Genomic DNA, 55,155 nt, shown 5'->3' with positions numbered 1-55,155 from the left:
AGGTCTCCACGGACTTCGGCGGCAAGTCGGATGTGGCGAAATCCATTGTGGTGCAAGCCGATGGGAAGATCGTCGTCGCGGGCACCAGCCACGGCACCACCACCGGGGACAATATCGCGGTGGCCCGCTACGGCTCGGATGGCAAGCTGGACGCCGGTTTCGGCACCGGCGGGCTGGTGAGCACCGACCTCGGTACGGCCGCCGACCACGCCAATGCCGTGGCCGTGCAGTCCGACGGGAAGATCGTGGTCGCGGGCAGCACCAAGGATCCGGTGCAGGGTGACAACTTCCTCGTGGTCCGGTACCTGCCGGATGGCAAGGCGGACACCGCATTCGGATCGAACGGCTCGGTGACGGCGGACTTCGGCGGCAAATCCGATGTGGCGGCCGATGTCGCGCTCGCGACGGACGGGAAGATCGTCGTCGTCGGCACCAGCAGTGGGACCGCGACCGGCGACAATATCGCGCTGGCCCGCTTCACCCCGGATGGCAAGCCGGACAGCGGTTTCGGGCAGAGCGGGCTGGTGAGCACCGACCTCGGCACGGCGGCCGATCACGGCAATGCCCTGGCCCTGCAGGCCAACGGTGAGATCGTGGTGGCGGGCACCACCAAGGACGCCACCCAGGGCGACAACTTCGTGGTGCTGCGGTACGGGGCCTGACACCCCGGCTCGAAGGATTGGGGGCGCGTCCGAATGGACGCGCCCCCACCGTCATTCGACGGTGATCAGGTCATTCGACGGTGATGAAGCGGCCGAGTTGCGGCACCGCCTCGCCCGGATGCTTGGCCTGGAAGCCCTCGCCGATGGCCTCCAGCCGCCACTCGCCGCCCGCCCGCAGCACCTTCGCCATGGCGATCGCGGTGAACGGCATGCCGCCCGCCAGCGCGTAGCGGGCCAGCTCGGCCTGCGTGGTGTCGTCCACCAACCGGCAGTAGGCATTGCTGACCTGCTCGAAGGTGTGGCCCTGATACGAGGTGACGATGAACAGCAGCGTATTGACGTGGCGCGGAACGCGAGTCAGGTCCACGGCGATCTGCTCGTCGTCGCCCACCCCGCCGCCGCCGACCAGATTGTCCCCGGAATGGCGGATCGAACCGTCCTTGGACGTCAACTGCCCGTAGTAGGCCACATCCACCAGATGCCGGTCGGAGAACAGCGCCACCCAGGCATCCAGGTCGATATTCACCGCGCGCCGCCCGAACAGCCCGCCCTGCTTGGCCGGATCCCAGCCCAGCCCCATGCGGATCCGGGTCAGTGCGACGCCGCCCTCCTTGCGCAGGGTGACGCGCTGGCCCTTGGACAGATTCACCGGCCGCCCACGCGACAGCTCGCCGTTCGCAGCGGGCGGGGGCACGGCCGCGGGCCCGGGTTGCGGGGTTGCGTATCCGGACGGCGCAGGGGTGTAGGCCGGATTCGGCTGGGGCGGGTAGGCCGGATTCGCCGGTGGCGGAGGGGGATACGAGGGCGTAGACGGTGGTGTCGTGGGGTACGGCGAACTCGGTGTCACATAGGTCGGTTCGACCGGCGGCGGGTACGCCGACACCGGAGGCGGGGGAGGCGGCGGCGGGGCGGTCGCCGAGGGGGCGCGTTCCACGGGCGCGGGTTCCTCGACACTCACCCCGTGGTCGGTCACCAGCGCCGCGAACCCGCCCGCATACCCCTGCCCGACCGCACGGACCTTCCAGGCCCCGTAGCGCCGGTAGAGCTCCAGGGCGATCACGATCGACTCGGTCTGCAGATCCTCGATCCGGTACTCGTAGAGCCGATTCCCGCCCTGATCGGTGACCACCGCGACCGGCGGCGCAATCCGCCCGAAGGTCGCCCCGGCCCCGTCCAGCGTGATCACCGCCCGGATCTGCGCGATATCCGCGGGTATCTGCGCCAGCGACACCACCAGCTCGGCGGGCTGCCCGGCGACCCCGTTGCGCAGCCGCACCCCCGGACCCGCGGGCTGGTTGTAGAACACGAAATCGGCGTCCGAGCGCACCTTCCCCTGCTCGGTCACCAGCAGCGCGGACAATTCGGCGGGCACCGCGACCTGCACGGTGACCACCACCTCCGCGGCATTCAAAGCCCCGTTCTGGCCCTTGATCAGTGCAGTGGACAAGGCCGACCCTCCCGTATCGAAACGCCTGCTGCCACTCTAGGAGCCTGCGTGGCGCTCAGCACCCGAGCTGGTCGGCCAGATCCAGGAAATCCACTGCATTGATATCGAACTCGGGGGAGAACTCGGCATCACCGAGCGCCGGATCGCCGTATTCGAGCGGCCGGGCCACGAACGCCGTCGCGAATCCCAGTTCCCGGGCCGCGCGGATGTCGTACTTGTGGCTGGCGACCATCATGATCTCCGAGGGCTCGAAACCCAGATAGCGTGCCGCGAGACGGTAGGTGCGCGGATCCGGCTTGAACACCCCCACCATCTCCGCCGCGAAGATCGCGTGCCAGGGCAGCTCCGCCCGCCGCGAAATCTCCACCACCGCACTCACATCCGCGTTCGACAGGGTGGCCAGTGTGAACCGCTCACGCAACCGCGTCAGTCCGGGCACGGTATCCGGCCAGGGTTGCAGTCGCGACCAGGCCCGTGCGAGCTCGTCGCGTTCGGCCTTACCCAGGTCGATGCCGTCGGACTCCAGCAGCGGGTCCAGGGTCGCGCGGTAGATCGAGGACACGCTCACCCAGGTATCGGATTCCGGGTGTTGCGACGTCTCGGTGAAATAGGCGGCCCGCCACCTGTTCACGAAGTCGGACCAATCGTGGCCCGGCGCGAGCGGGCCCGCGATCGACGCGGCCGCGGTTCGAATCGTCGAATGGAAGTCGGTCGCCGTTCCCTGCACATCGAACAACAAAGCCCTCAACACAAGATCGATCCAATCACGACCGGCCTAGGATGGCCGCCATGGAGACCGGGAGGGCCAGCCGCACCGCGCTGGCGACGGCGTACGCGCGTGCCTATCACCAGCTTTCGGGGGAGCCGCGGGTCTTCACCGACCCCTTGGCGGCACGCATTCTGGGGGTGCCGCCGGAACGGATCGGCGACCTGGACACCGCCACCCTCGACCAGCCCGGCGGCAATGATCCGCTGCGGCGTGGGCGACGGTACTTTCTGGCAGCGCGCGCCCGGCTCGCCGAGGACGTGGTCGCCGAGGCCGCCGCGTCCGGCACCCGGCAGGTCGTGATTCTCGGGGCCGGGCTGGACACGTTCGGCTATCGGAATCCCTATGTCGGGCTGCAAGTTTTCGAGGTCGACCACCCCGACACCCAGCAGTGGAAGCGCGAACTGCTCGCGGACTCCGGCATCGAGATCCCCGCATCGCTCACCTTCGTGCCGGTCGATTTCGAAACCGGCACGCTGTCAGCGGGTTTGGCCGACGCCGGCTTCCGCCGCGACGAACCGGCCGTCTTCGTCTGGCTGGGCGTCGTGATGTACCTGACCGGCGAGGCGATCGCGGACACGCTGCGATTCATCGCCGATCAGACGCAGCCGGTGCGGGTGGTGGCCGACTATCTCGGCCGGGGCGCGAATGCCGAGGAACGCGAGGCCCTGCGGCAGCGCATCGAACGGATCGCGAAGACGAACGAACCCATTCTCAGCTTCATGGAGGCCGAGGATTTCGCGGAGTCGGTGCGGTCCTTCGGTTTCGACACCGTCGAGCAGTGGACCTTCGCCGAACTGATGGACCGCTACCTCGGCGCGGACCACGGGGTGGGCACGGCGGCCGGTCCCGCCCGGCTGCTGTGCGCGAGCCGCGGTCTCGAGCCGGGTCTGAAGATTGACTGAAACTCCGTGAGACACCGCCCGGAACCGGCCTCCGGGCGGCCGATACTCGGAGCATGGGCCTGTCACCGGACTGGATGCGAACCGCGCGAGTGCTGCGGCGAACCGGCTTCGGGGCGACCGGGTCCGAGATCGACGCCGTCACGGATGTGGCGGCCTACCTGCGTACTGCGCTGATCGGCGACCCGGAGTCCGATCCGGGCGCGCAGGCCACCCCGATACCGCGCTTCGAGCCGCCCGCACCGCCCGGCAAGAGCGCGACCGCCGAGGTCCGCAAGCAGTACCAGGCCCACATCACCGGCCAGCTCGACACCCTCACCCTGTGGTGGCTGCGACGGATGGCGGCGGTGCGGGTGCCGGTCCGGGAGAAGCTGACCCTGGCCTGGCACAACCACTTCGCGACCTCCGCCACCAAGGTGCGCAATGCCGCCGAGATGGCCGCCCAGAACGCGACCCTGCGGGCGCACGGCGCGGGCGACTTCACCACCCTCGCCTACGCCATGCTCGTCGATCCGGCCATGCTGCGCTGGCTCGACGGCGTCACCAGCACCGCGAAAGCGCCCAACGAGAACCTCTCGCGCGAATTCATGGAACTGTTCGCGCTCGGGCACGGCAACGGGTACACCGAAGCCGATGTGCGCGAGGGCGCCCGCGCCCTGACCGGCTGGACCATCACCGGCGGGGCCGCCGCCTTCCAGGCCGCGCGCCACGACGGCGGCTCGAAAACCGTGCTGGGAGTGACGGGTCCGCTCGACGCCACGGCCTTCTGCAATGCCGTGCTGGCCCGGCCCGAATCCGCGGCCTTCGTGGCGGGCAGCCTGTGGCAGCTGCTCGCCTCCGACGATCCGCCCTCGGATGCTGCCCGCGCCCGGCTCACCACCGCCTACGGCCCGGGGCGTGACCTGTCCGCCCTGATCACCGCCGTGTTCACCGACCCCGAATTCACCTCTGCCCGAGACACCGTCGTGGTCGGCCCGGTCGAATGGCTGATCGGCGCGGTACGCGCGCTGCGGGTCCCCCTCACCGACGACGCTCAGGTGCGCACGCTCGTCAACACCCTGCGCACGCTCGGCCAACTGCCGTTCTATCCGCCCAGCGTCGGCGGCTGGCCGCGTGGCCAGGGCTGGATGTCCAGTGCCGCGGCGCAGGTAAGACTCACGGCGGCAACGAATCTGGTGAAACAGGCGGACCTGTCGCCGATCACCGGGGCGAGTCGTGCCGATCGCTTGGACGTCACCGCGCATCTGCTCGGCGTCGGGTCCTGGTCCGACCGCAGCGCGAAGGTGCTGACCACGGTCGTCGATCAGCCACCCCGGTTGGCCGCCCTGGCCGTCAATACGCCCGAATACCTCACCAGCTGAAGGCGATGCACCATGGCACAAGTCAGTCGCAGGCAATTCCTGGTCGGCACCGGCGTGCTGGGTGTGCTCGGCGTGGCCGGTGCGTCCGCCATCACCTGGGACGAACTCCGGCAGCGCGCCAGCACCACCCCGCTGGCGGCGGGCTCCGGAATCCTGGTGGTGCTCACGATGTACGGCGGCAACGACGGCGTCAACACCGTGATCCCCTACGCGGACAACGCCTATCACGATGCCCGGCCCGAATTGTCTTACCGCCCCGAGGAAGTTCTGCACCTCGATGACCAGCTCGGTCTGAACCCGGCGCTGAAGGGGTTGCAGGGACTGTGGCAGGACCGAAAACTCGCCATCGTGCGCGGCGTCGGCTACCCCAAACCCGACCACAGCCACTTCCGCTCCATGGATATCTGGCAGACCGCCTCGCCGGGGGAACCGGTACCGACCGGCTGGATCGGGCGCTGGCTGGACGCCACCGGCGACGACCCGGTCCGTGCCGTGAACATCGGCGCGGTACTGCCGCAACTGGCGCTCGGTGCGAAACACACTGCGGCAGCCCTGGATCCGGCCTCGGCGCCGCTCTCGGCCGACCTGGCCGCAGCCCTGTCCGGGCTCGCCACCGCCGATCCCGCCGACAGCTCGGCCCGCTTGCAGGTCTGCACCGGCTACCAGGCCGAACAGACTGTCCGGCAAAGCCTTCCGGCCCCGCAGCGACCCGGTAAGCAGATCGACGCGCTGACCGCCCAGTTCGACCTGGTCTCGCAGTGCATCAAGGCCGGTGTCCCGACCCGGGTCTACTCGGTGAGCCTCGGCGGCTTCGACACCCACGCCGACGAACGCCACACCCAGGAGCAGTTGCTGGGCCGCCTCGACACCGCGGTCACCGCGTTCCTGAAGGACCTGTCCACGCATCCGCGCGGCCGCGACGTCGTGCTGCTCGCCTACAGCGAGTTCGGCCGCCGCGTGGTCGCCAATGCCTCCCAGGGCACCGACCACGGCACCGCCGGACCCGTCCTCCTCGCCGGTGTGCCGGTGGCCGCCGGTTTCCACGGTGCCGAACCCAGTCTCACCGACCTCGACAACGGCGACCTGAAGGCCACCGTCGACTTCCGCGACATCTATCACGAACTGCTGCACCGGGTCCTGGACGCCGATCCCACCCCGGTGGTCGGCGCGGGCCGCACCGACCTGGGCCTGCTCTCGGCCTGAGACCCGGCCCGGAATCAAACTCCGCCACCGGCGTTGGCAATGGGCATGACTCCGGCATGGCAGGCGATTCGCTTCTCGATCCTGGACCGTTCCCGGGTCCGCGCCGGTCAGCCACACCCCGAGGCCCTGCGCGAGACGGTCGACTTCGCCCGGCTGGCCGAGGACTGGGGCTACCACCGCTTCTGGGTATCCGAGCACCACAGCGTGCCCGGGGTCGCGGGGTCCGCGCCGACCGTGCTGGCGGCCGCGGTCGCGGCGGCCACCTCCCGCATCCGGGTCGGCACCGGCGGCGTCATGCTGCCCAACCATCAGCCGCTGGTGGTCGCCGAACAGTTCGGCACGCTGGAGTCGCTGTATCCGGGCCGCATCGATATGGGACTGGGCCGGTCGGTCGGCTTCACCGACGGGGTGCGGCGTGCCCTCGGCCACGACAAGCGCGACGCCGAGGACTTCGACGCGCAATTGACCGAGCTGCTGGCCTATTTCGAGGGCGCTCGCCAGGGCGTGCACGCCTGGCCTGCCGAGGGCCTGCGGGTGCCCGCGTTCCTGCTGGCCACCGGATCGGGTGCGGAGCGGGCCGCGCGTTTCGGCCTGCCGCTGGTCATCGCGGCCGTGACCGGTGAGGACGCCATGGTCGAGGCGATCGAGGGCTACCGAGCCGCGTTCCGGCCGGGCCCCGGCGGCGACGCCCCTTATGTAGTGCTGTCGGGTTCGGTGGTGATCGCCGACACCACCGAACAGGCCCATCGCCTGCTGCTGCCCGAGGCGTGGTCGGCCGCCTGGTCGCGCACCCGCGGGGAATTCCCGCCGCTGCTGCCGCCCGAGGTGATCGAGCGCGAACCGATGACCGAGCGGCAGCGCCGGATCTTCGAGGATTCCCTGCGCGGCCACCTGGCCGGGACCGAGGCCGAGGTGCTCGCCGACCTGGACCGCCTGCTGCGCCGCACCGAGGCCGACGAATTCCTGGTCCACACCAGCACCTATGACCGGTCCGCCCGGCTGGAATCGCATCGTCGGCTGGCCGCCGCGGTGGGTCTGCGCACGGCCGCCGTAAGCCTATGAAGGTGAACAGAAGGTGAACAGAATTTGACTGGTCGGTCGAATTTAGGTAATAATGGCCGTTCTGTGCCTCGTGACGAACGAGGTAGGTAAATCGGTATCACGGCGAGCATGAGGAGGTGAGGGACGAATGAATCACGGCGACAGTCCGTGTCCGAGACCGATTCACGCACTCCCATCTACCCCGGCCCACCGCATCGGAGCCAACTTTCTGTAGCGGGATGAGCCGGCCTATCTCCTGAAGGAGGGCTGTCATGGCTTTCATCAACTTCTCCCGTAATCCACTCACCGTGTTGTCGGTACTGGGTGATGCGCCGCGGCGCTCCCGGTCCGCGCTGAGCGCTCAGGAACGCGCCAATCTGCGCGCCTCGCTCGCTCGGCCCGCGATCTTCACCGCCGCCCTCGGCGCCCACGCCGCACGCTGAGTCCACGGGATAACCAACTCCGCCAACTGCCCCGAATCGCTCGGGGCAGTTGGCTTTTCGCTATTCGGCGGTCCGATGCAGCCGGGCGTTCAGCTCGGCCGGGGGCGGCACACGCCAGTGCGCGAACGCTTCGGCGGGCGTGAGCGTGCGCGGGTCGCGCGCGGGAACCTTGCGCAGGAACGGCGCGGCGATCGGGGCCGTCGACGGCGACAGCCAGGCCAGCAGCGTCAATTGCAGACGGCCGCTCTTGGACAGCCCCCAGAAGACCGGCTTGGCCAGCATCCGCACCAGCAGATCGGCCATCCGGCCCTGCCGGATCGCGGCCAGATCGCGCTGCCAGTGCGGCAGCGTCGCGATGGTGGCCGTGCGCAGGAATTTGTTCGCCACCCAGGCGAAGGGGCCGAGGCGGCCCAGCAGTGGCGGGTACATGACCCGCGCGTTGAGCAGGTGATCCATCATCTGCTGGGTGATCTCGCTGGCGGCCAGGCGCGGCCGGATGTCCTCGAAGTAGGCGCGAATTCCCTCCCGGGTGCGCGGTACCTGCTCCGGATCGCAGGTCTGCAACTGCGCGGCGATCGCGCACTCGTTCCAGAACTGATGCTCCTCGGCGTCGGAGAGCGGTCCGGGCCCGAACTGCTCGTAGACGTAGAGGATCGAATGCCACGCGGTGAGGTGAATCCACAGCTGGGAGTCGGGATCATTGGCGTCGTAGGGCAATCCGGATACCGGTTCGATGCCCACGCCGGTCTTGGCGTGGATCTTCATCAGCACCGAAGACGCCTTGGTCGCGGTCTCGGTGTCCCCGAACAGCACCGTCGAGAAGTACGCGAGGGTGTGGTCGTAGCGAGTTCTGGCCTGGCTGTACACCTTTCCGGTGTGCTGCACCGAGGCCACCAGGAACGGGTCCAGTTCCTCGATGACCACCGCCCGCTGAAATCCCACCGACAGCCCGGTCGGATAGCCCCATACCTTCCAGGTCACCGACCCCGGACCGAAGAATCCGTTGTCCCCGGCAGGTTCCACCGGGGCCGTCAGCCATGCCAGTGGTTTCGTTCGCGCACTGCCCGTCTCGCCACCCGTCGACACCCAGTCCGTCATAGCCGAAAAGTATCAGTTCCAGGCATTCGAAATGTGTCCGGGCTCACTCTTGAAACCGACGTAACGTCAGGTTCTAGCGTGGGTTGAGCACACCGAGGAGGCTCGATGGACGTTCGAGGGGAGGCTGCGATGACCGAGCGGACCTGGCGGGTCGGCGAATTGGCCCGCGAGACCGGGGTGACCGTGCGCACGCTGCACCACTACGACCGGCTCGGGCTGGTGAGCGCGTCCTCGCGGACCGGGGGCGGGCATCGCTGCTACACCGCCGCGGACGTCCGGCGGCTGCATCGAGTGATCGCGTTGCGCGGCTTCGGGTTCGCGCTCGACGAGATCGCCGGGCTGCTGGCCGAGACGCCCGATCACGACCCCCGGGAACTGATCCGGCAGCAGGTCGAGGTGCTCGACGAGCGGATCGCGCGGGCGCTGCGGCTGCGGGCCCGGCTGCTCGGTGTGCGTGACGGTCTCGACCGGGTGGCCGAGCCGTCGGCAACGGAGTTCCTGCGATTGATCGAGGAGATGGTGACCATGAATCAGCCGATGACACCGGAAGAGTTCGCGCGTATGGCGCAGCGCCGCGAAGCGGCGATGGCGCAGCTGACCGAGGAGCAGCGGGCGGAGATGTTCCGTCGCCGTGAGGCGGCGTTCGCCGCGCTGAGCCCGGCCGATGTGGAGCGTATGCAGGAGGAACGACGGCGGTATCTGCCGACCAGTTCCTAGGTTGTTACTAATGTGCCATTGACAACTGGCACATTGAGCGGCGATGCTTCGCTCATGAGTACAAGGTCAATGGCGACCTTCCCGTCCGAGGCGGTGCCCACGCGGGCGGCGACGCGCACGCGCATCGCGGCCGCCGCCTCGGTGGTGGGGTTGCGGCAGGTCAACGGGTTGTTGCCGAACAATCGAATCGGAATCGAGGCCGGGCGCGGGCTCATCGCGGGCATCATGGCCGCCTTCGGGCCGACCCTGCCCGGAACCTCGGTCATGCCGGTCGACTCCGGCGGGGTACGCGGCGAATGGGTGCGCGCGGCCGGGGTTCGGCACGGGGATCGGGCCATCTACTACATCCACGGCAGTGGGTACGTGGTGTGCTCGGCGCGCACCCATCGCGGACTGGCGTCGCGGCTGTCGAAGGCGACCGGGCTGCCGGTATTCGTGATCGACTACCGGCTCGCGCCGGAGCATCCGTTTCCCGCGGCGGCGCAGGACGCGGCCGCCGGGTATCGGTGGCTGCTCGAACACGGTTACCGCGCAAGCGATCTGGTGATCGGCGGCGATTCGGCGGGCTGTCATCTTACCTTGGATCTGTTGTTGCAGAACGCGATCGCCGGGGTCGCGCAGCCCGCCGGGGCGTTCATGTTCTCACCGCTCATGGATCCGACGCTGACCCTCGCCGAGCGGCGGGACCGGGTGCTGCCCGATCCCATGGCCCCGGCGTGGGTGGGGCGGCGGCTCATCGAGCTGTATACGGCTGCGGAACCGGCGGATTCGCCGCGACTGCGGCTGCGGATTCCCTCCGGTATCGAGCTGCCGCCGCTGTTCGTGCAGGCCAGCGCGGGGGAGATGCTCGCCGACGACGCCCGGCACCTGCGGGAAATGGCCGCGGCGGCCGGTGTTTCGTGCGAGCTGGAGCTGTGGCCCGGCCGGATCCATGTGTTCCAGGCGCTGCCGCTGCTGGTCCCCGAGGCGGCCGCGGCACTGCGCCGGACCGCGCGTTTCGTGACTTCGACACTGGCGCGGTCGGATTCGCCCGCGCGGAAGCAGGTGAGCTGAGTATGTGGCCGATCGATGAGATGGTGTTCGCGCTGGGCGGCAAGCGCCGATCGCACCACGCCAAGGCCGTGGTCACCGGCGCGGGCAGCGGTATCGGGCGGGCTTTCGCGCTCGAACTCGCCGCGCGCGGTGGGGAAGTGGTGTGCGCGGACATCGACAAGGACCGCGCGGACGAGACGGTGCGGCTGATCGAGCGGCACGGCGGCACCGCCCATGCGTTCTTCTGCGACGTGTCGCGGCGCGAGGATATCGAGAGCCTGGCCGGATACGCGGAGTCGGTTTTCGGCGGCGTGCCGACCCTGGTGATCAATAACGCCGGAGTCGGCATCGGGGGAAAGCCCGTGGGCGACATCGGCTTCGGTGACTGGGAGTGGGCGCTCGGCATCAATCTCTGGGGCGTGGTCTACGGCTGCGAGATCTTCGCGCCCCGGCTGCGGGCGGCCGGGCGCGGCGGCATCATCAATGTGGCCTCGGCGGCCGGATTCGCCGCCGCGCCCGGCATGGCCGCCTACAACGTGTCCAAGGCGGCGGTGGTGTCGCTGTCGGAGACCATGGCGGCCGAGCTGGCGGGCACCGGGGTGGCAGTCACCGCGCTGTGCCCGACCTTCGTCAAGACCAATGTGGTTGCCGACGGGCGGATCACGTCCGGATCCTCACGCCTGGCCGACGAGCTCATGCGCTGGACCGGGTTCTCGCCCGAACGGGTCGCCCGCACCACCCTCGACGCACACGACCGGGGCGGACTCTATGTCGTGCCGCAGTTGGATGCTCGCGTGGTCTGGCATCTCAAGCGCCACTTCCCCGCCCTCTACACCCAGGCCCTCGGTGTCCTGAATCGCGTCTTGCCGCAAGCGGATTCGGCAAAGACCCCCTCGACCATTCTGAAGACAGGAGTGTGACATGTCCTTCGACTTCGACAATATGCTGGCCAAGATCAAGTCCAAGCAGTGGGCACTGGCCGATATCGACTGGGACGCACCGGGAGCCGAGCTCATCGACCCAGCGCTGCACGCCAAGCTCAAGCCGTTCATGGCCGATCTCATGTGGATCGAGAACGTGGGCGCGCGCGGCTTCGCGGCCATGGCCAAGAAGGCCCCGACCCCCACGCTGGCCGAGATCTACCGCTACTTCCATGCCGAGGAGCAGCGGCACGCCAATGCCGAACTGGCGCTCATGCGGCGTTGGGGCATGCTCGACGGTGACGAGATCCCGCAGCCCAATATCAATGTGAAGCTGGTGATCGACTTCCTGGACAAGTATTCCGACGGGATGTCGCTGTCGTTCCTGGGCACCGTCATCCCGATGCTCGAGGTGGCGCTGGACGGCGCGCTGATCAAGTTCATCACCGACGAGATCACCGACCCGGTGGCGCAGGAGGTGTTCAAGAAGATCAACAATGACGAATCCCGGCATCTGGCCACCGATTATGCGGTCATGGAACTGCTCGGGCACGGCAGTGCGCGCAAGTTGGCCATCGATCTGGTGGGCGGCTGGGTCAAGCCCTCGCTCATGATCGGGGTGCTCAGCTATGTGCCGCTGCTGAACAAGATGCGCGACAACATTGTCGAGATGGGCGTGAACGAGGAGAAGCTCTACGCCGCCATGGCCCGCTTCAAGCAGGTCGGCGAGCGGGCGCCGATCGCCAACCGGGTGCCCATGTACCGGATCGTGAAAATGCATGCGGGCTGGGTGATCAACCGCGATCACCCGTATCACCTGCTCGCGGACGCGCTGGTCAAGCTGACCGGGGCGATTCCGGAGCGGCTGCTGCCCGCGCAGCCCACCTGGTCCAAGGAACTCACCTACGAGCCCGTCGCATGAACGCCGTGAGCAAGCCACTGGATGTGGCGATCATCGGCGCCGGATTCGCGGGTATCGGCGCGGCCATTCGACTGCGGCAGAAGGGGATCGACGGCTTCGCGATCTTCGAGCGCGGCGAGCGCGTCGGCGGCACGTGGCGGGACAACACCTATCCCGGTGCGGCCTGCGATATTCCGTCGCGGCTGTACTCCTACAGTTTCGCGCCGAACCCGGACTGGTCGCGAACCTATTCCGGCAGTGGCGAAATCCTCGGGTACATCGACTCCATGGTCGAGGATTTCGGCATCGCGCCCTATATCCGGTTCGGCCACAACGTGACCGGGATCGTGTACGACGAGGACGCCGGGCTGTGGAGCCTGTCGTTCGGCGGCAGTCGGCGAAAGGTGCAGGCGCGCACCGTGATTCTCGCCTCCGGGCCGCTGTCCAATGCCGGTTACCCGAACATTCCGGGTATCGACAGCTACGAGGGCCACAAGATCCACAGTGCCCGCTGGGATCACGACTACGACTTCACCGGTAAGAAGGTGGCCGTGGTCGGCACCGGAGCCAGTGCGGTGCAGATCATTCCGGAACTGGTGAAGCAGGCCGCGGCGGTGAAGGTCTTCCAGCGCACGCCCGGCTGGGTGCTGCCGCGGGTCGACCGGGCCACGAACGGGCTCACCAAGCAGCTCTACCGGCAGGTGCCGGTCACGCAGACGCTGGCGCGCGAGGCCTGGTTCTGGGGACATGAGTCGGTGGCACTGGGCGTGGTGTGGAATACGCCGCTGACCCGGGTCGTCGAGTCGGTGGCGCTGCTGCACCTGCGCAATCAGGTGCGTGATCCGTGGCTGCGCCGCCAGCTGACCCCCGACTTCCGGGCGGGCTGCAAGCGGCTGTTGATGAGCAGCGACTACTACCCGGCCTTGCAGAGCCCGAACTGCAAGCTCATCACCTGGCCGATCGCGGAGCTGTCGCCGCAGGGCATTCGCACCGCCGAAGGCATCGAGCATCGTTTCGACTGCATCGTGTTCGCCACCGGCTTCGAGGTGTCCAAGGCGGGCACGCCGATTCCGGTGACGGGTCGCGACGGGCGGTCGCTGGCCGAGGAGTGGCGCGGCGGCGCGTACGCGTTCAAGAGCGTGACCGTGGCCGGGTATCCGAATCTGTTCCTCACCTTCGGACCGAACTCGGGGCCGGGGCACAATTCGGCGCTCGTTTATATGGAGGCGCAGATCGAGTACCTCACCGATGCGATCAAGATCGTGTTGGATCGGGGGCTGCGCGCGCTGGAGCCGCGGCAGGATCGGCAGGACCGCTACAACCGGCGCATCCAGCGGCGGTTGAACGCGACCACCTGGAACTCCGGTTGCCGCAGCTGGTATCTGACCGAGGACGGCTTCAACGCCACCATGTACCCCGGCTTCGGTACCCAGTACGCGCGGCAGCTGGCCACGGTGGACCTGGCGGATTTCCAGCTGCGCTAGTGTCGTGACCATGGCGGACTACCGCATCGACGATCTCGCCCAGGCCGCCGGCACCACCACCCGCAATGTGCGGGCGTACCAGGAGAAGGGCCTGCTCCCGACGCCTACTCGGCGCAGCGGGCGGGCCCTGATCTACGACGACGCGCACCTGGCCCGGTTGCGCATCATCGACGCGCTGCTGCAGCGCGGGTTCACCATCGCGCACATCGCCGACTTCATCACCAGCTGGGAGACGGGCAAGGATCTCACCGAGATCCTCGGCCTGCAGAGCGCGGTCACCGATACCTGGGGCAAATCCCATGAGCCGGTGGAGCTTCCGCGCGAACTCGTCGACACCTTCTTCGGCGACACCCCCGAGCATCAGGTCGACGGCGCGCAGCTGGCCCGGCTCGAGGAGCTCGGCCTGCTCCATGTGCACGGGGACACCGCCGAACTCACCCGCCCCGACCTGCTCGAGACCTTCGCGGGCCTGAGCGCCTACGGCATCCGCCTGCCCGGCCTCATCGACCTCTACGCCGCGGTGGTCGCCCGCCTCGAGGACATCGCCCGCCTCATGGTGGTCGCCGCCAAGGACCACATCGTCGAGGAGCACGGCCCCGGCTGGCTCCCCGACTCCGACGCCGAGATCGCCGAAACCACCGAAATGCTCAACCACATGCGCGAACTCGGCACCCGAGCCGTCCGCGACGGCCTCGACGAGGCCCTCGACAAGGTCCTCCAAGCCGAACTCGGCACCTACCTCGCCACCGCCGCCGAACGCCGCACCAAGGACGCTTGATCCCAGCGGTGGACCAGCGGCGATGAATCGTCCTATGATCAATCTCGAATTCCGTTGTACGGATAGATAATTCCGATCTGCGGAATCGTATCGGTGGTAAATCGCTGCGCGAGGGGTCATTCGATGAACGTCACTGTATTCGGTGCAGGCGGGATGGGGCTGTACTTCGCGGCCATGCTGGGGCGCGCCGGGCATCAGGTCACGGTGGTCGGCCGTGCGAGCACGGCCGCGGCGGCCACCGAGCCGCTGGTGCTCGGTCTTGGGGCGGAGGAGATTTCGGTTCCCGGCATCCGCGCGATCACCGAGATTCCGGCCGACGCCGAACCGGCGGATCTGATCGTGGTCACCGTGAAGGCGTGGCAGGTGGCCGAGGCGGCGAAGGCTTTGCAACCCCTGATCGGCCCGCGCACCGCGGTGCTTCCGGTGCAGAACGGCGTCGAGGCCGCCGCCGATCTCGCCGAGGTTCTCGGTGCCGACCACATTCTCGGCTGTACCTGCGTCGTGATTGCCCAGCGCATCGCCCCCTGGCAGGTCCGCTGTCTCGGCGCCCATGCGACCGTCGAAATCGGCGCGCTGACACCGGATTCCAACCGACCGGTCGGGGACTTGACCGCGTGGGATGTGGTCGGGGACGTGGCGTCGGTGCTCACGGCCGCCGGTATCGGGGTGACGCGGTCGGCGGATATTCAGGTGACGCTGTGGCGGAAGCTGATGCTCATCGCGTCCTATGGGGGCGTGGGTGCGCTCGCGCGGCAGCCGGTGGGCGTGACCCGCGCCGAGCCCGCGACAGCCGAGTTGGTGCGCGCGGCCATGCAGGAGGTGGCAGCGGTGGCGCGGGCGCGCGGCATCGCACTGGGTGACGCCGATGTCGAGCAGATGCTGGCGGTGTACCGCGGATTCAGCGCGGACACAACATCATCCATGCAGCGCGACCTGGCCGCGGGCCGACCGTCGGAACTGGAGTACCAGAACGGCGCGGTCGTCCGCTTCGGCCGGGCCGCCGGAGTGGCAACTCCGATCCACGACACCATCTACGCCTCACAGCTGCCGGGCGAACTGCTCGCCCGGCAAGCGTGACTCGGTGAGACCACTCAGCGGAGGGCGGCTCGGGCTCCGGCCGCTTCGAGCTTGATGCGGGCCGATTCGGCGGAATCCTTGTCGACCTTTTCGAGGACCGCCTTCGGGGCGGATTCGACGAGGTCCTTGGCTTCCTTCAGGCCGAGGCCGGGGATGATCTCCCGCATGGCCTTGATGACCTGAATCTTCTTCTCGCCGAAGGATTCCAGCACCAAGTCGAATTCGCTCTGCTCGTCGACCGCTTCGGCTGGGGCGGCATCGGTCACGGTTTGGGCGGCGACCGGTGCCGCGGCGGTGACGCCGAACTCTTCCTCGAACGCCTTGAGGAACTCCGAAAGCTCCAGCAGCGTCATATCTTTGAACACGTCGAGCAACTCGACAATGGTCATCTTGGCCATGATGCACCCCTTGTAACGCTGACCAGGCGATACAAGCAAGTCTAGACGCGTGGGGCAGCCAAGGTCATCAGATATACCCATTCGCTATCTGTCAGTCGGCGTGGCGCGTTCCCGTCGATGGCGACCAGGGTGGAAGTCGCGGACAGGTAAAGGTATTCGCCGTCGCGAATCTCGTGCGTCAGGGTGAACGAGGTGGTGCCGACGCGCTCCACCACCGAGGTCACCGCGACCGGTGCGTTGCGGAAGATCAACGGCATGCGGTAGCTCAGTCGCTGGCCCGCGACGACCACCCGCCACGGGGTACCCGAAGCCTGGTGGCCCTCCAGCAGATTGGTGCGCGCATCGTCCAGGAACTGTGCGAAGACCACATTGTTCACATGGTTCTGGGCGTCGATATCGGTGCGCCGCAAGTGAATGTCGTAGGTATGCATCAGGCTCCCAAATCCTTCAGCAGCACGCGCTGATCCTCCGGCAACGGCCGCGACCTCTGGGTCTCCTGGTCGAAGGCGACCATCGTGCACACGGCCGACGAGTACACCACGTCGGTGTCGCGGATCTCGTGCTGCAGCACGAACGAGGAGGTGCCGACCCGGGTCACCCAGGTCTCGACCCGCACCGGTTCGCGGCGGTAGCGCAGCGGCGTCAGGTAGTCGATGTCCATTTGCGCGACCACGTTGGACCCGCCGAAGCCTCGCGACCAGAACAGGTCGATGCGGGCTTCCTCCAGGTAGCGCAGGTGCGATGCGCCGTCTACGTGCCCGTCGCTGTCCATATCGGACCAGCGCAGGGGGCATTGGAAAAGATGTCGGGCCACCGCGTATTCATATCACTTGATCAAACACTGCAAAGCGCACGCTTACCACTAACGACCGGCCACCTCGCGATGGCCGAATCTGCCAGAGTCGTGTCATTGACGCCATGGCCCGCAGGTCGCAGGCTGAAGGACATGCGGGTGGTGCTGATCGTCGTCTTCGACGGTTTCCAGTTGACGGACCTGGCCGGCCCGGCCGACGTCTTCAGCGGTGCCGCCGCGCTCGGCACGACCCCGGGCTACCGGGTCGAGCTGGCCGCCGCGCAGCCCGGTCCGGTGCGCTCGTCCTGTGGCATCGAGGTGACGGCCACCCACGGGCTCGACACCTGGGACGGTCCGGTGGACACCCTGCTGGTGGTCGGCGGCGTCACCGTCTGGATCGCGGCGCAGCTGCCCGAGCTCGTCACCGGCATCCAGCGCATGGCGGCCGCGGCGACCCGGGTGGGCTCGGTCTGTTCGGGCACCTTCCTGCTCGCCCGCGCGGGACTGCTCGACGGTCGCCGGGCGACTACGCACTGGGCGGGCGGCGAGTTGCTCGCTCAGCAGTTTCCCGCGATCACCACCGAACCCGATCGCATCTATGTGCGCGACGGGCCGATGTGGACGTCGGCCGGGGTGACCGCGGGCATCGATCTCGCGCTGGCCATCGTGGCCGCCGACCACGGGCCGGATCTGGCCCGGGAAGTGGCCCGCTGGATGGTCGTCTACCTGCACCGGCCCGGCGGCCAGAGTCAGTTCAGCGCGCCGCTGGCCGCCAACCCGCCGAAGCGGGATTCGCTGCGCGCACTGCAGGTCTGGATGGAGGAGAACCTCGAGGCCGACCTGTCGATGCCCGCGCTGGCGACGCAGGTGGGGATGAGCACGCGGCACTTCTCCCGGGTCTTCGCCAGCGAGATCGGAACCACGCCCGCCCGCTACGTCGAACAGGTGCGGGTGGCCGCGGCCCGGCGGATGCTGGAAACCACCGATCAACCTCTGGACCGGGTCGCGGCGGCGGTGGGACTGGGCTGCCCCGAGACGCTCTATCGAATCTTTCACCGTCACTTGGGAATACCGCCGGGCGAGTATCGCGCACGGTTCACGAAGTTCTGAAAGGGGGAGTGTCCCATGACATTCCAGATGGCCATCGTCCTCTACCCGGGCATGACCGTGTTGGACGCGATCGGGCCGTACGAGGTGCTGCGGGTGCTGCCCGACAGCGAATTGCGGTTCGTCTCCAATGAAGTCGGCCCGGTGGTGTCCGACAGCGGCGTGCTGGCGCTGGGCGCGACCCACACCTTCGCCGAGACGCCCGCGCCCGATCTGGTGCTGGTGGGCGGTTCGGAGGCATCGACCACGGACGCCATGGCCAACAAGGAACTGATCGAGTGGCTGCGCGCCGTGCACCCCGGCACCCAGTGGACGACCTCGGTCTGTTCGGGCGCGCTGGTCTTGGCCGCCGCCGACATCCTGCGTGGGCATCCGGCCACCACCCATTGGGCGGCGCAGTCCTCGTTGGCCGCGTTCGGGGCCGAATCGCGTCCGCACGACCGCATCGTGCGCAGCGGCAAGATCGTCACCGCCGCAGGTGTTTCCGCGGGCATCGACCTCGGGCTGTGGCTGGTCGGCGAGATCGCGGGCGAGGAGTTCGCCCAGATGACCCAACTGGGCATCGAATACGACCCGCACCCGCCGTTCGACACCGGTCACCCCGACAAGGCGTCGCCCGCCCTACTGCGCAAGGCCCGCCTGGACATGGTCAAGCGCGCCGCCAAGCCGCGCGTCCCGGTGGACATGGCCACCGTCATGTGGCGACTGACCCTCAACCGCATTCGCGACAAGGCCGCCGCCAAGCGCTGACCCGCGCGGCGGATTTCCCGTACCGTCGGAGGGGTGACCGAGCTGCTCGGCGACCACTTCTTCGCCAATCCGCATGCGTACTACCGGCTTTGGCGCGAGGACGGCCCGGTGATCCGGGTGCACTTCGGGGACGGGGTGGAGCGCTGGCTGATCCTCGGCTACGAGGAGGCCCGCGCGGCGCTCGCGGATCCCCGGCTGTGCAAGGACATCGACGGCCTGGAAGCCGTCATCGCCCGCAAATATCCGGGCACCTGGCAGGGCCCGCGCACCCACGATGGCCTGCGGCACATGCTCAATGCCGATCCACCCACCCACACCCGGCTGCGCAAGGCGGTGTCGCGAGCCTTCACCCCGCGCCGGATGGCCGCCTTGCAACCGGTCATCGAACAGACCGCCCTCGGTCTGCTGGACGGCATGGCCGGGCACGACGAGGTGGACCTGCTGCAGGCGTTCGCCGCGCCACTGCCGGTGGCGGTGATCTGCCACCTTCTCGACGTCGACATCGAGGATCACTTCACCTTCCGGGAGTGGACGAAGGCGCTGGTCGGCACCCTGGAACCGGGCGTCGACCAGGCCAGGGCGCACCAGGAGATGGTGGCGTTCCTGCGGAAGATGCTGGAGCGCAAGCGACTCGAGCCCGGTGAGGACATGCTGTCGGCCCTGGTCGGCGATGACGCCGCCCTCGACGAGGGCGAACTCGTCGGCATGGCCCTGCTGTTGCTGATCGCCGGGCACGAGACCACGGTCAACCTGATCGGCAACGGCATGCTGACGCTGCTGCATGATCGCCCCTGGCTGGATCGTCTGGTCGAGGACCCGGCCCTGATCCCCACCGCCGTCGAGGAGCTCTTGCGTTTCGACGGCCCGGTCAACATGGCCACGCTGCGCTTCACCGCCGAGCCGATCACGGTGGGCGACACACTGATTCCCGAGGGTGAGCTGGTGCTGGTGGCCCTGGCCTCCGGCAACCGCGACCCCAAGCGCTTCACCGACCCCCAGCGTTTCGACCCTGCCGCCGACCATGCTCAGCACCTGGGCTTGGGCCACGGCATCCACTACTGTGTCGGCGCCCCGCTGGCCCGCCTCGAGGGCGCGATCGCCTTCACCACCCTGCTGCAACGTTTCCCGAACATCGAACTGGCCGTCGACGAGTCCGACCTGCGCTGGCACCCCAACGCGGTCATCCACGCCCTGAAGCGACTACCGGTCCGGTTGCGGAAGTGATCGAGGGCCGGAAATAACCGAAGTCTGACATCCGCCGGAGACCCATCGCGCACGAGCTATCGCGGTGCTCGAATGACATCCATGAGCAAGGCGGTATCGAAGCGAGGCAGCGTCATTCGACGAGGGATCGCGGGGGCGGCTGCGCTCCTGCTGACCGGGCTGCTCGCGGCCTGCGGACCGAGTACGAACGGAAAGCCGGTCGCGATCGACACGACGGCGGCCACACCCTCGACGGCGACCTCGGCCACTGTCACGACCACCGCGACCGCGGGTCCCGCCGTGCGGGCGATCGGAAAGACCGGTTGGGCGGACGGTTTCGCGATCACCGTCGACCAGGCGAGTGCCACGCCCGACAGCGGCGCGGTCCGCATCGACCTGAAACTCACCTACAAGAACCTGGTGGCCGTCAGTCACACACCGACCGACACCGCGTATTTGATCGTCAACGGCGCGAAGGTCTCCGTGCAGTTCAAGAGCCCCGAGGTGGCGGGCAGCGAAACCGCCACCGGCACGGCGACCGCGTCGATCGACACCCTCGATTCCGCGCTCACCCCGAACCAGGTGCTCGACAGCGTCACCCTGGTCTACGGCAATGCCGATGACAACCAGACCAGAATCCCCTTCAAAGCCGGTGTGGCCGTGACCAGTCTGGAGCCGCGCGGCATCACCGTGGGCCAGATCTTCGGCGACGCGCCCTCGTTCGAGCTGTCGAACTCGTATCTGTGGCCCAGCTATGCCAGCGGCGAGAAGGGCAAGTTCGAGCTGTGGGTCGAGTTCAATGTCCGCTGCGCCAACAACTTTGGCGATGCCTACCTCGATCGCGGCTCGTTCTCGGTGACCCAGCCCGGCGGCAAGACCGTCAGCGCCGACCACCGCTCGCCGTTCTGCTGCCAGGCCTTGGGCGGCATCGACAGCAGTCGCGACAACTGGCTGGTCTTCGTCATCGACTCACCGGCCAAGGGCGACTACCTGTTTCACGTCCTCGTCACGCAGACCGGATCGATCGACGCGTCGACGCATGTGAGCCTTTGATGATCGTCCGGCGATGAGTTTTCGTCGGTCGGCGAGTCTATCTTCTTGAACAGACGTTCGAATTGTCCGTCGAGTCGAAGAAGTTGATCTCTTATGACCGTTTTCGCCATCTACGGGGCCACCGGTCACACCGGTCGCCTCGTTGCCGCCGACCTTGCCGCGCGCGGGCAGGAGGTGGTGGTGTCCGGGCGGGACCCGGATGCTCTTGCCGCGCTGGGGTATTCCCGAGTGATGCCTGCGGCGCTGGATGATCCGAGTGCGTTGCGGGCGCTGGCCGAGGCCGCCGATGTGCTGATCCACTGTGCCGGGCCGTTCGCCGCCACCGGGCTGCCGGTTGCCACCGCCGCCGTCGAGGGTGGGTGTCATTACGTCGATCACGCGGTGGAGGTGCACCACGTGAAGCGGCTGTTCGACGAGTTCCAGGAGCCTGCTCAGCGGGCCGGGATCACCATGTTGCCCAGCGTGAGTTTCTATGGGGGACTGGGGGATCTGCTGGCCGGGGCGGTGGCGCGCGGGGTCGCCGATATCGAGCGGATCACCGTGGCCTATCACGTCACCAACTGGATGATGACGCACGGCGCGGTGGAGACGGCTCGGCTGTTGTTCGCCGACACCGATCGGATCGGGTTCGAGGATGGACAGCAGCGGTTCGGGTTCGTGGAACCGCGGCAGGCCATCTTCGCGTTCCCGCCGCCGGTGGGGCCGCGGTCGATGATCGCGCCGGTGCCGTTCCCCGAGGCGGTGACGGTGCCGCGGCACACCCGCACCAGAGCGGTGGAGGCGCAATTGACCGCGCACACCTTTGCGGAGGAGCAGGCGTTCGCCAGCGAGGATGTCGATCCGGCGGATCGGGCCGCCAGTCAATTCATGATCGCCGCACAGGTTTTGGCGGGATCCGGATCCACGGCCGGGACGGTGAGCGGTCGGGATCTGTGGTCGGTGGCGGCACTGGCCTCCGTCGAGGCGGCCGTGCGGCTCGCGGAAGGCACGGCCAAGAGTGGTGTGGCCAGCCCCGCAGAGGCTTTCGATGCCGTGGACTTTCTGACCGTTCTCGCCGAGCGCGGGGTCTTCGACCTCCGGTTGCCGGAAAAGGCGTGAGGAGTACAGCGATGGAACCGATTCTCGTCACCGGCGCAGCCGGTGGAAGCCAAGGCGGCACCGGACGATTGGTCACGGAGTCACTGCTGCGCGCAGGGCTGCCCGTGCGCGCCTTCGTGCACAGCGACGACGGCCGCGCGGCCGAGCTGAAGGATCTCGGTGCCGAGGTGATAGCCGGTGATCTGCGTGAGATCAGCTCGGTGACCCCGGCCCTGGAGGGCGTGCGGCAGGCCTACTTCACCTACCCGGTCAAGGCCGGAATGATGGACGCCGCAGCGGTTTTCGCTGCCGTCGGGAAACAGCGCGGGCTGCAACGGGTCGTCGTGACCTCCCAGCTCGGCTCCGATCCGCAGGCGGGAACCCCGCATATGCGGCGGCACTGGGTGGCCGAGCAGATATTCGACAATGCCGGAATCGGTGCCGTGCATCTACGGGCGGCGGTGTTCTACGAGAACCTGAAGGTCGCCATCGGCGACCGAGGTGAGCTGGCCCTGCCCCTGGGCTCACCCGATACCGTCCTCCCGTTGATCGCGGGCGCGGATGTCGCCGGCGTCGGCACCGGCGTGCTGCGCACCGAGGGCCCGGTCGATCCGGTGCTGTGGCTGGCCGGGGAGGTCATGACCGTCGGGGAGGCCGCCGAATTGTTCGGTGTCCCTTACCGGAACGTCGATCCCGGCGAATGGTCCGAGTGGGCCATGACGCTCTACCGCGACGAGGTCGTCGTGGAGCACCTGACCCACCTGTGGACCATGTTCGCCGCCATCGGGTCCGGGCACGAACTGTTCCGGGTCACCGAATCGATCGAGCGGTACACCGGTCGCCCGCCGATCACGCTGCGCGAGTTCGTCAGTGCGGGGTGACGAAGTCATCCAGGAAGTTGCCCAGGCGCTCGGCCTTGGCCGCGATGCTGCGCTGCGATTGCAGGTAGTCGTCGATGCCTTGCTCCTGGGCATCCTTCAGGTAGGCCGGCAGCGGCTGCTGGATCTCGGTGTCGATCGCCTGGGCCAGCAGCGGTTCCATGGTGGCGCGCAGGGGATTTCCGGTCGCTGCCTGATTGTCGAGTTCGAGACGGCCGCTGTCGGTGGAGTAGTCGTAGAGTTCGAACTCCTGCTCGGCGGAGGCATCGATCTGGATCCGGCCGTCGACCCATTTCGAATAGGACGCGAACTTCGCGTCCGCGGTGCGCACCATGGTCACGTGGCCGGGGGCATTGTGATCGAACAGGATCGCGGCCTCCTCGATCGTCGACTCATCGGTGGTGTGTGCGATCCACGGGCGGCCGGCGGCGGACGCATTACGGCACAGCGCGGTCAGGTCCAGGCGACCCTGCAGATGCTGATAGCGGTCCTGTCCCCGCCAGTCCGAATTACCGGTGGCGATGCTCAGCAGCAGCGGCGCGAGATCGACGCTGGAGGTGAGTTGGCTTCGGGTGCTGGTGGAATCGGTCGGGCTCAGGTATCCGCGCGGGTCGTGGACGTAGAGCGGCACCCGCACCGCCTCGTCGTAGGCGCCACCACCCTTGCCGTGCAGGCCGTGGGAACCGGCATAATCACCGTGGTCGGAGGTGAACACGATGACCGTGTTGGCCGCGACGTCGGGGCGCGAGTACAGGGTGTCGAGGACGCGGCCGATCTGGGTGTCGACCTGCTGCTGCAACCATAGGTACAGGTTGCGCATGTCGATCCAGGCCTGGGTGGCCTCCGGGGTCCCATTGGGAACCAGCCCGAATGCCACGGTCGACACCTGTACGAGGGCCGTCTGTAGTCGCGGCTTGGTGGAAAGCTGTTGCAGCGATTCGAAATTGCCGGGTAGCTGGTCCATCCACTTCGGGATGTCGAAGTTGGCCTGATCGCGGCGGGTCCAGCGCGGCCAGTACTGGATGTCGTGGGGGTTCACCAGGGAGACCGTGGTGCACCAGGGGGAACCTCCGGAGTCGTGGTCGAACCAGTCCACGAAATCATCGACGATCTTCGGATCCGCTTGCAGGCCTTGGCCGGGCGCACCGTTGGGGGAGGGGTAGGTGCCGCCTCCGAAACCGTAGGCGTCGAGCGCGCCGGGAGTCCGATCGGGATAGTGGCCCAGATGCCATTTGCCCCACCAGGTTGTCTCGTATCCGTGCTCGCGCAGCATCGAGCCCCAGGTCGGGAACCTGGGGGAGAGGGTGGATTCCGAGACGACCATGCAGCCGGTCTGGTGGCTGTAGAGGCCGGTCACCAGCGCGCCCCGGGAAGCGGTGCAGTCATTGGCCGCGGTGTAGTGCTGGTCGAACGAGACGCTGCCGCGCCGGATTCGGGCCAGGTTCGGGAGCAGCTGGTCGAGGGTCTGCTGATCTGGGAACCAGACCGGTGCGCGCATCTCGTCGACGATGACCACGAGGATGTTCGGCTGGTCAGGATTGACGTCCGCGCGTGCTCTGGCGGCCGGTCCCGTCGCGGTCGTGGCTACCGCTGCGGTGACCGAAGCAGCTGCTCCCGTGATAAATCCGCGTCTGCCGAACAAGGGGTCTCCTCTAGCCGAAATGGCGATTCGTCAGGGAGCGTAGGGGAGTGCGGTCGGCTCGTCATCACGCCTGCGCGGGATGCGTTCTCCCCCGTTCGGGGGATGCCAGGAGATCGGTGACCTGGACGGTCGGGGTGAGGCGGTCGCGCAGGGTGAGGTCGATCTGCCCGGCTACCGGGATCACCACGGCCGCTGCGGAAGTCGCGACGGCGTCGGTCAGGACGGCGGGCCAATCCGGTTCCCGGGTCGCGGCGAGCGCGCGGATCACCGCTGCCGCGGCGGCGTCGCCCGCACCGGTCGGGTTGCCCGCCAAGGGTTTCGGCAGGCGGGCGGACCAGGCCCCGGCGGTGGTGACGGCGATCATGCCCGCCGTGCCGCGGGTGGCGATGACGGCGCGGACGCCGGCGTCGAGCAGCGGGCGGGCCGCGCGCACCACGGCCTCGGGGCGTTCGGCCACCACGCCGGTGAGCCGTTCGAGCTCGTCCTGGTTGGGCATGAGCACGACGCCGGGCACGGTCGCCGCCAGTTTCAGGGCCGGTCCGTCGACGTCGCAGACGGTCGGGACCCCGGCCGCGACGGCGGCACGGGCCAGGTCGGCGGGGACGCCGTCGTCGATGCCGCCGGGCAGTGAACCCGACACCACGACGCCGCGCAGCTCCGGCAGCAGGAAGGCGATGCGGTCGGCCAGCCGGTCCACGGCGTGCGGTTCGTGGACGTAGGCGCCGGGCTCCCAGAGTCCGGTCGCGGTGCCGTCGCAGGATTCGCTGATCACCAGGGTGCGCCGCACCCACGGCAGGGCGGGCACGAAATCGGCCGGGAACTCCGCCGCGGCCGCGGCGGCGAAGGTGTGGTCGGCGAAACCGGTGGCGCGCGCAGCACTGCCGAGCTGGGTGAGCACGCGCATGACATTGATGCCCTTGCCGCCGAGCCGCTGCTCGACCGACAGCACGCGTTGGGCGCGGCCGCGTTCGAGTTGCTCGAGCCGGTAGGTGAGGTCGTAGGCGGGGTTCATGGTGACGGTGAGGATCACGCCAGCCACCGTCCGCGCCGCAGGACTCGCAGCAGGTTCAGCTCCTCGTCCAATACGACGGCGTCGGCGTACATGCCGGGCCGGAGATCGCCGACCTCGTCCAGTCCGGCCGCGGCGGCCGGGGTCGAGGTGACGGCGGCGACCGCGTCCGCCAACGGCACCCGGCATTCGCGCACCGCCCAGCGCAGGCCCTGCAGCAGGGTCGAGGTGCCGCCCGCGAGGGAACCGCCCGCCACCCGCGCCACCCCGTCGGTCACGGTGACCTCCTGCGGGCCCAGCCGGTACTGGCCGTCCGGCATGCCCGCGGCCTGCATGGCATCGGTGACCAGGGCGACGCGTTCGGGGGCGGTCGCGAAAACCAGTGCGCCGAACCCGGAATCGACGTGCACGCCGTCGCCGATGAGTTCCACGTACGCCTGCTGCTGGGCCGCCGCGACCAGCGCCGCGGCCACCGGTCCGGGCGCGCGATGGTGCAGCGCGGGCATGCCGTTGGCCAGGTGGGTGACCAGGGTCGCGCAGCCCTCGGGGCTCAGCGCCGAGCGGAAGCGGGCGAAACTCGAATCGCTGTGTCCGACAGCCACCACCACGCCGGCCTCGGCCAGTTGTTTGGCGGCGGTGTCGAATCCGGGGCGTTCCGGGGCGAGGGTCATGACGCGCAGGCGGCCGTCCGCGGCCTGCAACAGGCGGTCGACCAGGGTGGGGTCCGGGTCGATGAGGTAGTCGAGATCGTGTGCCCCGCAGCGGGTTCGCGCCAGGAAGGGGCCCTCGATGTGGATGCCCGCGATCGCGCCGTCGGCGGCCAGCGCGCGCAGCGTGGTGACCTGGGCGATCATCGCCTCGGGGGCGGCGGTCACGATGCTGGCCAGCACGGTGGTGGAACCCTGCCGATGATGGAAGGCGGCCGCGGACCGCGCCTGGGCGGCGTCCTCGGTGTCGAAGCGGTGGCCGAAACCGCCGTGCGTGTGGATGTCGACCAGGCCGGGCACCACGGTTCCGGAGTATTCGGGCGGTAGTTCCCGGTGGGTGGTGGCCCACTCGGTGGCCGGTCGCACGGCGGCGACCCGCTCGCCCTGGACGGTGACCACGGCATCCTCCAGGACGCCAGCCCGGGTCACCACCCGGCCGCGTAGTTCTAGACCCCGTCGGCCGTTCACTGTAGCGACCCCGATCGGGCCAGCTCGGCCGCGCCGATCAGTCCGGCGCGAATACCGAACTCGCCCAGTGCGACCCGGGGCACCGGAATCACCCGCAGCAGTTCGGTCAGGCGGGCGTGCAGGGCATCGGTGAGTACGGTGCCCGCGCGCGCCAGGCCGCCGCCGATGACGATCAGTTCCGGGCAGCTCGCGTGCAGGACGCCCAGCAGGCCCGCGGCCAGGGCGTCGACGGCGTCGGCGATGACGGCCTGCGCCTCGGGGTCGGTGTCGAGGGCGGCGAAAACCTGGTCCGCGCCGGTGATTTCGCGTCCGGTCCGCGCGGCGTAGGCGCGGGCGATGGCGGGGCCCGCCGCGACGGTCTCCACGCAGCCGACATTGCCGCAGGGGCAGGCCAGCCCATCGCGGTAGCGGACCGGGATGTGGCCGAATTCCCCGGCCTGTGCGACACCCGACTGTCCGGCGGGTGCGCGCACCAGTCGTCCGCCCACGGTCAGGGTTCCGCTGATCCCCGTGCCCAGGATGAGCACGCACAAGTCGTCGACCCCGCGGCCCGCGCCGAAGCGGGACTCCGCCCAGCCCGCGACCGTCACGTCGTGATCGATCAGCACCGGCATGCCCCAGCTGTCGGTGAAACGGCTGCCCACCTTCGCATTTCGCCAACCGAGATTGGCGCTGAACACGGCGACGGCGCGCTCCGGATCGACCAGTCCGGGCAGGATGACCGCCGCCCGGGTGACCTGATCGCGTACGGCGGTAGGCAGTTCGTTCAGCAGCCGGGTCCCGAGTGCGTCGATCGCGTCGAAAGCAGCCTCACCGTAGGGGGTCTCGATGGTGGCGGCCGCGAGCACGACCCCGTCGACATCGCTGATCTCACCCTTCGTGGTGCCGCCGCCGACGTCCACGGCGAGCACCAGATCTCCGACCGTGTCAGCCATCACCACGCACCCATCAGCCCAATATGACCGATCTGGTCAGGTTGCGTGGGCGATCCGGATCCAATCCCAGGTCGGCGGCCCGCAACAGGCACAGCCGGTGCACCCGGACCAGTTCCACCATGGGGTCCAGCGGGCGATGCTCGAAATGCGCTCCGGTGGCGCGGATCTCGTCTTCCAGGCCCGGAATCGGGGTGCCGAGGGCCCACACCGCCCGGCCCGGTCCGGCAATGCTGATCGGGCCGTGCCGGTACTCGGTGGCGAGGTAGGACTCCGTCCAGGCGCGTGCGGACTCCCGCAGTTTCAGGGCTGCCTCGTCGGCGAGCGCGGCGGCGAAACCCATTCCCACGAAGGTGATCTGCTCGACGTGCCGGACATTCGCCGACACCTCCGCATCCCACTCCGCCAGTACCGCGCGGGCCTGCGCGATGACCGGTGTCAGGTCCTCGCCCAAGTATGCGCGCAGCATCGCCAGCGTCGTTGTGGCGAACCGGGTTTGGACCACCGACTGCTCGTCGAATTCGTCGAGCAGGATCGGGGCGGCCAGCTCCAGTACGGGGGTGCCCGGGCTGGAGCTGATCACGGTGCGCGGAATCGATTCCGGCAGTGCGGTGATGGCGTGCAGCACCTCGGTGGTGGTGCCGGAGCGGCAGATCACCAGGTAGCGGTCGTAGTCGCGTCCGGCGGGTACCGCGCTCGCGGGCCAGGCGTCGGTCAAGCCCTGACCGGCGGCTTCCCGCAGGGCCGCGAAGGCGCGCGCCATGAACAGCGAGGTGCCGCAGCCGAGGACGGCGACCCGCTCGCCCGCTGCGGGTAACAGGTCGCGGTGGGCGGCGGCCAGGGCGGCCGCGCGGCTCCAGTCGTCGGGTTGGGTGGCCACCTCGGCGGCCAGATGGATTGCGGGGGCGGAGATTCGATTCGCATCGGGCGGCACCTACCCAGCATCGACCCAGTGACCGTTCATGTCAATTTTACAGATCAAACGATCACATTCGGGCACTGTTCGCGTTAGATTCAGACAAAACGAATCATCCGCGATTCGTGTCCCGGGGGGTGGCAGATTGAGAGGCCTTGACGTGAAACGTCCACTGCGCAGCGCGCTTTCCACGGTAGCGCTGACCACCGGCCTGGTCCTGACGATGTCCGCCTGCGGCTTCGGCTCGAGCAAGTCGGACGATTCGGACCCCAACACCCTCACCTTCCTGGCGCCGACCTACAGCGACGGCACCAAGGCCGAGTGGAGCGGCATCATCGCCGATTTCCAGAAGGCCAACCCCGACATCAAGGTCAAACTCTCGATGGAATCCTGGGATTCGATCAATGACGTGGTGCGCACCGACCTGCAGACCAAGAGCGCCACGCCCGACATCCTCAATATCGACGCCTACTCGACCTTCGCCACCGACGGGCAGCTGTATCCGGCCTCCGACATCGTGGACGCGTCGGTGATCGGCGATATCCAGCCCGGCTTCGCCAAGAACGCGTCCATCAACGGAACCCAGTGGGCGCTGCCGCTGTTCGCCTCCACGCGCACGCTGTACTACAACACCGACCTGTTCGCGAAGGCCGGCATCGCGGCACCGCCCAAGACGTGGGCCGAACTCACCGACGCCGCCAAGAAGATCCAGGCGCTCGGCGGCGGGGTGTCCGGCTACGGGCTGCCGCTGGGCAGCGAGGAAGCCCAGGGCGAGACCTCCATCTGGACGTTCGGGGCGGGCGGCGAATGGTCGGCCGGTGACAAGGTCACCGTCGACACTCCCGCGAACCTCGAGGGCGTGAAGGCCATGAAGGCCATGGCCGATGCCGGTGTGACCGAACAGAATCCGGGTGCGACCAACCGGCTCGACGTGATCAACGCGTTCATTCAGGGCAAGATCGGCATGATCGAGGGCCTGCCGCCCACCATCAGCCAGATCGCCGCCAAGAACCCGAGCCTGAAGTACGCCACCGCGCCGTCGCCGACCAAGACCGGTGATCCGGTCACGCTGGGGGTGGCCGATCACCTGATGGCGTTCAAGAAGGACGGCAACAAGGCTCCGGCGATCAAGAAGTTCCTCAGCTACTTCTATTCTGCGGCCGTGTATTCCAAGTTCGTGAGCAGCGAACACTTCATCGCGGTCACCAACAGCGGCGCGGCCGCGCTGGCCGACGATCCGGTCACCAAGGCGTTCGCGGCGACGCTGCCGGTAGCGAAGTTCTACCCGAGCAACAACCCGAAATGGGGCGCCGCGCAAGGGGCGATCCGGCAGCAGATGGGCACCATCGCGCAGGGCAGTGATCCGGCCTCGGTGCTGCAGAAGATTCAGCAGGCGGCGAGTTGAGGGGCGCCGCCTCGCATCGGTCCACGGCCACGCTCCGTGCGTTGCCGTGGATCGGCCCGGTGCTCATCCTCATCGCGGCGGTGGTGGCCTTCCCGGCCGCCTACATGTTCTGGACCTCCACCCGCGACCTGAGCGCCTACGGGCAGGATCGCGGCCCGGCCGGATTCGCCAACTTCCGAAAGCTTTTCGCGATCGAGGAGCTGCCGTCGATCCTGCTGCACACCGTGGTGTGGGTGGTGGCGGTCGTGGTCATCACGCTGGTGCTCTCGGCCGGGCTGGCGCAATTCCTGAACAAGGACTTTCCCGGGCGCACGGCGGTGCGGCTGGCGATTCTGGTGCCGTGGGCGGCGTCGGTGGTCATGACGACCACCATCTTCGAGTACATGCTGGATCCGGATGTGGGCATTGCCAACCGGTTTCTCGTCGATATCGGGGTGCTGGACCGGGGTTTCGGGTTCACCAAGCAGCCCGGCCCGGCGTTCCTGGTCGCGATCGGTGTCGCGGTGTTCGTATCCGTGCCGTTTACGACCTACACGATTCTGGCTGGGCTGCAATCGATTCCGGCCGATCTCGACGAGGCGGGTCGCGTCGATGGCGCGAGCCCATGGCAGCGCTACCTGTATCTCACACTGCCGCAACTGCGTCCGGCCATGGCGGTGGCCACCGTCATCAACATCATCAACTCGTTCAACTCGCTGCCCATCCTGCAAGTGCTGACCGGTAGCATCGCCGGCTTCTCCGCCGACACCACAACCACGTTGACCTTCAAGCTGATCCGTCAGAACCAGCAGGTCGCCACGGCCGCGGCAATGAGCGTCCTGAACTTCGCCCTGATCCTGGTGATCATCGCGATCTACGTGAAACTGATTCGCCCCGCCGGTGAGGAGGCCCGATGATCACCCGACGCCGCTGGGGCCTCACCGCCGTGGGTACGGTCCTGGCCGCGATCTTCCTACTCCCGTACCTGGTAATGGTCCTGGGTTCCCTCAAACCCCGCTCCGAAATCCTCCGCATCCCACCCACATATCTCCCCAACCACTGGCAACCCGACAACTACGCCACCATGTGGCACACCCCCGAAACGCCCCTCCCGTTCAATCTCATAAGCACCGTGGTGATTTCGGTCTTCGGAACGGTGCTGGTCCTGGTCGTAGCCATCCCCGCCGCCTACTACACCGCCCGGCGGCGGTTCCCCGGCAAGGCGTTGTTCCTGGGCTTGGTCCTGATAACCCAAATGCTGCAGCCCACAGTCCTGGTCACCGGCTTGCTACGAGAGTTCTTCACTCTCGGCATCAACGACACCTGGCTAGCCATGATCCTCGTCAACGGCGCCTTCAACCTCTCCTTCGCGGTGTGGATCCTCCACAGCTTCTTCGCCTCGATCCCGATCGAGGTAGAGGAGGCTGCCCAACTAGACGGTCTCAACCGCTGGCAGATCCTGACCCGAGTAAGCCTCCCTCTGGTCTGGCCCGGCATCGTCACCGCCACGGTGTTCGCCTTCGTCTCCTGCTGGAACGAATTCGCCGCCAGCCTCGTAATCCTCACCACCCCAGAGAACCAACCCCTCTCCGTGGCCCTAACGAAGTTCATCGGCCAATACGACACGGCCTGGCAGTACGTCTTCGCCATCTCCACGGTCGGCATAGTCCCGGTAGTAATCCTCTTCGCCCTAATCGAAAAACGCCTCGTAGCCGGCCTGACCGCCGGCAGCGTCAAATAGCGCTGTGCCAGTCAGCGCAAGTCCGAGCGCAATCCCTCGATCCCCGGGTGATGGGTGGCGGGCAGCTCGTCGAGGGCGGTGGTGATGCGGCGTTCCTCCCATTGGAAATGGGATTCGAGGATGGCGCTGAGGCCGCTGACCTCATTTCGCACCGCCACGAGATTGTCGGTGGAGGCGTCGGTGAGCAGTTCGGTCATCCTGGCGAGGATGTCGGCGACCAGGCGGTGGTCGGCGGCTAGCTCGGTCAGTACCGGCGCGAGGTCGGGAAACTGTTGGGCCAGAACGGGAAAGACCGTCTGGTCCTCGCCGGTGTGATGATCGGTGACTGCTTGGCAGAAGGTCAGGCAGTGGGCGCGTAGGTCGCGTGGTGGGAGTGTGGCGCCGCCGGCATGCTGGTCCAGTTCCTTGCTGACTCGGCGGAGTTCGGCGCGGAGCCAGTTGTGGGTTTCGATGAGTTCGCGGCCTAGTGCCCGCGCGCGGTCGTTGTGGGTGGACATGATGTCAGCGGGTATATCAGGCCGGTGTCAGGGCCGTGTCAGCCGGGGCGGCGACAGTACTCACATCAACAACGCAGCAGCGAATGAGGAGTACAGAGACATGAACGTTTTTCAGACCCCCGCCCCGATCGATGTCACCCTCGAGGTTGGCGCCGGGACCGTCAGCGTTATCGCCTCCGACCGGATCGACACGGTCGTTCAGGTTCGGCCTGCCGATGCCGGGAAGAAAGACGATGTGAAGGCTGCGGAGCAGTTGAAGGTGGAATTCGGTGCGGGTGGTCTCGGCGTGAAGATGCCGAAGGGGTGGAAGGTGATCGGGCCGTCGTCCGGTAAGGGCTCGGTCGATGTGAGCATCGAGGTGCCTGCCGGGTCTCGGATCAACGGGAACCTCGCGCACGGAAGCTTCCGTACCGCTGGTGAATTCGGCGCGAGCACCGTGGACGTGGCGGCGGGTGACATTGTCATCGGGCGTGCGGTTGCCGCGGTGACCGCGACTATTGCCAAGGGGGACATCACTGTCGAGGACGCGGTGCACGGAGTGCTTCGCCTGGAGACTTCCGTCGGCGACGTGCGGGTCGGAATTCACCCGGGCAGTGCGGCGAGCGTGGCCTCCAAGACCTTGGGCGGCGGTATGAGCAGCCAACTGGCACCGGTCGATCCGGCACAGAGCAACGTCGTAGAGGTCCACGCCCACACCGCTTCCGGCAACGTCGTCATCGGCCACTCCACTGCGGTCTGATTCACCGAGACCCGCAGATCCGTTCACCATGCGGCGGCACCACAACGGTGCCGCCGCCGATCATTCCGATCGAACTGACCAACACTATTGGGCGGCACACAATTTCGGGCGTCGATCAGGCTTCGACCCGAACGTGCTACGGCACGTGAATCACCGGGTGAACAATCGGGATGCTTTTCCACCTCCGCGCGGACCGAGCGGCTCCGGGTCAACAATCTCTTCATGCATGTCTTCGCGAGTTCACGCACCTTTGAGGTTTGGCAATGGGGCCCAGGCCATACCGGTCTGTTGCTGCGCAGTTGGGGCGGCTCCGCCGACGAGCCCCGCATCGAAGTTCTGTTCAAGCCCGCCGACTTCGCATGCCTGCCGAACAGGTTGACCGGCATCGACATCGCCATGGTGACCGACGGCGACGTCTATGCAACCGTCCTAAGGTTTCTCGGACGCGACCTGAAACACTCGGAGAACCTGTTCGCCGTGATGTCCGAAGACGTGTCGGGTTGGGTGGTCGGGGGATCCGCGAATGGCCGCACCGGTCCCGAATCCGGCTCCCGCGAGCCGATGTTCGACGGCTGGGAGGCCAAAGACCCAGTCAGGGATCTCTTCACCACCAACATCACTCCACACTGACGGCCCGGCACAACGCACTACTCTGCCGCTGGTCGCGCAGACCGAACCGGCCAGCGACAGCGGGCCGAAGATCAACGCGCCGAGACGATCCGAGACCGGTGAAACATCCTCTCTTGCCGAATGCCGAGTGGCACAAAATGGAGGACAGACCAGACGAAACCCCTCCAGGATGCGCCACTCGGCGACGAGATGCGCACCGTTGCTCGCGATCACGACGTTTGCGGTGGTGGCGAGCGTGAGGATCGACTGCGGGTCGGGCGCCCTGAACAGCCGCATACCGCGCGGTTTGAACGATTGTGGCGTCTAGTTGCCGAGGCGGCGCACGTAGAGTTTCTGGCTGGCACGAGCAACCAGGGTGCCGGTTTCGTCGAGGATCTCGGCGGTGTGGTCGGTGATGGACTTGGCGCCCGAGGTGGTCGTGTCCCTTATCGCGTCGACCTGCGCTCGCGGGAGTCGCATCGTCGCGGTGACCGTTCCTCGACCTGGCGCGAGGAATTCGATGCTTCCGACCGTGTTCCATACGCGATAGTCGCGGCCGAGCTGTCCGTAGGCCATGATCCCGAAGAAGGGATCGGTCATCGAGTACAGAGTGCCTCCGAAGGCGGCACGGTTGGGATTGTTGCGGTTCCACGGACGAATCCGGTAGGTCACACGCACGGTCGTCCAGTCGTCGGATATCTGTCGAACTCGCACACCGGCGAACAGATAGGGCGGGAAGGCGTTGAACAGCAGCCGATACAGGCGCGGCGATTCGCCCGGATAGAGCATCCCCTTCGACGGGTCCTTCGATGGCCTATCAGGGTGCGCGGCACGGTCATTCGACATCGCTTTCAGACCCCTCCCCGCGGTGATCGGTATGTATCGACACCGCTTTCCACTGCTCCGTCACGATCATGGCACAGGCAGGTCGACCCGGCCGGTCCTCGCGAAGAACGTCCGCTTCTGCCGCGACCCGCGCGGTCCGAGGCGGTCAGCGAGGGTCTGTGGAAGATCAACGGGCCGAGCGCATCACGGTCGCCGAAAACGCACCATCATGCCGAATGTCGAGTGGCACAAAATGGAGGACAAACCAGCCGAACATCTCCAGAATGTGCCACTCGGCGACGAGATATCTTCTGGTGCTGGTGATTACGACTTCGGTATTGCTGGGGAGGGTGTGGGATCGGCGGCGGTCGGCCAGTGCCCGGGGATCCGGAACGCCGCTTACAAGCCTGTTCGGACCGGCCCGGCCAGTGCCGGTTGAACGCGCTTACCTGCCGATGCGTATGCGTCGTACTCATAAGTGGTGAAACCGATTTCGCGTATCGGGTACGTCGTCATGGGACCATCGAAAGGTCGGCAACGAGCCGGCCAGGGAGGAAGGAACGCGATGACCGACGACTCCGCACCCGGCAGCGGCGGGGCGAACTGGGAGGACCAGCAGGAGGANGTAAGCGAGGTAGTCCACAGGCTGCACGTCCGCGGACACTTCAGGACGTCCTGACCGCTTAGTGGTTGGTCGAGGTAGTAGATGTGTCATACCGGAAGCTGCCGAGAGTGCATTCGTGAGCGAGCGCTGCTGTCGCATGCCGCACGTCCGGTGGGGAGAGGTCGACCGAGAGAACGCCAGCGGCGCAGGAGCATCCTGTACTGCATATCGCGCTGACCGAACCGGCCAGCGCGGTGCAGCGGAAGATCAACCGGCCGAGCTGATCTGAGCGCCGCGAACGTCTGCTACTGGCGGCCCTCTATGCCAAGACATCGGTGTGGGTACAGGCCCTAGTCAGTGAGATCGACTTCGGTGTACGAAGGCAGAGTTTCCAGCACTCGGTCTTTCAGCTCATTCAGGATTGGGTCGCCAGCCGCACTGGAGTCGTCGGTGGATGTCTCTTTCGGCTGTTCCGGATTCGTCATCGCAGGTACCTACTCTCCCGAGTGCGGATGGGCGTGCTCGACCTCAATCATTCCACTCACGCAACGTTCGCGTAGGACTCCTGCCGCCCTGACGCGCAACAGGATGGCATCCTGCGAATTCGAGAGCGAGATGGTCGATCGAGATGAGGCGATCGAGGTCATGGACCGTTCAGCCGACACAAGGGTGCGGCTGTGGCACCGCACCGTTCCATACAGCGACGACTTCGTAGCGGTCTGCGTTGAATTGTCTGGGGACGGGATGGCGGCGTCGATGCACGGACTCATCCTCGATTACGTCAACGGTCGCTCGCTGCCCGGCTTCCTCAACACATTGGAACGGGATTTCGCTGGCTGGCAAGGCATCCGAACGTGGGAGAGCATGGACCACGAGCTGCGGATCGAAGCGCGACATTTGACCTTGGGGCATGTTCGGCTGGACTGGAGCCTGAACCGTCAGCCAAGTGAATCTCTTTCCTGGGCGGCAACGGTCGTGACCTACCTGGAAGCTGGTGAGCAGTTGCGACAGTTCGCAGCTGCCGTCCATCGATTCGTACTACCCGATGACGCCGAGCGCCGACCGTAAGCGTGTGTCCGCTTCTCTAGGTAGCCGCTGATCGCTCGGTTCAGGACGGCTGGCACCCGCCGGCGAACGCACTGATCTGGCACCCCTCTATGTCAAGACGTCGGTGTGGGTGCAGAGCTGGTCTCGAGGGCTGGTCCGGGATGTGGCTTGTCCGAAGGGCTGGTATGCGGGTTGAAGCCGGTCACGCTGGAGTTGCTGTTGCTGCCCGCCCCACGGATGACTGTGCACCACAATGCCGCTACAAGGCTGTTCGGCAGGCCGACGCGCGGCCGACCACACGCCAATTCTGTCGAGCCAGTGCGTTGCGTCTGCACCGGATCAGGCTGTGCGAACTCTTGTCTCGTGTGGTTCGGCTCGGCATGGTGGACTCGCGGGATGGAGAAGAGCATGGGCCTCGACGCTCATTTCGCCCAGCGAGCACGAAAGATCGCGCCGAAGCCGACCGACCCGACTACGCCGCACGCCGGTCGGGCGGTCGAGGGCTGGGGGGTTTCGTGACTGGCTCCTGGCCAATCATCTTCGTCGCCAAAGCAGTTTGGTCTGGTCTGGGTTGATCACGCAGATCGCGCTGCCCGAGTGGGATTTCGTCACCGATCTCACTCCCGAGCAGGAGACCCACCTGCTCGACGTGCTGTTCGATCTGCTCGATCGCTATTTCGCAGAGTGCGAAGCGTCAGCTGAACTTCCGCTCTAGGTAGGCACCCTTTCGGTCAAGTCCTTGTTGGGGTGCGGGAGTTAGTCTGCTCGGTGACCGAAATTGTGCTCCTGCACAGTGATTCGAGACACACTCCGTTATCCGACGTTGATCTAGTGGGTCCGGATCCGATACGAAGTATCGACGTAGTTGTGTGGGCATTCGGTTCAATTCGGATCGATGCCGGGGATGTGGAGGAAATTTATGAAGCGTCGGGTCCTTTCTGCTGGTGTGCTGGCCGTGCTGCCGGTCGCGGCCACCATCGCGTTCGCGGGCAACGCGCAGGCCGCTCCGGTCGCGCAAGCTCCGCAGTTGCAGCCGGTGGCGGCGGGCATCGACCTGCAGCCGGTCACCACAAACCCGGACGCGGCGAACTCGGATCCGGTGATGAATGGTGCCGCCGGCGGCGCGCTCGTGGGATTGGCTGTTGGTTCGGCGGTGCCGGCCGTGGGTAGCGCGACCGGCGCGCTCGCCGGTGGACTGATCGGTGCTCTCGTCGGCGCGACGAACCCGTCCGTCGTCCCGCAGGTCCTGCCCTGATCCCACACCAAGCGGATCGGTGAAACGGCCGCGCACCCCAGAGGTGCGCGGCCGTTCGCATTCCCGGGAAACCCCTGTGTGAGTCCACTGTCTGAAGATCAACGGCCCCGCTGGGTGTCGGTCAATCCGGGTGGGGCGCTCCGCCGAAGTCGAAGGCGATGAAGAGCAAAGAGATCACGGCACCACACACCATGAAGAAGGTTGTCGCCGTCACGCCCAACAGCCGGATGCGGCGGACCTTGGAAACCGCGACCCCGACCGCGACCACTGCGCCGAACGAAATGATCCAGGCTGCCCAATAACCCGCCGTTTCGAGGCCGTTCCCGGAGGGTGTGGGCGTGTCGGTACCGAATACTCGTCGAAGCCGAAAGTCGATCATCGGGTAGACGCGGAATGCCATCAGGCCACCGATGAACAGCCCACCCGCAAGCTGCACAACAGTTCCGAGCCACTCACGAAACCGAGACACCGGTCCAAATTTACCTGACAGGGTGGGGAATTCGGCTATGAGACGCCGGATCCATGGCCTGGCTCGGGAACGAGGATGTGGCCGAAGATGATGGAGAGTAGGGCTCCGATTCCGGTTTGTGCCGACCCGGTGGCCTGGTCGGCCGAGCCGGTTGCGGCGACGGGCTGCGGGGTGGTCGGGGCGGCGTAGGCCACACCCTTGGCGGCGGCCAAACCGGTGAGAAGCACTGCGACAGCCAGTGTTCCACGGATCTTGGTTCTGGCGTTGACCTTGGACACTCGGGGCTCCTTCGGCGGTCGGTGTACGAGGCCTCGAGGCTAGCAATTCTGAACAACGCTATTTTCAGATTGCGTGCCCGTAATTCCAGGGGCACCGGTCGGTGTCGCGTTCTTACAATCGCGGGCGGCGTGGGCGCTGCAGACTGAGCCGACAGCAATGTTGTTGCGGGAAGGGACGAAACCATGGCAGTTGCCACGCTGAAGATGCTCACCCTGGACAGTGCCGATGCGCGGCGAGACGCGGAGTTCTGGGCGGCCGCGCTCGGTTGGAAGATTGCCCACGTGCAGGACGAGTACGCCATGCTCACCGGTCCGGACCATGCGCTGGGATTCGGCACGGTCCCGGATTATCAGCCGCCTGCCTGGCCGAACGAGAATGGAAGCAAGCAGTTCCATCTGGATCTGGCGGTCGAGGACCTTGAGATGGCCAGTAAGCAAATGGTCGAGTTGGGCGCTACGGTGCCGGCGTTCCAACCCGGTGAAACCTGGCGGGTGCTGCTCGATCCGAGTGGCCACCCGTTCTGCCTCACCCTCGCCGCCAATTGGGGCTAGTCGGCTGATCTACGGGCAGTGGGCGTCGGGGACGACGCCCTCGAACTTTCCTTGGCCGCCGATTTGGGCCAGGCCTTGTTTGCCGTAGGCGAGGGTGCCGGTGGCTAGGAGGTTGTTCGTGCCGCTGGTTGCGCAGTTGATTTGGACGGAGTAGGCGCCCTCGGGGAGGGAGGGCTGGAGGGTTCGGGCCACCTGGTTGTAGGTGTTGAGGAGGTCGGTGGGGTCGGCGCTGGTGGTGGCGACGTGGATCTCTTTGCCTTGGACATCGACGGTGTAGGGCGGTGGTTCGGGGAAGCCGGCCATGGTTGACGTGGACTTGGTGGTGCCCGGCGGTTTGGCGGTCGGCGCGGCCTGGTCGGTGTTGCTGGACGAGCAACCGGCGAGGGTGACGGCGGTAGCGGCCACGCTGCAGGCGAGGGCGGCGATCCGGGCACGGTTCATAGTCCGCATCCTGCCAGTCACCCCTGGCGGAAGCCCGCAGCATCGGGGGTATTTCGGCAGATCGATAGGCGCTACTCACTGAAAAGTAAGCACTTGTAACGGTGTAATCATGGGGCTTACATGGGTTCTCATGAAGGTCATTACATTCGATCGATTCAAGCCCGGTGTCACGCTCGAGACGATTACGCCGTTTCTGCCGGAGGAGGTTGCCAATGTGTGGCGGCTGTGGAAGGCGGGGATTGTGCGGGAGAACTATGCGCGGGCGGATGAGCCCGGGGTGGTCATTGTGTTCGAGGTGGACACCGTTGAGGAGGCCAAGCGGTATATCGACGACTTTCCGCTGAGCAAGAAGGGTTTTCTCGAGTGGACGTTGATTCCGGTGATGGCGCCGCTGCCGCTGGAGGCGTTGATGGACGCCTCCGTGGATGTGGCGGAACCCTACGATCGCACCGCGTGAGGGCGGCATGCGACACGCTTACGGACTGACGATCCCGCAAACCGTCGAGGACGCTTGCCATCCCGAGCGGATGGCGGTGTTGATCTATGACATGCAGGTCGGCATCGTTGGGCAGCTCGCCGATGGTGAGCGCATCGTGAAATCCTGTCTGCAATTGCGGGATGCAGCGCGTGCCAACGGATTTCGGGTGTTCTACACACGCCACATGTCGATGCCACCGGCCGCGGCGGGAGCATCGCAGCTGCGAACGGCGATGGAGTGGCAGCGCCTGGACGATCCCGCCGAGGTGCGCGCCGCCTTCCCGCAGGGATCACCGCAGTATCAGCTGGTCCCGGAGCTGTCGCCGGGGCCCGACGAGGTGGTCTTCGACAAGCTCACCATGTCGGCCTTCGCCGGTACCCCGCTCGATATCGCCTTGCGCGACTTGGGAATCGGCGCGTTTGCGATCGCCGGTATAGCCATGGAAGTCGGCATCGAACCGACAGTCCGCCACGCCACCGACCTCGGCTACCTGCCCATCGTGGTGACCGACGCCTGCGGCGCGGGACATCCCGAGGAGGCCGAACGTTCCCTGGCCGCACTGGCTTTCGCGGGCGGCTCTCGAACAACCGACACCGCTGCCCTCGCCGCACTCATGAACCGGCGATAGCGGGCAGTATCTCCCTGTAGGACAACGAGATCGCCGAAGGTCCGCGCAAAGTCACATGCTCCCGGTACGGCGGCTCGCCGTCGAGCCGCGGATCGACCACCCGCCGCGCCAACCGGGTGAGCGCGATATCGGCTTCCAGCCGGGCCAGCGGCGCACCCAGGCAGAAATGCTGGCCGAGTCCGAAGGCTAGGTGGCGGTTCTCGCGGGCCGGGTCGAAGCGGCCCGGGTCGGCGAACATCTCCGGGTCCCGATTGGCGGCGGCCAGCAGCATGACGATCATGTCCCCGGACTCGATCTCGATGCCCGGCAACGAGATCGAGTCGCGAGCGATGCGCGGTACCAGCTGTACCGGTGGGTCGTAGCGCAGCGTCTCCTCGATCACCGGCCCGGCGAAGGACCCGGCGGCGCGCAGAATGGCCAGGTGATGGCGGTGGCCCAGCAGCGCCAGCGTGGCATTGGCGATGAGGTTGACGGTCGTCTCGTGTCCGGCGATGAGAAGCAGGCCGCAGGTGGCGATGAGCTCGTCGTGGCTGAGCGCGTCACCGGATTCCTCCGCCGCGATCAGCGCGGACAGTAGGTCGTCGCCGGGGTGCCGACGCCGGTCGCGGGCCAATTGTTCGAAGTACTCGTGCACGTCGTTATTGGCGCGCACCAACTCGACCGGATCGGGGCGACCCGTGGTGGCCGTCCCCGACACCGGGTCGAGGGTGCGGGCCAGCATGCTCGACCACGCCCGCAAGCGCGGCTCGTCCTCGACCGGCACCCCCAGCAGCTCACAGATCACCGTGATCGGCAGCGGATACGCCAGATCCGCCACCACATCCAGCCGCCCACGCTCGGCGGCCCGATCCAGGGCGGCGTCCGCGATGGCGGTGATCCGCGGCGCCATCGCCCGCACCACCGCCGGGGTGAACGCCTTGGCGACCAGCCGCCGCAACCGTGTGTGGTCGGGCGCGTCCCGGAACAGGAACGAGTGCGTCCCCGCCAATTCCGCCGCCCGCTCCCCGGCGAGATCGTGGGTCGGCGTCGGCCCCAACGGCAATGCCGCGTGCCGCCGATCCACCACCGCCCCCGGATGCCGCAGCACCGTCGCGCAATCCCGATAGGAGGTCAACACCACCACCGGCCCGCCGCCGAGCCGCACCGGCCCGTGCTCGCGCATGCGGTCGTACAGCGGATAGGGATCGGCGCGATTGGCCGGATTCAGCAGCCCGGCGAAGAAGCCCGGGGAGGACGCGGTGGTCATGGATACCGCCTGGAGGTCAGCCGTGCCGGATGGCGCGATGGGTGAAGGTGGGCGAGGTGCCGGGGTTGAGCAGCGCGCCGGTCAGCTCGCTGGAGGGGAAGAACTGCAGGAACCTGGAATCCTGTTGGGACACATCCACGATTGTCTTCTCGATGACGAGCGAGTTGTACTGCTCGTAGGTGGTCTCGATCGTATTGGCGTTCAGGACAACCTCGTGCCCCCAGGACTTCGCCGCGTGCGCGAGCCCCGGAATACGCGAACGCTCGGGCGTGAGACATTCGGCGGCGATGGCGTTCTCGCTGATCGCCCAGATTCCGGTGTCGGTATTGAGCACCAGCGAGTGATTGCCCATGGCATGTCCGGGCGTGGAGATCAGCGCTACCCCCGGGCCGAGCAGCACGCTGCCGTCCAGCGGCAGGATCTTCTCCGGCGGCAGATCCACGAAGGTGGTCGGCTGATACCAGGGCCGCTGGAACGGATGCAGATCCGCCATGGCCTCCAGCTCATCGCGCTGCGCGAGCAGCTTGGCGTTCGGGAAGGCCGCCGCTACCGGCCGATCCGGGCTGATGTCGGGCTGCGGGCGGGTAGTGCCCAGCCAGCGCCGCACATCCTGGGTGTGCAGATGGTCGAAGGCGAGGTAATCGACCGAGGCCGGATCGACTCCGGCTTGTCGGCACGCGGTGAGCACATCGGAGTGCGCGGTCACGAACAGTCCACGCAGCGGTCCCGGGGTCATCTTGTCGAGCTCGGCAAAATACGGTGTGTAGGAGTCGAGTTCGTGATCACTCGGCTCGAACAGCAGCGTCCGCGGCGTGCCGTCCGACTCGGTCCAGCGCACGATCAGCATGCGATTGCTGATCGTGACGAACGGTGTCGGACTGATCGCGGCCCGGAACAGCCCGTACCGCGTCGGATACGGCAGCGAGATCAGATCGTGCGTGCGCACCGAGTCCGGACGACCGGTGGCGGCGAACTCCCGCTTGAAATCCAGTGCGGCCGTGCGCACCGCGCGCAGCCGCGCACCGAAACCGCCGGGCGCGGACAGTGCCTTGTCGAAGGTATCGATGCGGGCGAACGGCGCGGTGGTGGCCGGGCGTGGAATGGCCAGCGGTTCGGTACTGAGGCGTTCGGCGATGCTCATGCGAGCCTCCTGGGTGCGGTGGTCGATGCGGTCACAGGATTCGAGGCCGCATACGAGTCATGCTGAACAGCGGGGTGAGCGGGCGCAGCGGAATCGGCGGAACCCACACGCCAAGCAGGTCGACGCGGTGCAAGCGCGCGTCGAGTACCCGGCCGATGCCCATCTGATCGAGCGGATCACGTTCGGAGCCTTGCACTTCGAGGTAGAAGTCATCGATCCGACGCACCTCGACCACGCTCTCGCGCGGGGTGAAGCCGACCAGCCAGGACGGGAACAACCCCGCGAGACCGACGACATTGCGGTGCGGGCGAGCCAGGATCGGCGGCGGATCGGTGATCACCTCGCCCAGCCGCCCGCCCATGCCGAGCAACTTGTGCCCGCGACGGGTCGCGGTGGCATGGATCTCGGTGTCGGTGACCGTCCAATCGACCTCGCCGAGCTTCTTCGGATACCCGAGCAGCTCACGCCCGATGATCAAAGCCACGTCATCGTCGAGAATCATCCAGGGACAATGGATTCCGGTGCCCTGCACGGTCTTGATGTGCACGAACAACCCGGCCTCGTGATACCCCGGCGACTCGAAGTTGTTGTCCGGGAAGCACGCGGTGAACAGGTCAGCGCGGGCCGGTTCGGTCAGGCGGACACCGGCGGGCAGCCACTTCCTCATGGCCTCGGGATCGATTTCTACTGTGGCACTGAAGTAATGGGCGTCCCGGTACAGGCTGCGGCGCGGATCGCCGATCGCCAGCACCCGGCGCAGATCATTGCCGAGTGAGCGGCCGACCGTGCGAATGGCGGGTTCCCAGCCCATGATCACTTCACCTTCCGGTAGACGGTGCGCAGGATCGGGCCGATCAGCGCGCGCGGGGTGTACTGGCCACTGACCGTCTGGACCTTGGCGAAGGCCCCCGGCACCACCCGACGGCGACCGGCGGCCAGACCCGAGACCGCCTCGTGCGCAGCCTGTTCCGCGCTGACCCACAGTGGTCCTGGAACCAGCCTGTCCAGCTTCGGTACCTCGGCGACCTCGGCGTACTCGGTGCGCACCGGCCCGGGCGCGAGCAGCGTGCAACTCACCCCCGTGCCCGCGAGCTCGGAATGCAAGGATTCGGCGAGGGTATTGGCGAACGCCTTCGTGGCCGCATAGGTGGCGTTGCCCGGCCCGGGCTGATTGCCCGCGGTGGAACCGGTGATCAGGATCGCGCCCGCACCCCGCTCCACCATGCCGGGCAGGACGGCCAGCGTGAGGTCGTGTACGGCAACGGAATTCAGCACGACTTGCTGACGCTCGCGGGCAGGGCTCGCGTTCGCCAGATCGCCGTAGGTAGCGAACCCGGCGTTGTTGCAGAGCACCGCGATATCCCGCACGGCCAGCTCATCGCACAGCTTTCCGCGCTCGCCCGCGTCGGACAGATCAACGGTCCGCACCTCGGCCTCGACGCCGTGGCGTGCGCTGAGCAGCGCGGCCAGCTCGCGCAACCGGTCCTCGCGCCGGGCCACCAGGACCAGCGAATAGCCCAGGCGGGCAAGCTCCTCGGCCAGAGCGACGCCGATGCCCGAGGAGGCCCCCGTGACGACGGCCCGCGAGGTGGCGGTGGGTGTGGGGAGATTCATCGCGGACTCCTCGATCGGAAGTGGTTCAGGGCGCGGCCGGAGACATTGGGGCTCATGGAGATTCCTCGGCTCAGAACTGGGTGAGCGCGCGGGCGGTCACGGTGGCTCCGGCCGCGGCCAGGGTGCGGATCGCGCCCGGCCCGCTGACCTGCTGGTCTCCGCCGGCGATGCGACGGAAATTCGCTGCGTGCCAGGCGAGTTGGAGGTAGGAATTGACCGGCGCGAGGGGGAGTGGGATGCGTGGCGCGGTGGGTAGCACCAGCGGCTCGGCGGTGCCGGACAGCAGGTCCGCGGCAATATTCGGGCGGATCGCGAACGGACGGCCGAGACCGATCACGTCGACCGCGCCCCCGGCCAGCACCTCGTTCATGAAGTCCAGGGTGCGAATGCCTCCGGTGAGCATGAGCGGCATCGTCGAACGCCAGCGCAGCTCTTCGGCATAACGCAAGAAATAGGCTTCGCGCTCGCGCGTGCTGTCCTGCACCACACCGGTCATGGCCGGGGCCTCATAGTTGCCGCCGGAGATCTCCAGCAGATCGATCCCGGCCTGTTCGAGCGCCAGCGCCACGTCGAGCGACTCGCCTTCTTCCAGCCCCCTGCGCTGGAAGTCGGCTGAGTTCAGCTTCACCGAGAGAATCGCGTTGGCGCCGATGGCTTTCCGGACATCTGCGACCACCTCGAGCAGCAACCGGCGACGGTTCTCCGGAGAGCCGCCGTACTCATCGGTGCGCTGATTGGCCAACGGAGACAGGAACTGCGACAGCAGATAGCCGTGCGCCGCATGTACCTGAACCCCGGAGAAGCCCGCCGCCACCGCCAGTTCCGCGGTCCGCGCGAACCGCCGCCGCAGCTCGGCAATGTCGTCGAGCGACAGCGCGCGCGGCTTGCGCAGGTTGTAGCCGATCACCTCGGGCCGCAGCGCCGACGGGCCGACCGGACGCCGATTCAACGGACCGACCGCCACCCGTCCGGGGTGATTGATCTGCATGATCATGACCGCGCCCGCCCGGGAACCCGCACGCGCCCAATTGCTTACGGCTTCCAAGTGCCGATCGTCCTCGAGGGTGACATTGCGCGGTTCGACATAGGCGCGCCGATCGATCATGACATTGCCGGTGACGAGCAGGCCTGCACCGCCGCGTCCCCATGCGCTGTAGAGGCGGGTCAGGGTCTGGCTGGGCGCGCCGGTGATCTCGCCGAGCTGCTCGCTCATGGCGGCCTTGGCCAGCCGATTGGGCAGCGTCACCCCGCAGGGCAAGGTGAGCGGACTACCGACGGCAACGATGCGAGGTGTGCGGGTCTTGGGTGGCATGAGTGGCTCCTGGTGTGGCGCAGGCGGATTGGTGTGATCAGGCGATGCGGCGGGCGACAGCAAGCAGCGGGCGTAGGACACTCACCGGGAGGCCGCCGGGCGATTCCTCGTGCGAATCGGTGGTTTCGGCCGACCGGCCGCCGCGTTCCGAAACACCGGACAGCAGCGCGCGAATCGTTGTGAGCTGGGTCAGCCCGCGCACCAGCCAGCGGCCGCGCAGCGCCTCCCAGCGCAATTCCGGTCCACCCGCGAGGATTTCAGCGGAGGGCTTGGACACGTGGGCGTAGAGATCGCCGATCGGGCTGTCGAGATCCTGCTGCAGCAGCGCGGATTCGGCGATCAGGCGAGACGAGTTCATCAACAGCATGCCCGCCCCGGAGCGCGGCGCGACCAGGCCCGCGAAATACAGGTTGGCCAGGCCCGGGGCGAAGGTGTGCGCCACCAGCCGTGGCTGGCCGTGCTCCCATTCGAGCAGCCCGTCGCGCAGGAACGGGAAGGTGGTCTTGAAACCTGTCGCCCAGACGATGGTGTCGTACTCACCGACGGTGCCGTCGACGAAAGACACTGTGTGACCGTCGAATCGGGCGATCTCCGGCCGGACCGCGATGCGGCCGTGCTTCAGGAAGTACGGCAATTGCTGGTTGACCACCAGATCCTGCTCGAAGATCCGGTGCTCGGGCTTGCGCAGCCCGAAACTGTCGAAGCTGCCCATGCCCAGCGCGACGAGGGACCGGAAGACGGCCTCCTGGGCGAGCTTCGGGACCGGCACCGAGCCGACATCGAATTTCCCGCTCGGGATGCCGAAGACGTACTTGGGGATGAACCAGTAGCTGCGGCGCAGCGAGATCTCCGAATTGCCGAACGTCACAGCGGCTTCCACCGCCAGATCACAGCCGGAGTTCCCAGCCCCGACCACCAGCACCCGCGATCCTTCCAGGTCGGCGGGCCGCTTGTAGTCCTTGGAATGGATCTGCTTGCCGGTGAATTCGCCCGGGTACGACGGGATATTGGTGTCCCAGTAGTGGCCGTTGGCGACCACCACGCCGGTGTACTCGCGCACCTCGCCGCTCGCGAGTTCGACCCGCCACCCGGCTGCTCCGGTCGCGTCCAGCGGGCCGACGTCGGCCACCAGCGCGCCGAATTCGATGCGGCGGTCGAGCCCGAATTCCGCGGCGAAGGATCGCAGGTAGTCCCGCATCTGCGCGGCGCTCGGGAAGTCCGGGTAGGCGTCGGGCATCGGGTGGTCGGGGTACTCGGTGACGTCCTTGGAACTGATCAGGTACGTGGAGTCGTACACCCCGTGCGACCAGTTGCCGCCGATGGCATCGGTGGCCTCGAGCTGGTCGTAATCCAGGCCGAGATCGGTAAAGGCCTTGGCCACGGCCAGGCCGGTGTATCCCGCTCCGATGATGCAGTAACGACGCCCCATTGCGACCTCCCTCAAAGCTACGGTCCATGTAGCTACAGTGAGTGTAGTATTTGGGCGGCGAGGGTTGAATGTCAAGACCGGCGTGGACATCGGGGAACATCCGGATGGCCGCCGCCGCGGACATTCGACACACTGGATCCTGTGAATCGGGTATTGCGCGAACAGGTCCGTGCCGAGGGGGCGTGGTGACGGCGCTGGCACGCGGGGAGAATCGGCCCGCGCCCGCCGAACGGCTGACGGTCACCGTGACCTGCGCGGCGGCCGTGGACGTCTCGGCGTTGCTGCTGGGAGCCGACGGGCGGGTACGGTCCGACGGCGATTTCGTCTTCTTCAATCAGCCGGTCGCACCGGGTGTCGTGTATCGGCACGGGCGCGGGGCCGGGGACATGGTCCAGATACAGACCTCCGCGCTGCCCGCCGCTGTCGATCGGGTCGCCGTCACCGCGAGCCTCGACGGCAGCGGGCCCGCCACCTTCGCCGGGGCTGGGACGTTGACCGCCACCATCGGATCTGCCGCGGGCACACTGACTTTCCCCATGAACGGCCTGACCACCGAGGCGGCCGTGGTCTGCGTGGAGATCTATCGGCGCGGCGATGCGTGGAAGGTGCGGGCGGTCGGCCAGGGCTATGACGACGGGCTGGCCGGGCTGGCCGCCGCGTTCGGCGTGAACATCGACGACGAGCCGGAACCGGCACAGCCGAGTAGCCCGCCCCAACAGTCCGTACCGGCGAGCCGCGTCGCGCCGACCCAGGTGCTCTCGCGCCCAGAGCCTTTCGCGCCGCCGCCCTCACCGGTGCCTGCCCAGCCGTTCCCCGCGCCGCAGCCCTTCACCCCGCCGCAGCCGGTCCCACCGCCGCCGTATCCGGGGTCGCCGCCGATCGCGCCCACCATGCCTAATCCCCGAGCCGCACAGTATTTTCCAGCCCCACAAGGAGTCCCGTCCGTGCAGAGTGAGCTGTTCCATCCGAATCACGCCGAGGTCAGTGGTGTCGGCATTCAGAAGCAGGGCAGCAAGATGATTCGGGTCGCGGTGAATGGGGAGACGCTCGCGCGTGCCGGATCCATGGTGGCCTATCAGGGGGATCTGCAGTTCAAGGCGCTCGGGTCCGGCGGCATCGGGCGGGCCATTCAGCAGCGGCTGACGGGTGAGGGCGTGCCGCTCATGCAGGTGTCCGGGCGCGGAGATCTGTTCCTGGCCAATGCCGCTGCCGATGTGCATACCGTGGATCTGGACGGCACCGACGGGCTGACCATCAACGGCGCGAACGTGCTGGCCTTCGATTCGACGCTGTCCTACAACATTCAGCGGGTGCAGGGCGCGGCCGGATATGCCAGCAACGCGGGCTTTTTCAACTGTGTCTTCACCGGTCGCGGCCGCATCGCCATCACCACGCACGGCTCCCCGGTGGTGCTCAATGTGGACCAGCCCACCTATGCCGACCCGCAGGCCGCGGTGGCCTGGTCGTCGAGCTTGCAGACCGGGATCAAGCGCAATGACTCGTTCGGATTCGGCCGGTTGATCGGCCGCAGCACGGGTGAGGGTCTGACGCTCGCGTTCTCGGGTCACGGGTTCGTCATCGTGCAGCCGTCCGAACTGCCGCCGGGCGGCATGATCGGCGGCACCGGCGGCGGTCAGGAAGCCGGGCAGTCCGGTGGATTGCTGGGCGGACTGCTCGGCTAGGAGGGGCCTGACTCAGGACGGGCTCACCCGAACAGGCGAATGAGCCAGGCGGCGCTGATCACGGTGGTCACGCCGCCGATGCGGGTCGAGATCTGCGCAAACGGCATGAGATTCATGCGATCGGCGGCGGACAGGATGGCCACGTCACCGGTGCCGCCGAGCCCGCTGTGACAGACGGTGACGAGCGCGGCGTCGACCGGATACATCGCGATGGCGCGGCCCACCAGAAATCCGGTCAGCGCCATCGCGAGAACCACTGCGGTGCAGGCGATCACATAGCCGACCGACAGCACCGCCATCACATTGTTGAGCGGCAGGTACACCATGCCGAGCCCGATCATGGTGGGAAAGATGAACCAGCGGGCGATGATCGCGTACACCGCCCGCGCGTCCGCCTCCACCGAGGCCGGGAACACGCCGCCGAGCTTGCACAGCACCGCCAGAATGATGACCAGCACCGGGGCCGGGAGATGGACCGGCTTCTCCAACAGCGAGGCGAAGACGAACAGACCGGTGATCATCAGGACACCGAGGGCGTAGTTGGGCTCCCGAGTGGCAATGGAATCCGTTGTCAGCGATGGGATCTCGGTGCTGGGACGCAACTGGTCGCCACCGACACGCACCAACCGTCCGCCGCCGTCCAACTCCGGCTTCCGGTCACCGAGCCGCCGCAGCACGCCCGCCGTGATGATCGCGGCGATATTGCCGATGATGGCCGCCGGAATCAACTGCGCCACATAACTTCCCGGCTCACCGCCGAGCGCGGAGGAGTAGGCGGAGGACAGCGGGATGACGCCCTCGCCGATGCCGCCGCCCAGAATTGGGATCACGATGTAGAACAGCGCCCGGTGAAAGCTGTTGCCGAACAACATCGCGACCGCCAGCCCCGCCGCGACCGCCGCGACCGTGCCCGCCAGCAGCGGCGGGAAGATCCGGATCAGGCCGCCCACCATGAGCTTGCGGCTCATGCCGAGAATGCTGCCCACGACCAGGGTGGCGATCACGAAGTACAGGAAGTTGGCCTGCTTCATCAGCGCGGACACGGCGCGCACGGTATTGCCGTCGAACACCTTGGCGTACACCAGGATCGACGGTGTCAGCAGGCACACCAGCGCGCCCCCGCCGATGCGGGAGACCACGGGCAGCCGATTGCCGAGCGGACCGAGCAGCATGCCCAGCCCGACGATCACCGCCAGCCCGCCGATCATGTTCTCCGGAATGGTCCGGAAGTGCCCGGCCAGCAGCACCGCCGCGGTCAGCGCCACCGGGATCAGCAGCGGCGCACCGTCCATCTCGGGCATCGACCGCCGCGAGACCCGGCGGATCCGGTCAATGGAACTCATGGCGGCTCACCGGATTTCCAACGCTGCCCGCACGGCCTTGCCGAGCGATTCGGTGGTCCCGGTGCCACCCATGTCGGGCGTGAGCGCGGCCCCACCGGCGGCGAGCACGGTCTCGATCGCGCTCAACACCGCGGCCGCCGCGACCTGCTCGCCCAAATGCTCGAGCATCATGGCCGCGCTCCAGATCTGCCCGATCGGATTGGCGATGCCGCGCCCGGCGATATCGGGGGCCGAACCGTGCACCGGCTCGAACAGACTGGGAAACCGTCGCTCCGGGTTGATGTTCCCGCTCGGCGCGATCCCGATGGTGCCGGTGCAGGCGGGCCCGAGATCGCTGAGGATGTCGCCGAACAGATTGCTGGCCACCACCACGTCGAACCAGTCGGGGTGCAGCACGAAATTCGCGGCCAGAATATCGATGTGGTATTTGTCCACCTCGATCTCCGGGTAGGCGCGAGACATTTCCACGACCCGCTCGTCCCAGTAGGGCATGGAAATGGAGATGCCATTGCTCTTCGTCGCCGAGGTGAGGTGTTTGCGCGGCCGCCGCTGTGCCAGTTCGAACGCATAGCGCAGAATGCGGTCGACGCCGGTGCGGGTCATGACGGTTTCCTGCACCACCGTTTCCCGTTCCGTGCCTTCGAAAATGCGCCCGCCGATGCTGGAGTATTCGCCCTCGGTGTTCTCGCGCACCACATAGAAATCGATATCGCCGGGTGCGCGCCCGGCCAGCGGGCCGGTCACGCCGGGCAGCAGCCGCACCGGCCGCAGGCTCACGTACTGGTCGAAGTGCCTGCGGAACTGCAGCAGGCTGCCCCACAGCGAGATATGGTCGGGCACCACCTCGGGCCAGCCGACCGCGCCGAAGAAGAGGGCGTCGAAGGATTTCAGCCGATCGAACCAGTTGTCCGGCAGCATTTTCCCGTGCGCGATGTAGTAGTCGGCGCTGGCGAAGTCGAAATATTCGAGTTCCAGGCTGAAATCGCAGGCGGCCGCCGCACCCTCCAGGACCCGGATTCCCTCCGGCACGACTTCCTTTCCGATGCCGTCGCCGGGAATAACCGCAATGCGGTGCACGGTCGCCATAATTCCGCCTTCCTCGCTGCCGATCGAACGTCGTTGCTGTCGGCTGGATCACAACGGTAGGCTCGGTGACCCGGCGCGGAAAGTACGAACGGCGCAAGAGACCTTTTCCGAAATGGAAAGAATGACAGGAGGTTCCGATGCGCGCCGGTGGCAGTGACGACATCCTGTTCTTCGACGTCGTCGCCCGGTCCCGCAGCCTCACCGAGGCGGCCCGCGAATTCGGGCTGTCGGTCTCGGCGGTCAGCAAACGCCTCGCGCAACTGGAGGCACGTCTCGGGGTGCCGCTCATCCAGCGCACCACCCGTCGCTTCACGCTCACCCCGGAAGGGGAGCGGTATGCCGCGGGTGCGGCCCGCCTTGCCGCGCAATGGGAGGAGCTCGAGGATTCCATCGCCGAGCAGCACGGCGAACTGCGCGGCAGGCTGCACGTGCGCTCCACCATCGGGCTGGGCCGCGCCCACATCGCCGACCTGGTGGCCGAATTCGTGGCTGCGCATCCGCTGGTGCAGGTCGATCTGGAGCTCTCGTCGGTGCCGCTCAATATTGCGGGCACCGGTTTCGATCTCGATATCCACGTCGGCACGCTGCCCGATTCCCGGCTGAACGCGCGGCGGTTGTGCCGCAATCGCCGAATCGTCTGCGCCGCACCGGAATACATAGGTCAGCACGGCGAGCCGCAGCGGCTCTCGGAGTTGGAGCGGCACAACTGCATCGTGCTGCGGGAGAACGAGAGCGATTACGCGCTGTGGCGTTTCGAGCAGCCGGACACCGCGGTGCGGGTGGCCGGGAACCTGGTCAGCAATGACGGTGATGTCATCACCCGCTGGTGCCTCGAGGGCCGCGGCCTCATCATGCGTTCGCTGTGGCAGGTCGCCCCGCTGTTGCGCGACGGCAGCCTGATCCAGGTGCTGGCCGACATTCCGACCCCCGGCGCCGACATCTACGCCACCTACACCGATTCCCCCGCGCTGCCCCGGCGCACCCGGACCCTGCTCGACTTTCTCGAGCAGGGCCTCGATGCGCGAATCACGGGGTCTTGACGGCCGTCACGAATTGCACCGCGCCGGAAGACTTCCGGCTGGTGATCTCACAGTCCGCCGCCGCGAGCAGATCCGGCACGACGTGGTGGGCGAGGCTGCGCGCGCCGCCGAGCTGGTAGGCGCGGCGGAACAGCGGGAAGTCGAGCAGTTCTGGATGCGCCAGCGCGGTAACCGCGATCCGCCCGCCGGGCACGGTGACCCGGGCGATCTCGGCCAGCGCGCCTTCCGCGTCGGGGAAAAAGTGCAGGGCGAAGAAGCAGGCCACGGCGTCGAAGGTCTTGTCGGCGAACGGGAGCCGCCCGGCGTCGCCGCGCACGAAACCGACCGATCCCACCGCATTGGTGCGGGCCGCCTCGGCCAGCATGGACTGCGACGCGTCGAGCCCGACGGCCAGCCCGGCCGCACCCACCGCGTCACCGAAGGCCCTGGTGAACAGCCCCGGCCCGCAGCCGACATCGAGCACCAGCGCGCCCTCGGTGATCGCGAGCGAATCCACCGCCCGCTGCTTCTCCCGATTCACCCCGACGGCATTGCTGCCCATGGCGAGCCGGAAGAAATTTCGCCAGATGGGTTCGTAGATCCGGGACACCAGCGGCACCCGCATGGCGGCCTGGCCGATGCCCTTGATGGGCGGGGTATCCGTACCGAGTACGTCGAGGTAGCCGTCCACGACGGTAGATTCGGTGTCGAGCAACTCCGCGATGCGCTGTTGCGGAGCCTTTGTCGTGATCATGCTCGGCAGCCTACGCAGGGATCGACGCTGGTGGAAGGATTGTCTGGGACGGAAATTCGGTGTTAGGTTCGATCTGCACGTCTCGTTCTGATGGAGGGGTTTTGCGCACTGTCACCCGCGTTCTACTGATGCTGGTCACGCTCGTTTTCGGGCTGGCGCTGCTGCCGGCGCAAGCCATGGCCACGCCCGCCGACGCGAACCTGGACGACTCCACCTCCCGGCAGCTCGACGATCTGCTCGCCCTGCGCAACTCGCTGACCGGTCCCCGCACCGACGCGATCGCGCAGCTCTCGGCCCGCTTCCTCGGCACCCCGTACCGCGCGAACATGCTCATCGGCTCGGCGTCCCAGCCGGAACAACTCGTCGTCGACTTCCGTGGCGTCGACTGCTTCACCTACCTCGACTACGTGGAGGCGCTGAGCCGCTCGGCCGACCGCGGCCAGTTCACACAGAACCTCATCGCCACCCGATACGTCGATGGCCAGGTCGAATTCACCCACCGCAAGCACTTCTTCACCGACTGGGCGAACACCAACCGGGTCGCCGCCAACGACATCACCGCGAGCCTGACCCCGGCCGCCGTCACGGTGACCAAGCACCTGAACGCCAAGGCCGGTGGCGGCTACTACCTCCCCGGCATTCCGGTGGTGGACCGCAACATCACCTACATCCCCAGCGCGTCCCTGGACAACGGGGTCATCTCCGCCCTCCACACCGGCGACTTCCTCGGCGCCTACACCGATGAGGCCGGTCTCGACGTCTCCCACGTCGGCATCTTCATCAGCACCCCCAACGGCCCCATGTTCCGCAACGCCTCCTCGCTGTCGGCCAACAACCAGGTGGTCGACACCCCGCTCACCCAGTACCTGAACACCGTCCCCGGTCTGGTTGTCCTGCGCCCCAACTAGTTCGGCCGTTCGCGTTACCGTCGGATATGGCTGGGAAGCGGTACAACTGCGCGGTCGAAGTGACCGTCGATCTGATCGGCGGCAAGTGGAAGCCGGTGATACTGGCGCATCTCAAGGAAGGGGTGCGGCGGTACGGGGAACTGCGCAGGCTGATGCCCGATACCAGCGAGAAGATGCTGATTCAGCAGTTGCGGGAGCTGGAGGGGGATGGGCTGGTGCGGCGCACGGCTTTTCCGACCGTTCCACCGCAGGTCGAGTACGAACTCAGCGAAGAGGGGTGGAGTCTGGTGCCGGTGCTGACCGCGCTCTACGAGTGGGGTGAGAAGCGCGGTGCGCGGGCGGGGCTGGTGATCCAGGCCCCGTGATGCTCAGGCGGCCTCGCGGTGGTCGGTGCGCTCCGGCAGCAGGCCCTCGGCCTCGCACTGGGCGCGGTGCATGGCGCACCGGAATTTGGGGCCCGGTTTGATGTAGGCCGGATCCAGGCGCTGGGTGAACGTGAGGTTGTCACGCCGCCAGCAATCGATGCACACGGGCTCAGACATGGCGTCCTCCTCGAGTTCTCGCTCGCGAAATGTTTGCGACAGAGGGATTCCCATTGCGGGCTCGATTCGGATATAGGTTGTGGCTCTCTTGCGTAACGGATGCGGTCGGTTAGCCGACCGGTCGGTTGGCTAGCAGGAAGTCCCGGGCCGCGGTCAGGATGCGATCGGCGAGTTCGTCGTCGGCGCTGGCACGCGCCAGCATGAGTGCGCCGGACATCAGCGCGACCTCCACCAGCGTCTCGTCGTCGACCGCCTCGGAGCGTTCGGCCAGGTCGCCGAGCTGGCCGACCATGTCGTGCAGCCCCTTCGTGTACGTCTGCCGCAGCGCGCTGTCGGACTCGGTGTGCGCGACATCGCCTGCGAGCGCGGCGATTCCGCAGCCGTGCGCCGGGTGGTCGCGATGCTTGGCGGACAGGTAACGCTCCACGAAGGTCCGCCGCGCCGAGGCCGCGTCGGGCGCGGCCGCGCGGATCTGCTCGCGCTCGAGGTTCTTCTCCTCGCACGCCGCGGCGCACGCCTGTGCGACCAGGTCTTCCTTGGATTGGAAGTGCCGGTAGAACCCGCCGTGGGTGAGCCCGGCCGCGGACATCACCTCGGGCACCGTCACGCCGCCCACCCCGCGCCGACGCACCAACGCGGCGGCCGCGTCCAGCACCTCCTGGCGGTTCGACTCGGCCTGGGCTCGGGAAGAACGGGGCATCGTGGATCTCCTTAAGTTCTTGTGTGTTCAGTACGTTGTGCTGGATACCCGGGCGGGTCGGGTGAGG

The 55,155-nt window shown here is 67.2% G+C and carries 61 protein-coding genes (1 of these 61 only partly in view); 34 read left to right on the top strand and 27 right to left on the bottom strand.

The window, feature by feature from the left end; genetic code table 11:
- Positions 1-662: the 3' portion of a hypothetical protein gene (locus tag ACYVN4_RS41355; RefSeq protein WP_460729098.1), read on the top strand. The gene continues 649 nt to the left of window position 1, outside the view; only the last 662 of its 1,311 coding nucleotides appear in the window; the start codon falls outside the window, past its left edge; the stop codon is at positions 660-662.
- A 70-nt stretch (positions 663-732) separates the two neighbouring features.
- On the opposite strand, the gene ACYVN4_RS41350 is transcribed toward ACYVN4_RS41355, so the two are convergent.
- Positions 733-2,109: a TerD family protein gene (locus tag ACYVN4_RS41350; RefSeq protein WP_460729096.1), complete on the bottom strand. Its 1,377-nt coding sequence runs from the start codon at positions 2,107-2,109 to the stop codon at positions 733-735.
- A gap of 55 nt (positions 2,110-2,164) precedes the next feature.
- Positions 2,165-2,869, bottom strand: coding sequence for a haloacid dehalogenase type II (locus ACYVN4_RS41345; RefSeq protein WP_460729425.1), 705 nt, complete (start codon positions 2,867-2,869; stop codon positions 2,165-2,167).
- 29 nt (positions 2,870-2,898) lie between these two features.
- On the opposite strand from ACYVN4_RS41345, the gene ACYVN4_RS41340 reads away from it, so the two are divergent.
- The 5 genes from ACYVN4_RS41340 (at position 2,899) to ACYVN4_RS41320 (ending at position 7,825) form a co-directional block, all read left to right on the top strand.
- Complete coding sequence (locus tag ACYVN4_RS41340) at positions 2,899-3,780, top strand: class I SAM-dependent methyltransferase (protein WP_460729094.1); 882 nt, start codon at positions 2,899-2,901, stop codon at positions 3,778-3,780.
- Between the two features lie 53 nt (positions 3,781-3,833).
- Complete coding sequence (locus ACYVN4_RS41335; RefSeq protein ID WP_460729092.1) at positions 3,834-5,138, top strand: DUF1800 domain-containing protein; 1,305 nt, start codon at positions 3,834-3,836, stop codon at positions 5,136-5,138.
- 12 nt (positions 5,139-5,150) lie between these two features.
- Positions 5,151-6,341 (top strand): DUF1501 domain-containing protein, encoded by a 1,191-nt coding sequence (locus ACYVN4_RS41330; RefSeq protein WP_460729090.1) that lies wholly within the window; start codon positions 5,151-5,153, stop codon positions 6,339-6,341.
- Between the two features lie 45 nt (positions 6,342-6,386).
- Entirely contained in the window at positions 6,387-7,403 is a 1,017-nt protein-coding gene (locus ACYVN4_RS41325) for an LLM class flavin-dependent oxidoreductase (RefSeq protein ID WP_460729088.1), read from the top strand.
- 251 nt (positions 7,404-7,654) lie between these two features.
- Positions 7,655-7,825: a hypothetical protein gene (locus ACYVN4_RS41320; protein ID WP_460729086.1), complete on the top strand. Its 171-nt coding sequence runs from the start codon at positions 7,655-7,657 to the stop codon at positions 7,823-7,825.
- A gap of 60 nt (positions 7,826-7,885) precedes the next feature.
- On the opposite strand, the gene ACYVN4_RS41315 is transcribed toward ACYVN4_RS41320, so the two are convergent.
- Positions 7,886-8,923 carry an oxygenase MpaB family protein gene (locus tag ACYVN4_RS41315; protein WP_460729084.1) on the bottom strand — a complete coding sequence of 346 codons (1,038 nt, stop codon included), beginning with the start codon at positions 8,921-8,923 and terminating at the stop codon, positions 7,886-7,888.
- Between the two features lie 129 nt (positions 8,924-9,052).
- On the opposite strand from ACYVN4_RS41315, the gene ACYVN4_RS41310 reads away from it, so the two are divergent.
- From ACYVN4_RS41310 to ACYVN4_RS41280, 7 genes are all read left to right on the top strand, one after another.
- Positions 9,053-9,640, top strand: a complete 588-nt coding sequence (locus ACYVN4_RS41310; RefSeq protein WP_460729082.1) for a MerR family transcriptional regulator — start codon at positions 9,053-9,055, stop codon at positions 9,638-9,640.
- 54 nt (positions 9,641-9,694) lie between these two features.
- Positions 9,695-10,693, top strand: a complete 999-nt coding sequence (locus ACYVN4_RS41305) for an alpha/beta hydrolase (protein ID WP_460729080.1) — start codon at positions 9,695-9,697, stop codon at positions 10,691-10,693.
- 2 nt (positions 10,694-10,695) lie between these two features.
- Positions 10,696-11,592 carry an SDR family NAD(P)-dependent oxidoreductase gene (locus ACYVN4_RS41300; protein WP_460729078.1) on the top strand — a complete coding sequence of 299 codons (897 nt, stop codon included), beginning with the start codon at positions 10,696-10,698 and terminating at the stop codon, positions 11,590-11,592.
- A 1-nt stretch (position 11,593) separates the two neighbouring features.
- Entirely contained in the window at positions 11,594-12,514 is a 921-nt protein-coding gene (locus ACYVN4_RS41295; RefSeq protein WP_460729076.1) for a ferritin-like domain-containing protein, read from the top strand.
- Positions 12,511-13,977 carry a flavin-containing monooxygenase gene (locus ACYVN4_RS41290; RefSeq protein WP_460729074.1) on the top strand — a complete coding sequence of 489 codons (1,467 nt, stop codon included), beginning with the start codon at positions 12,511-12,513 and terminating at the stop codon, positions 13,975-13,977. Before ACYVN4_RS41295 ends, ACYVN4_RS41290 begins: the two co-directional genes overlap by 4 nt.
- A 10-nt stretch (positions 13,978-13,987) precedes the next feature.
- Positions 13,988-14,755 (top strand): MerR family transcriptional regulator, encoded by a 768-nt coding sequence (locus tag ACYVN4_RS41285; RefSeq protein WP_460729072.1) that lies wholly within the window; start codon positions 13,988-13,990, stop codon positions 14,753-14,755.
- Positions 14,756-14,878: 123 nt separating this feature from the next.
- Entirely contained in the window at positions 14,879-15,832 is a 954-nt protein-coding gene (locus ACYVN4_RS41280; protein ID WP_460729070.1) for a ketopantoate reductase family protein, read from the top strand.
- A gap of 14 nt (positions 15,833-15,846) precedes the next feature.
- On the opposite strand, the gene rplL is transcribed toward ACYVN4_RS41280, so the two are convergent.
- The 3 genes from rplL to ACYVN4_RS41265 are packed head-to-tail and all read right to left on the bottom strand — an operon-like array spanning position 15,847 to position 17,044.
- Complete coding sequence (gene rplL / locus ACYVN4_RS41275; protein ID WP_460729068.1) at positions 15,847-16,230, bottom strand: 50S ribosomal protein L7/L12; 384 nt, start codon at positions 16,228-16,230, stop codon at positions 15,847-15,849.
- Positions 16,231-16,271: 41 nt separating this feature from the next.
- Positions 16,272-16,661, bottom strand: coding sequence for an acyl-CoA thioesterase (locus ACYVN4_RS41270; RefSeq protein ID WP_460729066.1), 390 nt, complete (start codon positions 16,659-16,661; stop codon positions 16,272-16,274).
- Positions 16,661-17,044 (bottom strand): acyl-CoA thioesterase, encoded by a 384-nt coding sequence (locus ACYVN4_RS41265; RefSeq protein WP_460729064.1) that lies wholly within the window; start codon positions 17,042-17,044, stop codon positions 16,661-16,663. The genes ACYVN4_RS41270 and ACYVN4_RS41265 overlap by 1 nt, the downstream gene beginning before the upstream one ends.
- Positions 17,045-17,176: 132 nt before the next feature.
- Here ACYVN4_RS41265 and ACYVN4_RS41260 point away from each other — a divergent pair, with 132 nt between their 5' ends.
- The 6 genes from ACYVN4_RS41260 to ACYVN4_RS41235 all read left to right on the top strand — a co-directional run bounded on the left by ACYVN4_RS41260 (position 17,177) and on the right by ACYVN4_RS41235 (position 23,094).
- Entirely contained in the window at positions 17,177-18,133 is a 957-nt protein-coding gene (locus ACYVN4_RS41260; RefSeq protein ID WP_460729062.1) for a GlxA family transcriptional regulator, read from the top strand.
- Positions 18,134-18,148: 15 nt separating this feature from the next.
- A complete protein-coding gene (locus ACYVN4_RS41255; protein WP_460729060.1) occupies positions 18,149-18,880 on the top strand; it encodes a DJ-1/PfpI family protein in 732 nt (243 codons plus the stop codon).
- Positions 18,881-18,913: 33 nt separating this feature from the next.
- Positions 18,914-20,104, top strand: a complete 1,191-nt coding sequence (locus ACYVN4_RS41250; protein WP_460729058.1) for a cytochrome P450 family protein — start codon at positions 18,914-18,916, stop codon at positions 20,102-20,104.
- A gap of 81 nt (positions 20,105-20,185) precedes the next feature.
- Complete coding sequence (locus tag ACYVN4_RS41245) at positions 20,186-21,136, top strand: hypothetical protein (RefSeq protein WP_460729056.1); 951 nt, start codon at positions 20,186-20,188, stop codon at positions 21,134-21,136.
- A gap of 93 nt (positions 21,137-21,229) precedes the next feature.
- On the top strand, positions 21,230-22,234 hold the full coding sequence (locus ACYVN4_RS41240; protein ID WP_460729054.1) for a saccharopine dehydrogenase NADP-binding domain-containing protein: 1,005 nt from the start codon (positions 21,230-21,232) through the stop codon (positions 22,232-22,234).
- Between the two features lie 11 nt (positions 22,235-22,245).
- Positions 22,246-23,094 (top strand): NAD(P)H-binding protein, encoded by an 849-nt coding sequence (locus ACYVN4_RS41235; protein WP_460729052.1) that lies wholly within the window; start codon positions 22,246-22,248, stop codon positions 23,092-23,094.
- On the opposite strand, the gene ACYVN4_RS41230 is transcribed toward ACYVN4_RS41235, so the two are convergent.
- From ACYVN4_RS41230 to ACYVN4_RS41210, 5 genes are all read right to left on the bottom strand, one after another.
- On the bottom strand, positions 23,081-24,733 hold the full coding sequence (locus tag ACYVN4_RS41230) for a sulfatase-like hydrolase/transferase (protein ID WP_460729050.1): 1,653 nt from the start codon (positions 24,731-24,733) through the stop codon (positions 23,081-23,083). The two genes, ACYVN4_RS41235 and ACYVN4_RS41230, sit on opposite strands and share 14 nt — an antisense overlap.
- A 64-nt stretch (positions 24,734-24,797) precedes the next feature.
- Positions 24,798-25,763, bottom strand: coding sequence for a hexose kinase (locus ACYVN4_RS41225; protein ID WP_460729048.1), 966 nt, complete (start codon positions 25,761-25,763; stop codon positions 24,798-24,800).
- Positions 25,760-26,881, bottom strand: coding sequence for an N-acetylglucosamine-6-phosphate deacetylase (locus tag ACYVN4_RS41220; RefSeq protein ID WP_460729046.1), 1,122 nt, complete (start codon positions 26,879-26,881; stop codon positions 25,760-25,762). Before ACYVN4_RS41220 ends, ACYVN4_RS41225 begins: the two co-directional genes overlap by 4 nt.
- A gap of 32 nt (positions 26,882-26,913) precedes the next feature.
- On the bottom strand, positions 26,914-27,852 hold the full coding sequence (locus ACYVN4_RS41215; RefSeq protein WP_460729044.1) for an ROK family protein: 939 nt from the start codon (positions 27,850-27,852) through the stop codon (positions 26,914-26,916).
- 13 nt (positions 27,853-27,865) lie between these two features.
- Positions 27,866-28,783, bottom strand: coding sequence for an SIS domain-containing protein (locus ACYVN4_RS41210; protein WP_460729042.1), 918 nt, complete (start codon positions 28,781-28,783; stop codon positions 27,866-27,868).
- A 142-nt stretch (positions 28,784-28,925) separates the two neighbouring features.
- Between ACYVN4_RS41210 and ACYVN4_RS41205 the strand changes: the two genes are divergently transcribed.
- From ACYVN4_RS41205 to ACYVN4_RS41195, 3 genes are read left to right on the top strand one after another with little or no spacing between them, the layout of a single operon-like run.
- The gene (locus tag ACYVN4_RS41205; RefSeq protein ID WP_460729040.1) at positions 28,926-30,170 is read left to right on the top strand and encodes an extracellular solute-binding protein; all 1,245 of its coding nucleotides are present in this window, start codon (positions 28,926-28,928) and stop codon (positions 30,168-30,170) included.
- Positions 30,171-30,211: 41 nt separating this feature from the next.
- Positions 30,212-31,066: a carbohydrate ABC transporter permease gene (locus tag ACYVN4_RS41200; protein ID WP_460729038.1), complete on the top strand. Its 855-nt coding sequence runs from the start codon at positions 30,212-30,214 to the stop codon at positions 31,064-31,066.
- A complete protein-coding gene (locus tag ACYVN4_RS41195; RefSeq protein WP_460729036.1) occupies positions 31,063-31,890 on the top strand; it encodes a carbohydrate ABC transporter permease in 828 nt (275 codons plus the stop codon). Before ACYVN4_RS41200 ends, ACYVN4_RS41195 begins: the two co-directional genes overlap by 4 nt.
- A gap of 11 nt (positions 31,891-31,901) precedes the next feature.
- Here the strand turns inward: ACYVN4_RS41195 and ACYVN4_RS41190 are convergent, their stop codons facing one another.
- Positions 31,902-32,387 carry a hemerythrin domain-containing protein gene (locus tag ACYVN4_RS41190; protein WP_460729034.1) on the bottom strand — a complete coding sequence of 162 codons (486 nt, stop codon included), beginning with the start codon at positions 32,385-32,387 and terminating at the stop codon, positions 31,902-31,904.
- A gap of 100 nt (positions 32,388-32,487) precedes the next feature.
- Between ACYVN4_RS41190 and ACYVN4_RS41185 the strand changes: the two genes are divergently transcribed.
- Together ACYVN4_RS41185 and ACYVN4_RS41180 are read left to right on the top strand one after the other, a co-directional pair.
- Positions 32,488-33,126, top strand: coding sequence for a DUF4097 family beta strand repeat-containing protein (locus ACYVN4_RS41185; protein WP_460729032.1), 639 nt, complete (start codon positions 32,488-32,490; stop codon positions 33,124-33,126).
- A gap of 222 nt (positions 33,127-33,348) precedes the next feature.
- Positions 33,349-33,756, top strand: coding sequence for a hypothetical protein (locus ACYVN4_RS41180; RefSeq protein WP_460729030.1), 408 nt, complete (start codon positions 33,349-33,351; stop codon positions 33,754-33,756).
- Positions 33,757-34,059: 303 nt separating this feature from the next.
- Here the strand turns inward: ACYVN4_RS41180 and ACYVN4_RS41175 are convergent, their stop codons facing one another.
- On the bottom strand, positions 34,060-34,581 hold the full coding sequence (locus tag ACYVN4_RS41175; RefSeq protein ID WP_460729028.1) for a DUF4442 domain-containing protein: 522 nt from the start codon (positions 34,579-34,581) through the stop codon (positions 34,060-34,062).
- Between the two features lie 1,033 nt (positions 34,582-35,614).
- Here ACYVN4_RS41175 and ACYVN4_RS41170 point away from each other — a divergent pair.
- The 3 genes from ACYVN4_RS41170 (at position 35,615) to ACYVN4_RS41160 (ending at position 37,466) form a co-directional block, all read left to right on the top strand.
- Complete coding sequence (locus tag ACYVN4_RS41170; protein ID WP_460729026.1) at positions 35,615-36,232, top strand: DUF6228 family protein; 618 nt, start codon at positions 35,615-35,617, stop codon at positions 36,230-36,232.
- Positions 36,233-36,782: 550 nt separating this feature from the next.
- Positions 36,783-36,926, top strand: coding sequence for a hypothetical protein (locus ACYVN4_RS41165; RefSeq protein WP_460729024.1), 144 nt, complete (start codon positions 36,783-36,785; stop codon positions 36,924-36,926).
- Between the two features lie 204 nt (positions 36,927-37,130).
- Entirely contained in the window at positions 37,131-37,466 is a 336-nt protein-coding gene (locus ACYVN4_RS41160; RefSeq protein ID WP_460729022.1) for a hypothetical protein, read from the top strand.
- Between the two features lie 121 nt (positions 37,467-37,587).
- On the opposite strand, the gene ACYVN4_RS41155 is transcribed toward ACYVN4_RS41160, so the two are convergent.
- Together ACYVN4_RS41155 and ACYVN4_RS41150 are read right to left on the bottom strand one after the other, a co-directional pair.
- Complete coding sequence (locus tag ACYVN4_RS41155; protein WP_460729020.1) at positions 37,588-37,935, bottom strand: hypothetical protein; 348 nt, start codon at positions 37,933-37,935, stop codon at positions 37,588-37,590.
- A 35-nt stretch (positions 37,936-37,970) separates the two neighbouring features.
- Positions 37,971-38,213 (bottom strand): hypothetical protein, encoded by a 243-nt coding sequence (locus tag ACYVN4_RS41150; RefSeq protein WP_460729019.1) that lies wholly within the window; start codon positions 38,211-38,213, stop codon positions 37,971-37,973.
- 183 nt (positions 38,214-38,396) lie between these two features.
- On the opposite strand from ACYVN4_RS41150, the gene ACYVN4_RS41145 reads away from it, so the two are divergent.
- A complete protein-coding gene (locus tag ACYVN4_RS41145) occupies positions 38,397-38,765 on the top strand; it encodes a VOC family protein (RefSeq protein ID WP_460729017.1) in 369 nt (122 codons plus the stop codon).
- Positions 38,766-38,774: 9 nt separating this feature from the next.
- Here the strand turns inward: ACYVN4_RS41145 and ACYVN4_RS41140 are convergent, their stop codons facing one another.
- A complete protein-coding gene (locus ACYVN4_RS41140) occupies positions 38,775-39,206 on the bottom strand; it encodes a hypothetical protein (protein WP_460729015.1) in 432 nt (143 codons plus the stop codon).
- Positions 39,207-39,315: 109 nt separating this feature from the next.
- Between ACYVN4_RS41140 and ACYVN4_RS41135 the strand changes: the two genes are divergently transcribed.
- The gene (locus ACYVN4_RS41135; protein WP_460729013.1) at positions 39,316-39,663 is read left to right on the top strand and encodes a hypothetical protein; all 348 of its coding nucleotides are present in this window, start codon (positions 39,316-39,318) and stop codon (positions 39,661-39,663) included.
- A 7-nt stretch (positions 39,664-39,670) separates the two neighbouring features.
- Positions 39,671-40,312: a cysteine hydrolase family protein gene (locus tag ACYVN4_RS41130; RefSeq protein WP_460729011.1), complete on the top strand. Its 642-nt coding sequence runs from the start codon at positions 39,671-39,673 to the stop codon at positions 40,310-40,312.
- Here ACYVN4_RS41130 and ACYVN4_RS41125 read toward each other — a convergent pair.
- From ACYVN4_RS41125 to ACYVN4_RS41100, 6 genes are all read right to left on the bottom strand, one after another.
- On the bottom strand, positions 40,296-41,558 hold the full coding sequence (locus tag ACYVN4_RS41125; RefSeq protein ID WP_460729009.1) for a cytochrome P450: 1,263 nt from the start codon (positions 41,556-41,558) through the stop codon (positions 40,296-40,298). The two genes, ACYVN4_RS41130 and ACYVN4_RS41125, sit on opposite strands and share 17 nt — an antisense overlap.
- A gap of 16 nt (positions 41,559-41,574) precedes the next feature.
- On the bottom strand, positions 41,575-42,699 hold the full coding sequence (locus tag ACYVN4_RS41120) for an MBL fold metallo-hydrolase (protein ID WP_460729008.1): 1,125 nt from the start codon (positions 42,697-42,699) through the stop codon (positions 41,575-41,577).
- 31 nt (positions 42,700-42,730) lie between these two features.
- Entirely contained in the window at positions 42,731-43,510 is a 780-nt protein-coding gene (locus ACYVN4_RS41115) for an acetoacetate decarboxylase family protein (protein ID WP_460729006.1), read from the bottom strand.
- A 2-nt stretch (positions 43,511-43,512) separates the two neighbouring features.
- A complete protein-coding gene (locus ACYVN4_RS41110; protein WP_460729004.1) occupies positions 43,513-44,313 on the bottom strand; it encodes an SDR family NAD(P)-dependent oxidoreductase in 801 nt (266 codons plus the stop codon).
- 70 nt (positions 44,314-44,383) lie between these two features.
- A complete protein-coding gene (locus ACYVN4_RS41105; protein WP_460729002.1) occupies positions 44,384-45,625 on the bottom strand; it encodes an NADH:flavin oxidoreductase/NADH oxidase family protein in 1,242 nt (413 codons plus the stop codon).
- A gap of 37 nt (positions 45,626-45,662) precedes the next feature.
- Positions 45,663-47,054, bottom strand: a complete 1,392-nt coding sequence (locus tag ACYVN4_RS41100) for a flavin-containing monooxygenase (RefSeq protein WP_460729000.1) — start codon at positions 47,052-47,054, stop codon at positions 45,663-45,665.
- Positions 47,055-47,239: 185 nt separating this feature from the next.
- On the opposite strand from ACYVN4_RS41100, the gene ACYVN4_RS41095 reads away from it, so the two are divergent.
- Entirely contained in the window at positions 47,240-48,736 is a 1,497-nt protein-coding gene (locus ACYVN4_RS41095; RefSeq protein WP_460728998.1) for an AIM24 family protein, read from the top strand.
- Positions 48,737-48,759: 23 nt separating this feature from the next.
- Here ACYVN4_RS41095 and ACYVN4_RS41090 read toward each other — a convergent pair whose 3' ends face one another.
- Together ACYVN4_RS41090 and ACYVN4_RS41085 are read right to left on the bottom strand one after the other, a co-directional pair.
- The gene (locus ACYVN4_RS41090; protein ID WP_460728996.1) at positions 48,760-50,079 is read right to left on the bottom strand and encodes a 2-hydroxycarboxylate transporter family protein; all 1,320 of its coding nucleotides are present in this window, start codon (positions 50,077-50,079) and stop codon (positions 48,760-48,762) included.
- 6 nt (positions 50,080-50,085) lie between these two features.
- Positions 50,086-51,165, bottom strand: coding sequence for a tartrate dehydrogenase (locus ACYVN4_RS41085; RefSeq protein WP_460728994.1), 1,080 nt, complete (start codon positions 51,163-51,165; stop codon positions 50,086-50,088).
- Positions 51,166-51,302: 137 nt separating this feature from the next.
- On the opposite strand from ACYVN4_RS41085, the gene ACYVN4_RS41080 reads away from it, so the two are divergent.
- Positions 51,303-52,205: a LysR family transcriptional regulator gene (locus ACYVN4_RS41080; protein ID WP_460728992.1), complete on the top strand. Its 903-nt coding sequence runs from the start codon at positions 51,303-51,305 to the stop codon at positions 52,203-52,205.
- On the opposite strand, the gene ACYVN4_RS41075 is transcribed toward ACYVN4_RS41080, so the two are convergent.
- Positions 52,192-52,938, bottom strand: coding sequence for a class I SAM-dependent methyltransferase (locus ACYVN4_RS41075; RefSeq protein WP_460728991.1), 747 nt, complete (start codon positions 52,936-52,938; stop codon positions 52,192-52,194). The two genes, ACYVN4_RS41080 and ACYVN4_RS41075, sit on opposite strands and share 14 nt — an antisense overlap.
- Before the next feature lie 101 nt (positions 52,939-53,039).
- Here ACYVN4_RS41075 and ACYVN4_RS41070 point away from each other — a divergent pair, with 101 nt between their 5' ends.
- Together ACYVN4_RS41070 and ACYVN4_RS41065 are read left to right on the top strand one after the other, a co-directional pair.
- A complete protein-coding gene (locus ACYVN4_RS41070; protein WP_460728989.1) occupies positions 53,040-53,846 on the top strand; it encodes a DUF1460 domain-containing protein in 807 nt (268 codons plus the stop codon).
- A 26-nt stretch (positions 53,847-53,872) separates the two neighbouring features.
- Positions 53,873-54,211, top strand: coding sequence for a winged helix-turn-helix transcriptional regulator (locus tag ACYVN4_RS41065; RefSeq protein WP_460728987.1), 339 nt, complete (start codon positions 53,873-53,875; stop codon positions 54,209-54,211).
- Between the two features lie 3 nt (positions 54,212-54,214).
- Here the strand turns inward: ACYVN4_RS41065 and ACYVN4_RS41060 are convergent, their stop codons facing one another.
- Together ACYVN4_RS41060 and ACYVN4_RS41055 are read right to left on the bottom strand one after the other, a co-directional pair.
- Positions 54,215-54,388 (bottom strand): hypothetical protein, encoded by a 174-nt coding sequence (locus ACYVN4_RS41060; protein WP_379357790.1) that lies wholly within the window; start codon positions 54,386-54,388, stop codon positions 54,215-54,217.
- A 109-nt stretch (positions 54,389-54,497) separates the two neighbouring features.
- Positions 54,498-55,088, bottom strand: coding sequence for a TetR/AcrR family transcriptional regulator (locus tag ACYVN4_RS41055; protein WP_460728985.1), 591 nt, complete (start codon positions 55,086-55,088; stop codon positions 54,498-54,500).
- Positions 55,089-55,155 lie beyond the last annotated feature (67 nt).

The sequence above is a fragment of the Nocardia heshunensis genome, from assembly GCF_054782115.1.
The sequence above is the reverse complement of the archived record's forward strand: the minus strand, read 5'-3'. Positions and strand labels throughout refer to the sequence as shown.

Coding starts and splice junctions, on each gene's coding strand:
- ACYVN4_RS41330 (WP_460729090.1), top strand. CDS start 5,151: ATGGCACAAGTCAGTCGCAGGCAATTCCTGGTCGGCACCGGCGTGCTG.
- ACYVN4_RS41290 (WP_460729074.1), top strand. CDS start 12,511: ATGAACGCCGTGAGCAAGCCACTGGATGTGGCGATCATCGGCGCCGGA.
- ACYVN4_RS41310 (WP_460729082.1), top strand. CDS start 9,053: ATGACCGAGCGGACCTGGCGGGTCGGCGAATTGGCCCGCGAGACCGGG.
- ACYVN4_RS41075 (WP_460728991.1), bottom strand. CDS start 52,938: ATGATCACGACAAAGGCTCCGCAACAGCGCATCGCGGAGTTGCTCGAC.
- ACYVN4_RS41195 (WP_460729036.1), top strand. CDS start 31,063: ATGATCACCCGACGCCGCTGGGGCCTCACCGCCGTGGGTACGGTCCTG.
- ACYVN4_RS41190 (WP_460729034.1), bottom strand. CDS start 32,387: ATGTCCACCCACAACGACCGCGCGCGGGCACTAGGCCGCGAACTCATC.
- ACYVN4_RS41135 (WP_460729013.1), top strand. CDS start 39,316: ATGGGGCTTACATGGGTTCTCATGAAGGTCATTACATTCGATCGATTC.
- rplL (WP_460729068.1), bottom strand. CDS start 16,230: ATGGCCAAGATGACCATTGTCGAGTTGCTCGACGTGTTCAAAGATATG.
- ACYVN4_RS41055 (WP_460728985.1), bottom strand. CDS start 55,088: ATGCCCCGTTCTTCCCGAGCCCAGGCCGAGTCGAACCGCCAGGAGGTG.
- ACYVN4_RS41280 (WP_460729070.1), top strand. CDS start 14,879: ATGAACGTCACTGTATTCGGTGCAGGCGGGATGGGGCTGTACTTCGCG.
- ACYVN4_RS41105 (WP_460729002.1), bottom strand. CDS start 45,625: ATGCCACCCAAGACCCGCACACCTCGCATCGTTGCCGTCGGTAGTCCG.
- ACYVN4_RS41335 (WP_460729092.1), top strand. CDS start 3,834: ATGGGCCTGTCACCGGACTGGATGCGAACCGCGCGAGTGCTGCGGCGA.
- ACYVN4_RS41100 (WP_460729000.1), bottom strand. CDS start 47,054: ATGGGGCGTCGTTACTGCATCATCGGAGCGGGATACACCGGCCTGGCC.
- ACYVN4_RS41295 (WP_460729076.1), top strand. CDS start 11,594: ATGTCCTTCGACTTCGACAATATGCTGGCCAAGATCAAGTCCAAGCAG.
- ACYVN4_RS41245 (WP_460729056.1), top strand. CDS start 20,186: ATGAGCAAGGCGGTATCGAAGCGAGGCAGCGTCATTCGACGAGGGATC.
- ACYVN4_RS41260 (WP_460729062.1), top strand. CDS start 17,177: ATGCGGGTGGTGCTGATCGTCGTCTTCGACGGTTTCCAGTTGACGGAC.
- ACYVN4_RS41185 (WP_460729032.1), top strand. CDS start 32,488: ATGAACGTTTTTCAGACCCCCGCCCCGATCGATGTCACCCTCGAGGTT.
- ACYVN4_RS41060 (WP_379357790.1), bottom strand. CDS start 54,388: ATGTCTGAGCCCGTGTGCATCGATTGCTGGCGGCGTGACAACCTCACG.
- ACYVN4_RS41320 (WP_460729086.1), top strand. CDS start 7,655: ATGGCTTTCATCAACTTCTCCCGTAATCCACTCACCGTGTTGTCGGTA.
- ACYVN4_RS41300 (WP_460729078.1), top strand. CDS start 10,696: ATGTGGCCGATCGATGAGATGGTGTTCGCGCTGGGCGGCAAGCGCCGA.
- ACYVN4_RS41305 (WP_460729080.1), top strand. CDS start 9,695: ATGAGTACAAGGTCAATGGCGACCTTCCCGTCCGAGGCGGTGCCCACG.
- ACYVN4_RS41235 (WP_460729052.1), top strand. CDS start 22,246: ATGGAACCGATTCTCGTCACCGGCGCAGCCGGTGGAAGCCAAGGCGGC.
- ACYVN4_RS41090 (WP_460728996.1), bottom strand. CDS start 50,079: ATGAGTTCCATTGACCGGATCCGCCGGGTCTCGCGGCGGTCGATGCCC.
- ACYVN4_RS41130 (WP_460729011.1), top strand. CDS start 39,671: ATGCGACACGCTTACGGACTGACGATCCCGCAAACCGTCGAGGACGCT.
- ACYVN4_RS41120 (WP_460729008.1), bottom strand. CDS start 42,699: ATGAGCATCGCCGAACGCCTCAGTACCGAACCGCTGGCCATTCCACGC.
- ACYVN4_RS41140 (WP_460729015.1), bottom strand. CDS start 39,206: ATGAACCGTGCCCGGATCGCCGCCCTCGCCTGCAGCGTGGCCGCTACC.
- ACYVN4_RS41340 (WP_460729094.1), top strand. CDS start 2,899: ATGGAGACCGGGAGGGCCAGCCGCACCGCGCTGGCGACGGCGTACGCG.
- ACYVN4_RS41180 (WP_460729030.1), top strand. CDS start 33,349: ATGCATGTCTTCGCGAGTTCACGCACCTTTGAGGTTTGGCAATGGGGC.
- ACYVN4_RS41160 (WP_460729022.1), top strand. CDS start 37,131: ATGAAGCGTCGGGTCCTTTCTGCTGGTGTGCTGGCCGTGCTGCCGGTC.
- ACYVN4_RS41145 (WP_460729017.1), top strand. CDS start 38,397: ATGGCAGTTGCCACGCTGAAGATGCTCACCCTGGACAGTGCCGATGCG.
- ACYVN4_RS41240 (WP_460729054.1), top strand. CDS start 21,230: ATGACCGTTTTCGCCATCTACGGGGCCACCGGTCACACCGGTCGCCTC.
- ACYVN4_RS41215 (WP_460729044.1), bottom strand. CDS start 27,852: ATGGCTGACACGGTCGGAGATCTGGTGCTCGCCGTGGACGTCGGCGGC.
- ACYVN4_RS41080 (WP_460728992.1), top strand. CDS start 51,303: ATGCGCGCCGGTGGCAGTGACGACATCCTGTTCTTCGACGTCGTCGCC.
- ACYVN4_RS41285 (WP_460729072.1), top strand. CDS start 13,988: ATGGCGGACTACCGCATCGACGATCTCGCCCAGGCCGCCGGCACCACC.
- ACYVN4_RS41125 (WP_460729009.1), bottom strand. CDS start 41,558: ATGACCACCGCGTCCTCCCCGGGCTTCTTCGCCGGGCTGCTGAATCCG.
- ACYVN4_RS41255 (WP_460729060.1), top strand. CDS start 18,149: ATGACATTCCAGATGGCCATCGTCCTCTACCCGGGCATGACCGTGTTG.
- ACYVN4_RS41270 (WP_460729066.1), bottom strand. CDS start 16,661: ATGCATACCTACGACATTCACTTGCGGCGCACCGATATCGACGCCCAG.
- ACYVN4_RS41115 (WP_460729006.1), bottom strand. CDS start 43,510: ATGGGCTGGGAACCCGCCATTCGCACGGTCGGCCGCTCACTCGGCAAT.
- ACYVN4_RS41315 (WP_460729084.1), bottom strand. CDS start 8,923: ATGACGGACTGGGTGTCGACGGGTGGCGAGACGGGCAGTGCGCGAACG.
- ACYVN4_RS41085 (WP_460728994.1), bottom strand. CDS start 51,165: ATGGCGACCGTGCACCGCATTGCGGTTATTCCCGGCGACGGCATCGGA.
- ACYVN4_RS41065 (WP_460728987.1), top strand. CDS start 53,873: ATGGCTGGGAAGCGGTACAACTGCGCGGTCGAAGTGACCGTCGATCTG.
- ACYVN4_RS41110 (WP_460729004.1), bottom strand. CDS start 44,313: ATGAATCTCCCCACACCCACCGCCACCTCGCGGGCCGTCGTCACGGGG.
- ACYVN4_RS41175 (WP_460729028.1), bottom strand. CDS start 34,581: ATGTCGAATGACCGTGCCGCGCACCCTGATAGGCCATCGAAGGACCCG.
- ACYVN4_RS41325 (WP_460729088.1), top strand. CDS start 6,387: ATGACTCCGGCATGGCAGGCGATTCGCTTCTCGATCCTGGACCGTTCC.